The following is a 57,671-nucleotide window of genomic DNA, read 5'->3' on the forward strand; positions in this document are numbered from 1 at the left end:
TGCACGTTATCAGCAAGGCTTACTTCACCTTCAAAAATACAATTAATATCGATACTCACTTCAGTGCCTGTGGTTAAATTACCACGAACATCAATGCGAGCAGGGTCGCGTAAACTTGCGCCAGCTATCATCAGTTCTTCAGCGATTCTCGCTTGGTAAGCACGTTCTAATGTTGCTAATTGCACACGGTTATTAGCGCCTTCTACTTCTATTTCTGTCTCAGGATGAGCTGTAGCAACAACCTTACCTTCACCATGAGCAGCAGCAATAATATCTGTTAGGTAGTATTCACCTTGAGCATTATCACTAGATAAGTTACTTAACCAACGTTTTAGATCGCCGCCATTGGCCAATAAAATACCGGTATTGGCTTCGTTAATTTTTAGCTGTTCTTCGTTAGCATCTTTTTGCTCAATAATACCAACAACTTGCTGTTTTCTTGAAATTTCTTGACGAACAATTCGGCCATAACCCATTGGGTTAGCTAGATGAACCGTTAATAGCGCCATACCATCTGTCGGCTTAGCGGCTAATAAATTTTCTAAAGTAGAGACTTTAGTTAACGGGACATCACCATAAAGGACTAACACGTCTTCATCATCCGTTAAAAATGGTGAAGCTTGATCAACGGCGTGGCCTGTACCAAGTTGTTCAACTTGCTCAACAAACGTTAAGTCATCACCGGTATTATCTTTAGTGAGTGTTGCTTTTAATACGTCACCGCCAAAGCCATACACTACATAGATATTGCTAGCACCAAGTTGACGTGCACTATCAATAACATGACCTACCATAGGCTTTTCAGCTACACTATGAAGTACTTTTGGCAAAGAGGAGCGCATACGGGTACCTTTACCCGCGGCAAGAATAACAACAGAAAGTGACATAATAAATCCATTCATTGAGCATTTTTAAGAGCGCGTATTGTAACCAAGTTTGTACTGTTTAGGCTAGGGGTTGTTGACCTTTCACGATTAAAATAGTTGCTCTTTATTTTGATCAATCTTCGGCCAGCACTATGGCAGTTTCAATAGGGTCTGCATTGTACTGGCTGATTAAACTGGCTAATTCAGGCTTACAAGAACCACATTTAGTACCACATTGTAGTTTTTCACCTAAGGCTTCAACACTACCACAGCCTTGTGCTATCGCTTCGTCAATGGTTTTTTCTCCAATGCTATAACAGCTACACACTTGTTTTCCTTGGTTAAACTCATCACTAGAAATGCCAAGTAGTAGCGATTGAATAGTGGCAAACTCTAAGGTTTTTGAACCAAAAACATGTTCAAGCCATGATTGCTCTATTTCAGGCCACGTTGCTGAGAAGTAACCTAAAAAGGCTAGCTTGCCGGCTTGTAAACAAACCACATAACTTTGGTTGTCTTGAACAAACGTTAACCATTCACCTGATAAACCACTGATTTGTTGACACAACAGCAAAGCATCAATGGTTGGTTCATCTAAAGCAACTTGATATGAATCACCATAAGCGGTGGTACTTTTAACCCAGAAGTCAGCACTTAACGTAATCTTACTGGTGGTATGTACACTTATATATTGCTTATACGTTTTTTTACCTAAGGCGACAGCACCTTGCTTACTCTCCGCTTGACCAGAAAGAGGATCAACAATACTTTGATATAAATCGCTAACATTACCGTGTGAGGCATAGTTCTGATTCCAGTGAATTGGCATAAAACATTCACCTAACCGCTGCTTTGCATCGACTTTTACATGCGCGATCGCTTGTCCTGTACTGGCGGTGATCGACAGCATATCGTCATTTTGTACCGCTAATGCTTTAGCATCAGTTGGGTGTAAATAAAGGTAGGGCTTGTCTGTATGTTTTGACAACTTATTTGTTTTACCAGTTCGTGTCATGGTGTGCCATTGATCACGCAATCGACCACTGTTTAATACAAACGGGAATTCAGCAGACGTTTTTTGAAATGGTAATTGTGGTTTAACAGGAATAAATTTCGCCTTACCAGACGGTGTATTAAACTTTCCGTCTGCGTAAACGCGCGCACAACCTTCAGGATTAGCATCATTTACTGGCCATTGTATTGGTGCAAGTTCGTTATATTCTTTGGCTGTTAATTGACTTAAACCACTTAAATCAAGCAGACGTTCACCGTCGTTTTCAAATTGAGTAAGTTGAGCATGTTCTTTGAACACATCACTAACATCGTCAAAATCAAAACCACTAAAACCCATTTTGGTGGCAACGTCTTGGATAATTTGCCAATCGTGCTTAGCTTGTCCTGCGGGTAAGACGGCATTACGTTGGCGAGAGATACGGCGCTCTGAGTTAGTCACTGTTCCGTTTTTTTCTAACCATGGCGTTGCCGGTAATTTTACATCGGCAAAAGCTAAGGTATCGTTTTGCTCAACACAATCAGACACCACGACTAACTCACACTTTTTCAGCGCGGCAGTAATCTTAGCGCGATTAGGTAGGCTTACCACTGGGTTGGTCGCCATTATCCAGACCGCTTTAATCTCACCTGAAGCAAGTTTATCAAACAGATCAATCGCTTTAGCTCCTTGCTTGTTGGCTATGGTGGGTGATTGCCAAAAACGTTGCACTTTGTCTTGATGCTGTGGGTTGTCGATATCCATATGCGCGGCAAGTTGATTGGCTAATCCACCAACTTCTCTGCCGCCCATAGCATTAGGTTGTCCTGTAATAGAGAAAGGACCACTGCCAGCTTTACCGATTTTACCACTGGCTAAATGACAGTTAATAATAGTTTGGCATTTATCTACCCCGGATGAGGATTGATTGATGCCCATAGAATAAAAGGTAATTGCTTTTTCACTGCTGCAGAATAATTGATAAACGGTAGTAAGTTCTTCTATGCTAACTTGGCAAAACTCTGCAACCTTCGTTACTGTCCAACTTGTGGCTTGGGTAAGTGCTTGCTCAAATCCTTCGGTGTGCTGAGCGATATAATCTGTATCTAATCCTTGGTTTTCACTTAAAAAGTGTAATAAACCATTAAAAAAAGCAGCATCAGTACCAGGCTTCAATTGAATAAAGTTATCGGCTAATTCACAAGTTGCTGTTTTTCTCGGATCAATCACTACAACTTTCATTGCAGGGTTAATTTTTTTAGCGCGTTCAATACGTTGATATAAAACTGGATGAGTCCATGCCGCATTAGAACCCGTAAGTAATAATAGATCAGTTTCTTCTAAATCTTGATAAGTACACGGAACAACATCTTCACCAAAAGCACGCTTGTATGCTGATACGGCTGACGACATGCAAAGACGAGAGTTAGTATCAATATTACCTGAGCCGATATAACCCTTCATCAGCTTGTTAGCAATGTAGTAATCTTCAGTTAATAACTGACCTGACACATAGAAGGCAACAGAGTCTTTACCATATTTTTTTATGATGTCGTTAAATTGTTCAGCAACGTAATCGGTCGCTTTATCCCAACTTACTTGCTCACCTGCGATTTCAGGGGATAACAAGCGACCCGTTAAATCGATAGTATTAAGTAAGTTACTACCTTTAACACATAGTCTGCCATAGTTTGAAGGATGGGCAGCGGAGCCTACTAATGACGTTGCTTTGCCATCTGCTACGCCAATATCAACACCACAACCCACGCCACAATAGGCACAAGTACTTTGGATAAGTGACGGTTCACCGGTTTTAATTACAGGTGAGGTAAGCGGTGATGTCGGTAATAAATCGCTCAAACTGAACTCCAAAAAAATTAACCTTGGCTATCGGAAAATTTCCAACAATGTTAGGTTGAAAATTAGCCATAGACGCTAGTAAAAAAGTTGTACTTGCTCGTTTTCAATCCGTATATCGTAAACGGCAATAGTCTGATCTTCTTGTAAACAACGACCTGTTTTTAACGAGTAATGTTGTTTATATAATGGCGAAGAAACCACTGGCTCATCATCAATACAGCCAACAAGACCGCGATATAAGACATTGGCTTGACCAATAGGGTCGTAGTTACCTACGGCATATATTTTTTCTTCGCTGTTAGGTATATGAAAGATGGCAATTTGCTCATCTTCACCCGCCGAGTTAGCTATTAAAGCACTGATACCAGAATCTTTTACTAGTTCAGTTGCCTTACAAATAGTGCGCCATGCTTTGTTCGTGGTTGTAGTCATTTTGTTGTACTCCTCTTAAGCTTCTTCAGCTACGGCTTCTTTTTCAGTTGCGTCGATAAATTTAACATCAATTTTTTCTTGTCCACGTGCAGGACGAATTTGCTCGCGTTCAGTAACAAATTGAATATTGCTATCGCTTTTATCCGAGTTAACAAATGGTTGGAAACGTTTTAATGCTTCTGGATCTTCAATAGTTGTTTTCCATTCACATTGATAGGTACCAACAATGGCTTTCATTTGTGTTTCTAACGCATCATTTAGGCCTATGCTGTCATTGATGATAACGTCTTGTAAGTAAGCTAAACCGCCCTCTAAGTTGTCCATCCAAGTTGATGTACGTTGTAGTCTGTCGCCCGTTTGTACGTAGAACATCAAGATACGGTCAACATATTTAACTAAGGTTTCATCATCTAAATCCGTGGCGAATAAATCACCGTGGCGAGGTTTCATACCACCGTTACCAGCAACGTATAAGTTCCAACCATTATCTGTTGCGATTATGCCGATATCTTTACCTTGTGCTTCAGCACACTCACGAGTACAACCCGACACGCCGAACTTAATCTTATGCGGAGCACGTAAACCTTTGTATCTGTGCTCTAAGTCGATAGCCATGCTCATGCTGTCTTGAACGCCGTAACGACACCAAGTAGAACCAACACATGATTTAACCGTACGTAATGATTTACCGTAGGCATGACCTGTTTCAAAACCAGCATCGACTAATTCTTTCCAAATTGGCGGTAATTGCTCAACACGTGCGCCGAATAAATCAACCCGTGCGCCACCGGTAATTTTGGTATAAAGATTATATTTTTTAGCTACTTCACCTAATACGATAAGTTTGTCAGGGGTAATTTCACCGCCAGCAATTCGAGGAACAACTGAGTAGGTACCATCTTTTTGCATGTTACCAAGGTAGGTATCGTTAGTATCTTGTAGAGATAAATGAGGTTTTTTAAGAATGTAGTCATTCCATACAGAAGCAAGCACAGAGCCAGCTACCGGTTTACAAATTTCACAACCTAGACCACGACCATGTTTTTCAAGTAGCTCGTCGAAGGTTTTGATTTTTCCAACACTAACAATGTCGTATATTTCTTGACGTGAATAAGCAAAATGCTCACAAATGTCTTTCTTAACTTCAACACCGCGTTTTTCAAATTCGTTATCAGCAACGCTTTTAACCAAGGCAGCACAGCCACCACAACCAGAGCCGGCTTTAGTACAGCTTTTAACATCGCCAACGGTCATCGCGCCTGCATCAATAGAGGCAATAATGTCGCCTTTAGTGACGTTATGACATGAACAAATGGTTGCAGTATCGGGTAAGGCATCAACACCTAGGGTCGGCTTATCAGCCGCCATTGGCAAGATAAGACCTTCTGGAGACTCAGGTAATTCAATGGCATTAAGCATATATTGCAATAAGGTATCGTATTCACTGGTATCACCTATAAGCACAGCACCTAGTAAGGCTTTTTTATCCGAAGAGACTACTATTTTCTTATAAACACCTTCAGGTTGATTTTCGTAAGTGTAGGTTAATGCACCTTCAGTTTTACCGTGAGCATCACCAATTGAGCCGACTTCTACGCCCATGAGTTTTAACTTAGTACTCATATCCGCACCAGTAAACTCAGCAATCTCTCCGTTTTCACCATTTCCTTCATTAGTAAAGCCAGCAATGTGTTTGGCGACAACTTTAGCCATAGCATAACCCGGAGCAACTAAACCAAAGATAAAGTTATTCCATAAAGCACATTCACCAATGGCGTAAATATTTTCGTCTGAGGTTTGACACTGATTGTTAACAACAATACCGCCACGCTCACCTAAAGTAAGGTCAAATTCACGTGCAAGGTTGTCATACGGGCGAATACCTGCAGAAAATAAAATTAGATCGGTTTCTAATTCAGTGTCATCGCTAAAACATAATTTATAACGGCTAGTATTGCCTTTTTCGATTACGCTTGTCGCTTTAGAGGTATGAACTTGCACACCTAAGTCTTCAATTTTTTGTCTTAATAAACGACCACCGCCGCCATCGATTTGAACACCCATTAATTGTGGGGCAAATTCAACAACGTGTGTTTGTAGCCCAAGTTGCTTGATAGCGTTTGCCGCTTCAAGACCTAATAAACCACCACCAATAACCACGCCGACTTTGCTTTCTTTAGCGCTAGCGGCGATGTCTTCTAAATCGTCAATAGTACGATAAACTAAACAATGATCTTGGTCCTTTCCAGGAATGGGAGGAACAAATGGGTACGAGCCGGTAGCTAAAATTAATTTATCATAATGATAAGTTTCGCCACTTTCAGTCGTAACATATTGAACGATTTTATCAATCAGGATCACTTTAGCATTGGTTTTAAAGGTCACCCCTAAGGCTTCATAATGTTCCGGTGTAGTCATTGCTAAATCGTCAGCAGTTTTACCACCAAAATATTCCGATAAGTGAACTCTATCGTAAGCTAAGCGAGACTCCGCTGAGAGCACTGTTATTTGATAGTTTGGATTTTTAGCCATTTCCTCAACAAAGTGATGGCCAACCATGCCGTTACCTACCACAACAATATTAGTTTTAGTTAATAGCTGTTTATCTGTATTCATAAGGACGATCCTACTCAAAATGCGGGAATAAAATAAAACCGTTTAGCAAAGACACACTATTAACATGGTTTTATTCAAGATGCGTTTAGTAGAGCAAGCTAGATGCCAACATGTTTTTTTCAATAAAAACAATTATTTAATGTCAGTTGCATCCTAGGAAACCGCCCCTTTGCACTAGGGTGAATATTATTTAGCACTCGGACGGTGCAGCGTTCTCACAAAAGGTAAACAAGCTGAACGTGGGTCAAGAAATGACTATTGAGTGATTCAATAGTCATTTCTCTTGATGATGAATGGGTTAATATTATCGAGGCGATATTTTGTAGATAGTATTTAAGTAAGCCTAATAGAGTGACTTTTAACTAATCGAAAAAGTGATATAGCTCAGGCACTCTGAAACATGCGTCTTGATTAAGTCATTGTCGTTGATTCAGTCCAGGCGCCGTTAGCGTATTTCCCTTTTTTGGACTCGCTGAATTTTTTAATAAACTCGCTGGCTGGTATAGGTCTTCCCGTAAAATAACCTTGCACATAATCACACTTTTCGGCTTGTAGATAATGCAGTTGCTCTTCGGTTTCAACACCTTCAGCAAGTACATGCAATCCTAACGAGTGACTCATTTGAATAATAGCGGTGGTAATAGATTTACTATCATCGTCATTCTCAAGGTCTGAAATAAAACTACGATCTATTTTCACCTTTTGGATCGGAAAACGCTTCAAATAACTGAGTGAGGAATAACCGGTACCAAAATCATCCATCGCCAACTGAAAGCCTGCATCGTGCAAGGCTTGCATTGTCTCGATAGCTTGATCGACATTATCCATCACCGCACCCTCTGTGATTTCAAGTTCGATAAGCTCTGCGCTAACATCATGTTGCGCAAGAATCATTAACATATGCTGTAAAAGATCTTTACGCCTAAATTGCACAGGAGAAATATTAATCGCCACCTTAAAGGCTGTAATCCCCGCATTCAAAAAGTTTTTTATTTCGCGGCATGCCTGCGCTAAGACCCAATCACCCAATTCATTGATCAATCCACTCTTCTCGGCAACTGCAATAAATTGATCCGGTGGAATCATGCCCTTCTCAGGATGATGCCATCTGATGAGCGCTTCCGCTCCAACCAAGATATTTTGGTCGATAGTAAAGAGCGGTTGGTAATAGAGTTCAAAATGCTCTTTAGTCAAAGACTCAGCTAAGTCAGTCAAAACTTCCTTATTTCTTTGCAATCTTGCATTCATTTCACTGGTAAAAAAGCGGACTGTATTTCTGCCATCATCCTTCGCCTGATACATAGCAATATCGGCATTGCGTAGTAATTCCTCACTATTAGCTGCATCGTCAGGATAAATAGTGATTCCAATACTACTACCCATATTAATATTGTTTCCGTTAATTTCTATTGGTGTTTTCAATAACGAGTTGAGCCGCTGAGCGAAGGTTACCGCATCTTCAATTGTATTAACTTTAGTGATAATAAAAGCAAACTCATCACCCCCTAGGCGCGCTACCGTATCAGTCTTTCGCCCGGTGCAAGAGAGTCTTAACGAAACCTGCTTTAATAATTCATCACCAGCGTCATGACCCATGGTGTCATTGATGATCTTGAAATTGTCTAGATCCATAAAAAATACGGCAAATTTATGTTGGTGACGGTCAGACAGTGCTATCGCCTGTTCCAGCCGATCCTGAAATAATAGTCTATTAGGCAAACCCGTCAGCGGATCATGTAGCGCCAGATGTTTTAATTGATATTCTGCCTGCTTACGTTCATTGATCTGTAATTTTAGATCTCGATTGTTATTATCTAGCGCCATTTTAGACTGATTAAAGTGGTAAGCCAGCAGACCAAATTCATCCTGTCTGCGGTCATCGAGCAATTCTGGGTAAACCTGCCCACCTTCAGTAACTGGCCGTTGCAGCTGATTAACCATTTGATAAATAGGCACAATTAAACTACGTCGACAATACATAAAACCAAAAAAAGCCGCGATGATCATGATTGCGATGAGCAACATTAAGATCAGGTTTGATACCTTACTTGCGCTATTTATCGCCACCTGTTGCGGGGTGACCACAACAACCTTCCACAACGTTTTTGGTATAATAAATACCGATACATTCACTGCTTCACCAAGTAGAAAATCTTGCTTACTTATCACTGAAATAGTCTTAGTATTACGATGAGAACTCTGATCTGGCATAGTTGACATATTGGCAACAATTAATTGCGCGTCTAAGGGAGATATTTGCTTACTGTGTTCGGTAATATTTGCAGCCGGTACTCTTGTTTTGTCTGCTATAGACTGAATCAAAGATTGGTTTATCTCAGTTAAGATTTCGGCAATAGGTTGGAAGGACTCAAGCTTTTCAGCCAGTTGATTTACTGTAATATATTCTTGAGTTAAGTGATTACTATCTCGATTGGCTACTTTAGTTAACTCATCATCAGGAAAAGACAAAAACTTATTATTACGGTCTACAGCATAAGCGTATCCTCTGAGTTTGGCACTACCTTGGTGTAATATACTCTTGAGTTGTTGAAGACTGACATCTACTGTTGCATTGCCCGAAAATACTTCTTGTTTGAACATGGCGACGGTACAAGTCACCATCGGCGCTAATGTATACGGGTCCATATAAGATTTAGACCAAAGGCATTCACCTTGTTTGCTATAACGACCTGGCACATACCATTCTTCATCATGATAACCTGTGCCCTCGACATCATTATATTGATCGAAGTATTGCAATTCCCCAAAATTGTCTCGACCCCAAAAGAAGCTCCGTCGCACTACACCAGGGGTGAACTGTTGAGGCTCAGGCCACACGCCACCGCCAGCAATAATGTCTTGGTATTCTTTCATATTCAGCATTTGAGGAATAACTTTGTAGAATAGCTGTGGGTCTTGAGGCCAAGTTTCCCCTGCTGCGGCCAAATGTCGGGTTAAGGTTTCTGCGATACTAATGCGTTGGGATATCTCTGAGACTATGTGCGAACCAATCTCGTCGATCGACTCTTTGTTTTTATTGACTAGGTAATCTTTAACAACGAGGTCAACCACCATATAGGTCGCCGCAGTCATCACTAAAAACAACAGACTCATACCAAAAGAAAACTTAAACAAAATAGTATTTTTGGCTTTTACAATAGCTCGAATAGAAGACATCCTTTTCACCTTGGCACTAGAAACATTAATAATAAGAATTGAAGTTCCTCTTCAATTTAAAGCGAATAATTACTTTAATTTTCAGATACTCTGTGCCTAAACCTAGCTTAAATAATTTTATTTCTCAAGCGTATTGAGTATTATTTACCACTTGGCAACGCAAGCACTGTCCACCACTCGTTGTTCATTAGAAAAATATCGTTGATAACCATAAGATAAAAAATAACGCGGTAGCTCCTTGCCAAAACAATACCGGATTACGCTGTAAGATAGGCTGACTTTTATATTCTTCCAATGCCGAAGCCGTCGGTTTGCTTAAATCAGCTTTAAATTCAGAATACGCCTGTAAACGAAACTTAGGATCGGCTTGTGTCGCTTTTGACAGCACCATATCAAGCCAGAAAGGTAAATCGCTGCGAAATTGTCTAATACTACGATACTGCCACTGTGAATAATTTTCTACGCGACTTTTTTCGTCATCAACAGTGTAGCTGTGCATATCAGCTCTTTGCATCGGCTTGTAAGGCAATTCTCCACAAAGCATTTCATAGGTGATAACGCCTAAGGAAAATAAATCGCTTTGGTGGTCAGCATGTAAAGTTAATAAGGTTTCTGGTGCGATATAATTCAATGTGCCTTGTGGCACAGTTTCGGTAACAGCATCATTATTTTCAGCCAGTGATGCAATAAGCGCAGTGCCATAGTCAATGAGAAAAACCTTGCCGTAAGAATCAATCATTATGTTGTCAGGCTTTAAATCCCGATGAATAACTTCTAAGCGCTGAAATGAACGTAAGGCGATAATAATTTGCCCGACAATATCACGTACTTGTGCAAGATTAGGTTTTGGATTATCAAACATCCATTGCCCTAATGTTTGCCCATCAATATATTCGCAAATATGATAAAGAAAGCGACTATTCTCGCTGCCACGTTTTATTTTCATCACATGACTATTACTCAGCCTTTCCCCTAGCCAAGCTTCACGTATGAAACCTTGTAAATAACTACTATCATCAGCGAGGTTTTGTGAAGGAACCTTAAGAACACAAGGTTCAGATTCATTAGGGTGTTTCGCTAAATATAAATGTGACCGAATGCTGGCATGAATAACTTTGCAAATTTCATAGTCATCAATACTATTACCAACCGCTAACGCTGGTGGTATCGCTTTATTTAACAGTTCTCGTTCAATTTCGACTAACGCCCTGTTAGGCGTACCGCCGATATAAACTAATAAACAGCTGACATTATCTTTACTACCCTTCTTTATCGCTAATTCCGTCAGTAATTTCGCCATCTGCTCTAACGCTTGCGTGCTAGGCGACTGTGGCAATTGATTTAACTGTTTTTTTATTTGTTGAGCTGATAAATATTCATGAACGCCATCGCAAGTAAGTACAAAAATATCACCCGCTTGAATAGCAACTTGCTGCACATCAACTTGCAATCGATGATCAGCGCCCAAAGCTCGGGTTAACACACTATGAGATGGTCCCTGCTTTTGTTGATGGTCCTTAGTTAGTACTTCTAGCTCGTGTTGCCGATACTGGCTGATACGCGTATCACCGACATGAAAAATATAGGCGGTAGACGATTTGACTATCAATGCTGAAAAGGTTGTTAACCATTGTAATGTGTAACCAGAAACCGCATCGGTTTGTGCATATAACCATTGATTTAAGCTAGATAACACCTTACTAGCAGACTTTTGTGTTGACCACGTTTGCGGCGTTGCGTAATAGTCATTAATAAATTGTGTCACTGATAATTGCGCTGCCTCCGCTGCTTTACTGGCACTTGATACACCATCAGCAATGACAGCAACAACACCTTTAGCCGTTAATTCTGCATCTTTGGGCACTAGTGAAGCAAAAGCATCTTCATTGGTTGCTTTTATACCCGCATTACTATGACCGCCCAAAAACACCTGTAATTTTGCCTGTGTTAGCGGTATTGCTGGCGTTAAAGGAGGCGCCTGAGCAGCTTGTTTTGTATAAGCGTTTTGATCAGTTTTCATTTATACCCTCTTTGAGCTTATACCAAACGGATTACCATCAGCCTAATCACGATATTTTATCATTATGAAAAAAGTCATGACTAAACTGCTGATAAATGGGACGCCATTATTTAACTTGAATTAACTCTACTGTACCGTCTTCTCGAATCTCGGTAATTGACCCTTTTGGCTCTTGCATAAAGAGTAAAGTAACAAAACCTAATACCGCCGTTGCTGCAATGACTAAGAAAAAGGTTTGGTAGCTAACCATAGATAATACCGTTAAATAAACCACAGCTCCGACATTACCATATGCTCCAGTCATGCCTGCTATTTGCCCCGTTAATCGACGCTTAATTAATGGGACTGCAGCAAATACCGCCCCCTCTCCTGCTTGTACAAAGAACGAACAAGCCATAGCAGTAATCACTGCCAACACCAGTGGCCAAGAGCTATCAATTAATGCCATGGCAAGATAGCCAAGCGCTAAACCTGCAGTTAATATCAATAAGGTTTTCTTACGGCCATATTTATCGCTTAACCAACCACCACCGGGTCTAGACATCAGATTCATAAAAGCATAAAGCGATGCGAGCATGCCTGCATAAACCATATCTAAACTAAAGGTTTCTGCAAAAAATAATGGCAACATAGAAACTACTGCTAATTCAGAACCAAACGTTGCGAAATATAAGACATTCAGTACAGCCACTTGCTTGAACTGATACTGATGAATCTCAGGAACTTCTTCTTTAAATAAATGACCATTAACTTGGTAAGTTTTCCAAACTTCAGCAATAAATAATATAACTAAAGAAACATATGCAATTATAGTCATATTGCTGGATAACAAGCTCACACCTTGAGGTGATAATTTCCAAGTAAGTAAAGCTAACGCACCGTACATGGGTAATTTCATCAACAAGAGTAAGTAAAAATCGCCTACACTGGTCACTTCCATTGCGCCCGTTTGCGTCGGTTTAAAGTAGGTAGCACCTTTAGGCGTATCACTAACATTTGCATACCAAATGAAGCTAAAAAGTAAACTCATTAAACCAGTTAAAGCAACAGCATAACGCCAAGCGTCTTCAACGCCGAAGGTTTTACCTATATAGAGGGCTATTAAGGGTAACGACATTGCTGCGGCAGCAGAACCGAAATTTCCCCAGCCACCATAAAGTCCTTCCGCAGTACCGAGTTCATTAGCGGGAAACCATTCACTAACCAGTCGAATGCCAATAACAAAGCCGGCCCCAATAAAGCCCAGTAAAAAACGAGCTAAGGCTGCTTGTTCAAAATTTTGCGATAAAGCAAACATAAAACAAGGCAAACTACATACGGCTAGCAAAACAGCAAAGGTTAGTCGAGGACCATATTTATCCGTTAACATTCCAATGATTATGCGTGCAGGTATGGTTAATGCTACGTTTAAAATAAGCAGCGTTTTTATTTCACTACTGCTCAGCCCTAAACTATCCGCGATCACCGCCAATAACGGTGCATGGTTAAACCACACCATAAAGGTGATGAAAAAGGCCATCCAACTTAAATGTAGGATTTTCATTTTCCCAGTAAATGACCATAATTTAATGCCAATTTCACTACTCATTGTTTACTCCTTAAAGTTTATATAACTTTATAGAGCAAGCAAAATGCCAGTAATCAATAATTATTTATAATCATATATATCATAACGTTAGTACTAGGCACACGAGGGAAAGAAGGTGTTATATGCACTTTTATGGGGGGGCGCACCTAGACAGTGCAGAGTTTTCAATACAGAAAGAAAGTGAGTAGTTGGGTAATACGAGTCGATTTATCAACTTAAATTGAGCTTATCACTGCCAGTTTTACTCCTGACAGTGATCATTATAAGCAACGAAGTGAAGCCGGTTATTTCACTGTTTGGGTGTAAAACTCACCAATGTACTGACCACCTTTAATTTTAGCAATTAAACGTAGTTTATAACTATCTCCTTTATTAGCCAATAAACCACCTAAAGGTGTATTACTACGCCAATAATAAGGGCTCTTTTTCATGCCTAAAGGATACGGTGTCATCTTGTCACTTTTATCGACTAAAAACAGGGTCGCACTATCTAGTGGAAAAGTAGAGTTAACTTCAGTAACTCCAGCCTCGTCAGAGACATTTATTTTAAAGTCGCCTGAGATAAGTACACAATTTTTATTAGCAATATCACAATGCCCTTCTGGCACTAGTTGAATTATTTTATTTGCTGCAGCTTCATTCTCTTCATAATAATCGGCAGCAATAAAGCCCACAACGGCAAGAATAGGCGCGACCATGAAGGCAAGTTTTGTGTGTTTATTCATAAGATTATCTTTAAGTTATATTGGGTTATTTATTTTTGATTTCATTAAAACAAATTGCCCTAGAAAAAGAAAGGCTAGGCGACTTTTAAAATGGGTCGTCTAGCCTTTTTAGTTTACCTGTTGGCTAAAATATATCTTTAGCCTAAAGTGTTTCTAGTAGTGGAGAACTAGTGATCGTGTGCTGCAGCACAGTCACCTGGAGCACGCATGTTTTCTACCATAGCGACAATATTAGCTGGACATGGTCCAGTAAACTGAAGAACGATGAAAGCGACACCAAAGTTAACTATTGCACCAACGGCACCAAAAGCGTTAGGAGAGATTCCAAAGAACCAATCTTTACCCATGTCACCTAGGAATGAAGTACCTGGAATAAACATAATGCCTTTGTGTTGGAACACATACATCATTGTTACACCGATACCTGCAACCATACCTGAAATTGCTGCTGTACCACTCATTTTCTTAGAGAATATACCCATCATTAATGCTGGGAAGATACTTGATGCTGCTAAACCAAAGGCTAGTGCAACCGTACCTGCAGCAAACCCTGGAGGATGTAATCCAAGATAACCAGAGACTAATATCGCTATAGTCATCACAACTCGACCGGCAAGTAACTCATTTTTCTCTGACAAGTCAGGTGTTAATACCCCTTTCATTAAATCATGTGAGATAGATGAGGATATTGCTAACAATAAGCCCGCCGCAGTAGATAACGCAGCCGCTAGACCACCAGCAGCAACTAAAGCAATTACCCAGTTAGGTAAATTCGCAATTGCAGGGTTAGCTAGTACCATAATGTCACGGTCAACTTTAACCATTTCATTTGGAACCACTACTATTTCTTTCCCAGTCATTGTATTTATTTTGGTGACAGTTTGATCTGTTGCATTAGATGTATACTGAATTTTGCCATCGCCATTTTTATCTTCAAACTTCAATAAACCAGTTTTTTCCCAGTCTTTGAACCATTGTGGGCGTTCATCATAAACAAGGTTCTGACCTGCTGTAGGTTCAATGGTATTCATCAAGTTAAGACGAGCCATAGCGCCAACTGCTGGAGCAACTGTGTAAAGTAAACCGATGAAAACAAGTGCATAACCTGCAGATTGACGTGCTGCTTGTACTGAAGGAACAGTGAAGAAGCGCATAATTACATGAGGAAGACCCGCAGTACCAATCATAAGAGAGATAGTGTAAGCGAACATATTCAATGTTCCGCCTAAGTTACTTGTTGTGTACTCTTTAAAGCCTAAATCAGTAACAACCATATCTAACTTATCAAGTAAGTAAACACCACTACCATCAGCTAAAGTACTACCTAAGCCTAGTTGTGGAATTGGGTTACCGGTAAGTTGTAATGAAATAAAGATTGCTGGAATGGTATAAGCAAAAATCATTACTACATACTGAGCGATTTGCGTGTAAGTAATACCTTTCATACCACCTAGTACAGCGTATACCCAAACAACGAACATGCCGATGCCTAAGCCTAAACCGTAATCAACTTCTAAGAAACGAGAGAAAGCAACACCCACTCCTTTCATTTGACCGATTATGTAAGTTAATGAAGCGATTATTAAACAAGCAACCGCAACAATACGTGCAGTTTTTGAGTAATATCTATCAAAAATGAATTCAGGTACTGTGAACTTACCGTGTTTACGCATGTATGGTGCTAAAAGCATTGCCAATAATACATAACCACCTGTCCAACCCATTAAGAAAACTGAGCCACCGTAACCTAAAAAGGCAATTAAACCTGCCATTGAGATAAATGACGCTGCACTCATCCAATCGGCACCAATTGCCATACCATTTTGCATTGGGGTAATACCACCGCCCGCTACGTAAAAATCACTGGTTGAACCCGCACGAGCCCACCAAGCAATAGCAAAGTATAAAGCAAACGTGCTAAATACTGCGATGTAAGTATAGAGTTTTAACTCATCCATTATTCACTCCCCTCTGCATATTTAATATCAAGCTTATTCATTTTGTGGCCATACCAAAAGATTAAGCCAAGGAATGCATAGATTGCACCTTGTTGTGCAAACCAAAAACCAAGTTTGTACCCACCTATACTAATTGCATTTAGCGGCTCTACAAGTAGCAAGCCAAAACCAAATGAAACTACAAACCAGATTGCAAGGCAGATCAAGATGATTCGAATATTCTCCGACCAATATGTTTCTTTATTTTCCACAATAGTCTCCTAGCGACATAGCGTATTTAGCGATTTCTTTTTTTATTTCGCTTCATTACGCCTTTCTTATAAAAAGAATTAGTAATAATTTATGAACATGTAGTAAAAGTGTGGATATAGATTTCTGTCAAAATATCTCCTAGGAGCTAACAGTGGCAAAAATCCATATTCAACTTTTAACTGTTAAATACACTAACAAGCTTTGTTTTAACGGGGTATTAGCCTTTAGTCTAGATCACAAAAAAATCCTAAAAACAGTGGGTTAACTGAGTAAATAGTCTATTTTTTAATTTAGCTCTATTTAATCCTTTTTAAGCTAGTTTTTCCTCAGAAACCAAGTTTATACACCCTTTATTGCAATAACGTCTCGAACTTTAGTCTAGGTTTAACCAATAACACTTGTCTAAAAGCATACAAGACTCTAAATTAACGATATCACTCGAATCTTGGTCATCAATACCTAAAGGATGAGGCAATAGCATGGATACTGAACTTTCAGAAATTAGCACATTTATTCACAGCATTCCGCCCTTTGATAGTTTACCTAAGCAAGTGCTTGCTCAGCTTGTTCGTGAATTAACCATCAATTACGTTAGAAAAGGTGATGATTTCCCCCCCAAAGGCATTAATGAACCAAGGTTATACATATTACGAAAAGGGGCTATTAGCTGCCTTTCTGCAGATGGAGAATTAGTTAGCCGTTTAGGTGAAGGAGACTTGTGTGACGCTTTTTATCACAGTGATGCCAACGCACTCAGTGGTAACCAAACCACAGTAGAAAGTCAACTTAACGTGCATACTGATGAAGATTGCTTAATCTACAGTGTCGAAGCAAGTATATTGCATGAAATAGGTGAAAATTTTCCCTGTGTTAGTGATTATTTTAGCCAAAATTCAGCTCAGCGCTTAAAAACTAAAATGAGTCAGGTTAATGAAGAGGCCATTTTATCTTCCACCTTGATGAATACCTCAGTCAGTAACTTCTATCAAAGTCCTGTCGCCTCAATTAGTGCTGAGCAAACAATTCAGCAAGCAGCAGTGCAAATGACAGAACAAGGCTATTCTTGCTTAGTTGTGCTTGAGAATGATAACCCTGTCGGTATTGTTACTGATAAAGATATCCGCCGACGCTGCGTAGCCGAGGGGTTATCAACCAGTGAAGTCATTAGCGCGATTATGACACGCGATATGTGTACTATTGACGCAAAATGCAACGCATATGATGCTTTAATGATGATGACAGCTAAACATATCCACCACCTTCCGGTCACAAAATATGACAACCTTGTCGGTATGGTTACCGTCACAGATCTAATTAATAACGAAGGCCATAATGCCATAAATTTATCTGGCATTATTAACAAAGCGAATACGGTAGCCGAGTTAAAAGAAATCAGCCACTTGTTACCTAAACTGCAGATAAGATTAGCCAAATTAGGTAGCAGTGCCGACCATGTTGGTAAAAGTGTTAGCGCAATCACCATGGCTTTCACCAAACGTTTGATTGAAATGGCTGAATACAAATATGGTCAAGCCCCAGTGCCTTATGCATGGCTTGCTGCAGGCTCTCAAGCACGACAAGAACAACTGGCTCATTCAGATCAAGATAATGCCATTATCATCTGTGATTCAATGAATCGTTATGATGATGCTTGGTTTGAGAGCCTCGCTACTTTTGTCTGTGATGGCTTAGCCGAGTGTGGTTTTATCTACTGTCCTGGCGATATTATGGCAACCAACCCCAAATGGCGACAACCCCAAAAAGTCTGGCATAAGTACTTTTCTGACTGGGTAGAAACCCCTAGTCCGAAGGCCTTATTAAATAGTAGCGTTTTCTTTGATTTAGAAACCATTTATGGGGACGCCTCTTTACTTAACAAAGTAAGAAAGCAGCTCTTGATAAAAACGCAAAAGAGTACCTTGTTTATTGCCCACTTATCAAAAAATGCCTTAAATTTACGTCCACCTCTTGGTTTTTTCCGTGATTTTGTTTTAAAACAAAATGGTAAACATAGAGCAACACTGGATTTAAAACATAATGGTATCGCGCCTGTGGTCGATTTAGCACGAATTTATGCTCTTGCAGAAGGCATCAGCGCGGTAAATACCATAGAGCGAATTCAACAAGCGGCTGGCACCCCTTCAATAACGAAAGCGTCCGCAGAAAACTTGATTGATGCTTACGAGTTTTTAGGTATGCTCAGAGTTGAACACCAAGCTAAAGAGTTAGCGCGAGGCGAAAGCGCTGATAACTTTTTATCACCAAAAGAAATTTCTAAGCTAGAGCGTGAACACCTTAAAGATGCATTCAAGGTAATTAAAAGCCTGCAAGACGCTAGACAATCGAGTTACTAATGACCCCTACAACCTTAGTAAATTCAAATATGTTCGGCTGGTTACTTGGGTATGAAGCCAAGCGTAAGCAGTTGTTGAAAAAGGCGCCTGAAGGCGCATTACGAGATTATTTATCCGTACCTTTACCTGATATAAATACCCGCATTGATAAGGTAGAAATCTTAGCGGTCGATTTCGAAACAACCGGCCTTAATGCCAAACAAGACAAGCTACTGAGTGTTGGTTTTCTCACACTGAAAAAACAGCAAATGTCACTCAAAACAAGCTATCACCAAATCATCAAAACTAAAGCACAACTTGAAGAAAGTAATGTCATTATTCATCACATTACCGACAGCCAAAAAGAACAGGGACAAGCATTAGCGATAGTGGTTGAAGCATTATTAAAAGCTTTAGCGGGTAAAGTAATGCTGGTACATTTTGCCCGTATTGAAAGACAGTTTTTGGCTGAAGCTTGTTATGAGTTATATGGCATGGCACCGATTTTTCCCATGATAGATACCCTTGCACTGGCTAAACGTCGTTTAGATAAACGTGATGTGGCCTATGATCCATCAGAATTACGTCTGACTAACTTACGCAATAATTTTCAGCTACCCGAACACCATGCCCATAATGCATTAAATGACGCGATTGCTACCGCTGAATTATTTATGGCACAAATGAGCAAAGCCAATAAAGACGGTAAAACAACACTTAAAGATGTTTTATTGTAATAACATCAATACAACTTCTGCATTTTTTTTGTTAAATGATATGTCCTTTTGAGCTGTACCTCTTCCGCTTTACCGTGCTTAGGTTACAATCATGAAATGTTATACCAATTCCAATAAGTTTCTTCCCACTCAGCGAGAGTTAACAGCCTTAGAGGCAAGGCATTGATTGAAGAGAATGGTAATTCCCTTGTCAAAATCAATAACGCCGCATATAAGTCTTTTAAACTCGCCCTTTGGGAACTTTCCAGCGATTCGATAACCGCACAGAATTTCTTTCATATAGAGTGACTATATACAAAAAAATTCTATTTGTTCTCAAACCGCTGGCAAGCTCTGAGTGGGAACTAACTAAATGGATTTGGTATTAGTAGAATCTCTACAAAAAAGGATGCTCATGAATAACTTATTAAACGCACAAAACAACGGCACACCGTTAATCATCATTGAAAATTCAGCCTACCAAGCTTGGCTTGAAAACCAGACCGAACAAAGTCAAACGTGGTTATCAAATACACAATTTAGCGGTAAAGGCTTAGCCCTTATCCCTAATAACCAAGGCGAACTCAGTCAGGTGTTATTTGTGGTTACTGATGCCAGCGACTTTTTTGCTTGTGGCGACTTAATTAAGCAGTTACCACAAGGGCAATATTTATTACAAGCTGAGCCAGAACATATTGAACCTATTAGCTTCGGTTGGTTAGTGGGTGCTTACCAATTTGATAGATACATCAGTAATAAATCAACTAAGCAGTTAGCAAGTTTAGCGATTAACAATGTTGATATTGTAGAGAACGCAATAAAGTTTGCTCAAGCGACTGCATTAACTCGTGACTTAGTGAATACACCCGCTGCCGATATGATGCCGGTAGACATTGCTCAAGCTGCGTTGGAACTCGCAGAAAAATTTAACGGTAACGTTAAACAAATTATTGGTGATGAACTGTTAGTACAGAATTATCCGACCATTCATGCTGTCGGCCGTGCCAGCATTCATACACCCCGCTTAGTCGATTTAACATGGGGTGATAGTAAAAACCCACAAGTCACTTTAGTTGGTAAAGGTGTTTGTTTTGATAGCGGTGGTTTAGATATGAAGCCTGCTGCGGGCATGCGAAACATGAAAAAGGACATGGGCGGTGCTGCCCATGTGTTAGGTCTAGCACAATTAATTATGGCGCATAACTTACCGATTAATTTACGTGTATTAATTCCAGCAGTAGAAAATGCAGTATCAAGCAACGCACTTCGTCCCGGCGATGTAGTTACTACTCGTAAAGGTCTTACGGTAGAGATTCATAATACCGATGCTGAAGGCCGTTTAGTGTTATGTGATGCACTAGCTGAGGCTGAAAATGATGAACCTGAATTAATTATAGATTTCGCTACCCTTACAGGTGCGATGCGCGTGGCTTTAGGTACTGAATTACCTGGTTTTTTCTCTACCAATGATGAAGTTGCCGCAGGCATTACCTTAGCGGGTAGCAAAATTAGTGATCCCGTATGGCGTATGCCACTTTATAGCCCATATGATAATATGTTCGACAGCACCATTGCTGATATGACTAACTGCCCAACACAGCCTTTTGGTGGTGCTATTACTGCAGCATTATATTTACAACGTTTTGTCGAAAAGACAGATTGGGTACATTTTGATGTCATGGCCTTTAATGTTCGCCATTTGTCAGGGCGTCCGTTAGGTGGTGAAGCATTCGGTATTCGCGCCGTGTTCGATTACTTAGCAGCTAGATTTAACTAATACGATTTTAGTCATTAACATTCTTAAGCTAACAATAAAAAGCCTGCACTTTATATCCCCAAGATAATAATGCAGGCTTTTTCTATTGAGTGTTTTAGTCGCTAAATTATTTAATCTCAATTTTCACGCTTCTCATCGAATTTAAGTCACTTTTCATTGGTTTACCCTGCAAAAAAACATAAACTCGTCAGTGAAATTTTTTCGAATAGACCTTTAGGACTAGAAATGAAACTAAAAATAAACTCATTAAAGCGAGCCTTAGCAATCAGCTTAGGTTTGCTTACTTGTTCCGTCGCAATGGCTGAGCATGTAAGTAAAGTCATTACCGCTGAAAACCTTGCGACTCTACAATCAGTCAGCCAAGCACAAGTAAGCCCAAGTGGTGAATACGTTGCTTATACTCGCTCCGTTCCGCGTGAAATCTATGTTGAAAAAGATGGTAAAAACTGGGGTGAACTTTACCTAGTAGATGATAAAGGCGTAGAGCGTCCTTATATTACTGGTGAAGTAAATGTTAAAAACATTCAGTGGTCTGCTGACGGCTCATTAATATATTTCTTAGCAAAAATGAACCATGATGAATTCACCACGCTTTATCAAATACCAGCAAACGGTGGTCAAGCGCAAAAAACGGTGGCGTTAAAAGAAACTAACATTAGTAGCTACGCACTGAGCAGTGATAACAAAAAAATCGCCATTTTAGCTAAAAAAGCGAAAGATGAATCAGTTACAAAGCTGACAGATTTAGGCTTTAAAGCCGAAGTTTTCGAAGAAGAGCTAACTAATCAATTTTTATACGTAACAGATCTTACTCAGTCTGATCAAGCAATTGCGCCTGAAGCATGGGACATCAAAGGTTATGTTTCTGATGTACATTTTTCACCAACCGGTAAAGATTTATTAATTAAAACTCAACCGACTGCGTTAATTGATGACAAATACATGAAGTCACAATGGCACATTGTTGATATCGCTAAAAAAGCCGTTAAAACGTCTTTTGCTACTGAAGGAAAATTAGGCGCGGCTGAATTTTCCTACGATGGTAAATATGTTGCGCTGCACGGCGCACAAGACAAACATGATCCAGCAAATGGTCGTTTATTTATTGCCAATGTTGCTTCTGGAAAAATAAGTAACTGGCTCCCAAACTTTAAAGGTCACGTCAGTGATTTTGAATGGTCTAATAAGCGTAATGAATTATTCTTTATCGCTAATGTTGGTACGCAATCAGTGGTTGCCAAAATTAAACCTGGTTCTAACAAATACAAAACAGTTGTCGATGCGGGTAAATTTATTGCCGGTAATTTAAGTATTTCCAACTCAGACAAAACTGTTGTGGTAAAAGGCCATACATCCCAACATCCTAACGAAGTGTTTATATTACGCGGTAAAAAACAAACACGTTTAACGGACTCAAATGTTTGGTTAAATGATATTGCTTTAGCTAAACAAGAAAGCCTTACCATTAAAGCCCGTGATGGTGTTGAGATTGGTGGCGTTTTAGTTTACCCACTTGATTACAAAAAAGGTCAACGTTACCCATTAATCATGTCAGTACATGGTGGCCCTGAAAGCCATGATAAAGATGGTTGGATGACAGCATATTCTCGTCCTGGCCAATTGGCGGCTGCACAAGGTTACGCCGTGTTTTATCCAAACTACCGCGGTAGCACAGGTAAAGGCGTAGACTACTCTAAGCTAGGTCAAAATGATTACGCTGGTAAAGAGTTCGATGACTTGGTCGACCTTAAAAATCATTTAGTTAACATTGGCTTAGTCAACGAGAAAAAAGTCGGTATTACCGGTGGTTCCTACGGTGGTTATGCTTCAGCTTGGGGCGCAACTAAATTAACTAAACATTTTGCCGCCAGTGTTATGTTTGTTGGTATTTCTAATCAGTTATCAAAATTTGGTACTACCGATATTTCTAACGAAATGCATTTAGTTCATGCACGTTCTTACCCGTGGGACAAATGGCAATGGTACTTAGAACGCAGTCCAATTTATTGGGTAGAACAATCAGAAACGCCATTACTCATTATGCACGGTAAAGCTGACCCTCGTGTTCATCCAGCACAATCTATGGAAATGTACCGTTATATGAAAGTCCATGGTAAAACAGTGCGTTTAGTTTATTACCCAGGTGAAGGGCACGGCAATAAACGTGCTGCAGCCAAGTACGATTACAGCTTGCGTTTAATGCGTTGGATGGATAACTATTTAAAACATGATAACAAACCGATGCCAGCTCATGACTTACCTCATGCTGCTAACTTAACAGCGCAAAAAGAAGCTGATAAGAAATAATCTACAGTCGCTTTAGTTACAAACCATTATATAAAAGGTCAGCTTAGCTGGCCTTTTATATAATGCTCGATTAATGATAAATAGTGTTATACCAATCGGACTAATTTATTGATCACTTAGCGAGAATTAAAAGGCTTAGAGGCAAGGCATTGATTGAAGAGAATAGTTATTCTATTGTCAAAATCAATAACGCCGCATGTAAACCTTTTAAACTCGTCCTTCGGAAGCTCATTAGCAAACTGATAACATCACAAAATGAATGAAATATAGAATAACTATGGTTAACTCGTTTTGCTTGTTTTAAGCTCGCTAATGTAACTCTAAGCTAGCCAATAAATTAATCCGTTTGGTATTATGCCTTGGTAAAAAATATGCGCTAAATCAAGCCTAGAATAAATACTCCAAATAAAAGCAAAACAACCATTGCAAATAGCAATCGTTATCATTAGACTTCGCACCATCATTATTACCTAGGTGTTTCATCCTAGTAATCATTAAGGTTTGAGTTATTTATGAAGTTTTCTCCACTCTTTTTAGCCGTCAGTGCGGTTCTCTCTTCAACAGCAGTTTTTGCTGACACAGCTGACACAGCTGACACAGCTGACAGTGCAACTGACAGCTCATCAAATAAACAGGCTATGGAAGTCATTGAAGTAAAAGGTAGTTATTTCCATGGTTATAAAGTTGATGAAGCTAATGGAGCTATGCGCGGTAACTTTTCCTTATTAGAAACAGCACAATCGGTCACCGTTATTCCTGATACCATAATAAACGAGCAATTAGCCACTACGTTAGGCGAAGTACTCGTTAATGACGCTAGTTTAACCGCTGGTTCAAAACAACGTAACCGTGAAGTCTTTAGTCTACGTGGCTTTGAATTAAGCTCATCAAATGGTTATTTACGCGATGGTCATCAGCATTGGTCTCATTATCAACAACCGATTGAAACACTGGAAAGTATTGAAGTAATAAAAGGCCCTTCAAGTATATTATACGGTCAATCGGGTCCTGGTGGCTTAGTTAACATGGTGACAAAAAAGCCTACTGCTAACAGTATTTTTAACCTAGGTGTCGACTTTGATCAAGAAGGTTCATCTCGTATAACGTTAGATGCCGGTGGTGCCATAACAGAAGATGAATCGCTGCGTTATCGCGCTAATTTAGTTAAACAAGATGTGACTTACCAACGTGAATATCAAAACGGCGAACAAAGAGAACGTGAACGTTTCCTTGGCGCACTGGTAGTTGATTATGATGTGAATGAGGATTTACTCGTTAGCTTTCATTACGATAGAACCAATGACAAAGCGGGTTTAGATACTGGTGCTTGGCTTGATGATAACGGCGATGTTATTGGTGATGATAAAACTATTCGTGATATGTCATGGGCTTTTACCGACATCACAGTAGAAAATTACGGTGTTGATGTTAGTTATATTTTAAGTGATGCCTGGCAAGTAAAAGTTGGTTATAACGAACAAACATTCGAGCGTCAGCGTTTTGAATCTGCTCCGAACAAACCGAGTGATTTTGTAGAGGGCGATAGCTATACCTCAAATCCATATGACCGTTATGATGATTGGCAATTTACTACTACGTTTATAGATTTTACTGGTGAATTTGAACTGGCAGGTGTAGAACATAATTTACTTATTGGTGCTAACTATCTTGACTATTATTATGGCCAACTAAGAACAAAAAACAAATCAGATTCGTTTGAATATTCTGCAGGGCAAGTTGAACCATCGCGCCCTGATATCAGCTATGCAACTGACGATAGCCTATATACCAGCGAATATGATTATTATGGTATTTACATCCAAGATTTGATCACTATTAACCAAGAATGGCAGGTGATGATTGGTGGCCGTTACGATAAACAAAGCAAAACAGGTGCTGATAATGAGTCGGTATTACCTAAAGCGGGTCTACTATATCACCCGAATGATAGTGCTACCTTCTATGGCAGTTATAGTGAAGGTTTTGAGCCGCAAAGTAGTGAGACCATTAATGATAAAGATGATTTTAACCACGGTATGGAGATCGATGCCGAGACTTCGAAGCAATACGAAGTTGGTGTAAAATGGCAATTATTCGATGACCGCTTACTGTTAACGTCTGCACTATTCGACATCACTAAATCGGGTGTACTAGTAACCGAAGACTATGAAAGCGTGGATGAAAATATCACTAAAATTACTACGCAAGCAGGTGAACAACGCCACAAAGGTTTTGAAGTAGCGGCACAAGGCGCGGTAACCGATAAATTATTTATCATGGCATCTATGATGAACTTGGATGCCGCCTATGGTGCAGATAGTCAGTTTAATGGCTCAACGCCTGTAGATGCGCCAGAGTGGTCAGCCTCCGTTTGGTCACGTTATGAATTGACTGAAAACTTTTCTATTAATGCCGGTGCTTTTTATGAAGGCGAACGTTTTGCTAATACCGATAACACCATAGTAAAAGATGCTTATACCCGTGTTGATGTGGGTGCTACTTATAAAATAGTCTTACAAAATACCGATATTAACTTACGTTTTAACGTGCAAAACTTATTTGATACTGATTACCTCGCTGGTGGCGGAGTTTCTAACGTGACAGTGGGAGATGGCAGAAACTTCCGTCTTGCCATGCAGATTGCTTTTTAATATGATAAAAGTAGTACAAAAGAAATAAAAAGAAGCCTAGAGTATATCTCTAGGCTTTTTTGTTTACTCTTTTCATTAGCTAAGTAGGCTTTCATCACTATTTATGTCTACTTGGTTGCCACTAATTTAGCGTTAATAATATTAAACTGCCACTGATTAGCCTTTTGTTTTTCCGCTAGCACAAGCGCCTTTTGATAGTATTCATGCGCCATCCCATTATCTTCTAATTTCTCATAAGTGCTCGCTATCGCTTTTAAGTGGTCAATAGATTGTGAGAACTCTTTTTCTACCGCTATTAATAGAGGCAATGAGGCCTTAGGTGAATCAAAATGCGCAACATACTTGGCTTGCATAGTAATCAACGCTTGTTTAGATGCTGGTAATTTCTTGATTGTCTCTTCAATAAAAGTAGGTAATGAGGCTGCATTTTTATTACGATAATGGCGTCTAAATATCTCTTGAACGCTCGTTGATGGCATCGGTTGGCTAAAACCGAATTCTGTCATTATTGTTTGATAATGCTGTACTATCGACTCTGGCGTTTTAAATGTAGCCAACTTATTCTCAACAATATACCAAGGTTTATAAATAGCTTTTAAGCTATCTCGTAATGCAATAATACCTACAGAGTTATGATTTTCATCTGGATAGTGTTTAAATTGCCAATTAATATTATTGGGTTGCGTTAGATCTAAGGCATTAATAAAATCATATTGCCCCATCCGAGTTTCATCCGCGAGTGACAAAAATAATGACACGGGTTTGTGTTGCGCTTTGCTCAGTTTTTCTTTCGCTTTAGCAACAATGCCTTGATCAGCAACCCATACTGACGGGCTAATTGCCACGTAGTTATTAAAAGCAGACGGCTTTTCAAGCAACATATTTAACACAAATAACCCCCCCATTGAATGTCCAACCAAGGTAGAGCTCTCTGCACTACGGTAATTATTATCAATATATGGTTTTACTTCTTCAGTAATAAAACGAATGAACTTGGCAGCTTTTCCCTTACTTGGTTTTGCTTTTGAATCAAACACACTGGGTGTCATGTATTCATGGTATTGACTTGTGCCTTTATCAGCAATGCCCACTAAAATCACATCAGGAATTAATTGTCCTTTATTCGCCAATAAATCCAGCATGCCCGACACGCCGTGGAAGTTATAATCTCCGTCAATCAAATAGATAACGGGGTAAGTGGCTTGTGTATTTGCAAAATAATTTTCAGGCAGTAGAACTTGCAGCTCACGATCGGTAGATAGTACTTTCGAGTCAATAGAAACCCGATCACCCAAACCTAATGATGCCGCTTTCCCTACCGCGGAATAAGCTAACAAACACAACATAAATACTATAATGTATTTTTTCATAACACGTCCTTTGTATATCTTAATATTTAGCGTAATAAATACTTAAATGAATTTGACTTTTCAGCTAGGTTAACACGCATATTACTAATAAAAATACTTTGCTGATTCCTTTATTGCTCAGTCGCTTAAAACTGTAAACGACTACTTACAGTTACGGGAAAACCATCATAAAGTTGAGGGCTTGCAACACTAAAGTCTAATAGCTGAACCCTTGTTTTTAGTGCTGTAATGCTAAACTAGTCGGCGAGTTGCTACCAAAATTACAAGGGATTATTATTAGATATAGATAAACCGCCTCTGGAAATTATTTAACCCTACTTTACAGTGCCTTATGCACTAAACTGTTAATGAGAATTCCATGAATAAGAAGTTACTCTCTACTGTCCTTTTACTATCAACGCTACTCACTTTACTGGCTTACTTGAGCCAAACCTATTTAGTTTCAGCGCAACTTTATAGTCTTTTTTTGTTCACTCTTAGCGCTTTTACTCTCTTGTTTCTATCCAACATAATACACAAACAAACCCTGAAAACTGCGGCTCTAATAGCTGAGCAAGAACAAACTCACAGCAATGCTGAACTTGGCGTCATTGGAGGCGAAATTAGTAGTAAAGCAAGCGAACTTGCGATTAACTCAGCAGAAATAAGCTATTTCTTAGCACAACTTAGTGGCGCAATTGAACAATCGAGTGAAGATGTTGACCGATTAGCGACTGCAGCCGAAGAAATGTCTGCCAACTCCAAACAAATTAACGACAATGCCGTACTTGCTTCTCAGCAAGCGAGTCATGCTATGTCATCTAGTAATGCCAGTTCAGCTCAGTTAAGTAACAATATTAATATCGTTAATCAGCTCAATGTGTCGGTAAATAGCGCGGCAGAAAAGATACGTTCTCTTGAAAAGAAAGCCCTGGCCATTCAAAGTATTACTGATGTTATCGATGGGATTTCTGCACAAACTAATCTATTAGCATTAAATGCCGCCATAGAAGCGGCACGTGCTGGAGAGCAAGGTCGTGGTTTTGCCGTCGTGGCTGATGAAGTTAGGGCTTTAGCTGGTAAAACAGCTGATGCAACGGCGCAAATTGGTGAGATGCTCAAGCAAACAAGTGATGAAACCAGTGCAACAACTCTGGCTATGTCACAGATTGTTGAACAAACCAACAGTGTAGTTTCTACCATGACGGAATTGTCACACGGCTTTGCTGAAATAGATCAATTAATGACTGACTCTTCTGCGGCAAGCGATCAAATAAGTCATGCGTTAACAGAGCAAGACTTCGCAGCAGAAGAAATCTCATCTTCTGTGGTACGTTTGCATGATTTTTTATTAAATAAGAGTAGCGAAACTCAGGAAGCATCAATTCAAGCGCAAACTCTATCCAATAGTTCGGAATCAATTTTCGTCCACATTTCCTCTTTTGAAAGTGACTCTCTCATTGCAAAAATGTGTCAACAAGCACAGCTATCCGCTAGCCAGGTAGGGCAATTATTTGAACAAAGTATCGAAAAAAACCTTATTACTCAACAACAGTTATTTAACTTTAGCTATCAACAACTAGGTAGCTGTGAGCCGAAGAAATACAGTACTTCTTTTGATAAATTTACCGACCAGCATTTACCTAAAATTCAAGAGCCTTTGCTAGTTCAGTTTCCTGAGATGATTTACGCTGGCGCTGTAGACATTAACAGTTACTTCCCTACCCATAATAAATGCTTCTCTAAGCCGCTAACTGGCAATGCAGCAACAGATATTATCAATAACCGCACTAAACGACTATTTGATGACCCCACGGGCATTCGTTGTGGCAAACACATCAATAAGTTTTTACTGCAAACATACAAGCGTGATACCGGTGAAATTATGCATGATGTTTCAGCGCCAATATTTGTTCAGGGTAAGCATTGGGGTGGTTTTAGAATTGGTTTTAAAGCCAAGTAAGTCTCTAAATACCTAAAAATCTACTTGAAATCGACTAAAGTCTACCCCCTTTTTTTAGCAATGTAGACTTAGGTCTAATTCCTTTTGTTCACTTTACACACTAACTTATTATTCGATAACAAAAAATAACAACCAAGCAAACTAAAAAGAAAATAATAAGAGGCACTTAAGACCTCATAATAATAAGTCACATTAAAATAAATAAAACAAAAATGGGAAATACAATGTTTAATAATTCATTATTTAAATTAAAAAAAGTAGTACTCGCAACCAGTTTATTAGCGGTTACTGGTGCTGCTAATGCCGGCTACACTGTTAAATTAGATGACGGTGACACGATAACTTTTGGTGGTTACATCAAAGCAGACGTTCGTTCAATCAGTGGTGATGTTAGTTCACCAGTAACCAATGATGATTACTGGATTGGTAACGCCGCAGTAGTTGATGATATATCCACAACCAAATTCTCAGCCAATGAAACTCGCTTCAATACTAAGTATGTTCATGGCGACGTGACCGGCTTTATTGAATTAGATTTTTACGGCGGTGGCGGCAACCAAATCGTATCTAATTCATCACATCCAAGACTACGTCACGCTTTTATCAAATATAAAAATATTTTAGTTGGGCAAACTTGGACAACCTTTATGAATACTAGCGCGCTTGCAGAAGCGGCTAACTTTGGTGGTGCTTTAAATGCCTCTGCGTTTATTAGACAAGGACAAGTTCGTTACACCATGGGTGGTTTACAACTTTCTTTAGAAAATCCACATTCAGATAAAGGTGACAGCAGTCAAGATTCCATTCCTGATTTTATTGCCAAATATACCTTCAAAGGCGACTGGGGTAATGTTTCAGTATCCGGTTTAGCCCGTCAGTTAAATACTGTTGGTGGAAATTCGGAAACAGCGGTTGGTGGTGGTATTGCTGGTCGTATTAAAACTTTCGGTAAAGATGATTTCCGCTTTCAAGTGCACGGTGGCGAAACTGGTCGCTACGTGGGTGTAGTTGCAGCGAGAGATTTAGTGGGTGAAGAAGTTGAAGAAACTACCTCCTACATGGTGGCTTACCGTCACTTTTGGACCGAAGAAATGCGCTCAACCGTATTTTACGGCAGCACAGATGCTGACGTAGCCAATACAAAGCGTAATCATGTCGCTGTTAACTTATTTAAAAACTTTACCAAGCAACTTTCTTTTGGTGTTGAAGTAGGTAATTTTGAAATGAATGAAGTAAGTAAAGATTCGAACTACTTACAATTCTCAGCTAAATACGTTTTATAGTTTTACACGCGACTAAAGCGTAAATTTAGTCTCACAACTTGCGTTAGTTAACCTCTGTTGGGGTTATTTTATAGGGAAGCATATGCTTCCCTTTTTTTATGCTTTTATTAACAATCTAAATGCATACTTCAGGCGCTTAATGTGCCTTATAAAAAAGTTAAATTCGGTTTTCTCACCATACTGATTTTACTGCTGCTAACCTGCCAGAGAATAAAGTAAAACAATCTATCTTCTTTTTTTAAATGAAAAAGAGCACTTGATGTCATTTAGTACATTATTTACTCTTTCTATCCTATTAAAACCTGGCTCAAGGCAAGGGCAGCATTGTATGAAATATTTCATCAACAGTGATTAATTTATTTTTAACTTTCAACTACGTACTTTTATTTAGCTTATTCGTAATTATCGTAAAAATTGAGCTACACTAAAATTGAACTATATTAATTAGCATAGTTTACTAATTTAAAAGGGAATTTTATGAATTTTTTACGGAGATTCACCATACAGAAAAGGTTATTTATTCTGGTGGTATTAATTATTATTGGTCTTTCAGTACTCGATGTTATGAGTTTGTCAGGAGAATACAAATCGTTAATGGAGCAAAAAAAACATACAACCGAAGAGCTAGTTGATAGTGCTTACAGCATTATTGAACACCACTATGCATTGCAACAAAAAGGTGAGCTCAATGAAAGTAAAGCAAAAGAGCAAGCGTTAAGTATCCTTGCCAGTATGCGCTATGACAAAAATAACTATTTTTGGGTGAATGACTTTACGCCCAACATGATAATGCATCCGGTCAAACCAGCGCTTAACGGTAAAAATGTATCGGGCATTAAAGACGCCGATGGTAAGTCTTTATTTATCGATATGGTTAAGGTTGCCGAGGATAAAGGTCATGGCTTCGTTTATTACAAGTGGGCTAAACCTGGTTTTGATGAACCTGTTGATAAAATTGGCTTTATTAAAGGTTTCACCCCTTGGCAGTGGATTATTGGCACAGGTACTTACCTTGATGATATTGAGGCCACCTTTGCCAAACAACGTAATATGCTCATTATTGATAGCCTCATTATCGCTATTATTATTATTATTTTAAGCTATGTTATCGGAAAAAGTATCCTACTGCCCACTAAGTCAGCTGCAGAGTTAATGAAAGATATCGCCCAAGGTGATGGTGATCTTACTAATTCTTTGGATGACACAGGTCACGATGAGATTTCTCGATTATCTAATTATTTTAATAACTTTACTGGCAAAATGCGCCAATCTTTACAAGATGTATCGAACAATACCGCACAGGTTTTAGACCATGCACAAGCTGTTTCTGGCGCCAGTGATACTGCCCAAGCTCTTATCCACAACCAAAATGACATTACCACTCAAGTAGCAACTGCCATGGAAGAAATGACTTCTCAAATAAAGGAAGTGAGTGACAATGCCAGCTCAGCGGAGCAAGCAGCAAACGATGCGAGAAATAACACCACGGATGGTAAAAAAATTATTTCGAGCACCATTACACAAATGCAGTCGCTGTCGGCTAATATTGATGAAGTAAGCCAAGTGGTCGCCAGTCTTGCATCTGAGAGTAACAATATTGGCTCAGTTCTGGATGTGATTCGAGGCATAGCCGAACAGACCAATTTGCTGGCCCTTAATGCCGCCATAGAAGCTGCACGCGCTGGTGAGCAAGGTCGTGGTTTTGCAGTAGTCGCTGATGAAGTGCGCACCTTAGCTAATCGTACAGAGCAAAGTACTAATGAAATTCAGCAAATGATACAAAGACTACAAACGGGTGCACAAGCAGCTGTCTCTGCGGTCAAAGTCAGTCAAGATATTTCATTACAAACGGTTGCTCAAACAGGTAAGGCTGATGATTCTCTTTCTGAAATCGACCGCTTAATGCAAGTCATTTCCGATATGAATACTCAAATTGCTCGAGCTACCGAGCAACAAAGCCTAGCAGCTGATGAGGTTAATTTACGCATTAATGATTTAGCGAGTATGACTGATGAATCTCTGGCTACAACACAACAACTCAGCGAAACTAGTCAACAATTGAAAGTTAGCAGTAATAATATGTCTGAGGTAGTCGGTCGCTTTAAAATAGCGTAACAAAGAACAATCAATAGGTATATTAGCAGGCATAAAAAAACCAGTACCCCTTGCCTTAAAGAAAGTGTTACTGGTTAAACCATCAAAAATTTTTAAAATCGAATTAAAACTGTAAAACCTCAAAGTGGTACTTAGTGGTACTTAGTGGTTATGCGTCCTGGAACATAACCACTAAGTTCCCTGCTTTGCTATTACCTATTTAGTGAGAGAGCATTCACTGCCTAAGCAACGAAACAAATGATAATCATTCTCATTTGAATAGTCAACACTATTTTTCAGTTTTTATTAATTAATAAAAAGTTTAAATATAACAAGCATAAAAAAGCCAGTGACACTTACCATCAAGAAAGTGTTACTGGCTAAACCATCAAAAATTTTAATGTCGAATAAACTCTGTAGAATCCCAAAGTGGTCACTTAGTGGTTATGTGTCCTGGAGCATAACCACTAAGTTCCCTGCTTTGCTATTACCTATTTAGTGAGAGAGCATTCACTGCCTAAGCAACTAAATAAATGATAATCATTCTCATTAAGATAGTCAACACTATTTTAACAAATAATTTAAAATGACTGTTTTTATTTCTTCAGCTTAGCAAAAGCATCGGCGAAAGCGTTACCCATAGCGGCATTGTCTACTTTCTTACTTTTTGATTTGTTGTGCTTTACGGCTGATTTACCTTGATTATTACTACTGTTTTCGTGATTCTTTGCTTTATTGCTATCGTGTTTCCCGTCACTTTTAGCTGAAGCAGGTTTGCTAGTTTGTGCGCTAACCTGCTCTTCCAAACGCATAGTTAAGCTAATTCGTTTTCGAGCTATATCTACTTCAACCACTTTCACTTTAACAACCTCACCAGCTTTCACAATTTCACGCGGATCACTGATGAACTTATCTGTAATTGATGAAATGTGTACTAATCCATCTTGATGTACCCCAATATCAACAAAGGCGCCAAAATTAGCTACGTTAGAGACCACCCCTTCAAGTATCATACCTGGGGTTAAATCTGCCATGGTATTTACCCCTTCAGCAAAACTAGCGGTTTTAAATGCCGGTCTAGGGTCTCTACTTGGTTTAGCTAACTCTTTAATGATGTCTTTAATGGTTATTTCACCTATATCATTATCGGTAAACTGAGTGATATCGAGAGATTGTAATTGCTCGTTATTATTAAGTACTTTACTCACATCAAGTTGTAATTGACTGAGAATTTTCTCAACCACTGGATAACTTTCAGGATGAAGCGCTGACTGATCTAACGGATTATCACCGTCAGTAATACGTAAGAAACCAGCGGCTTGCTCAAAAGCTTTTGGTCCTAAACGCGCTACCTTTTTCAACTGTTTTCTATTGGTAAAACGACCTTGGCTATCGCGAAAAGCAACAATATTACCAGCCATTGTTTTATTTAATCCCGAAACGCGCGTTAATAACGCCGCTGAAGCACTGTTTAAGTCAACACCAACCGCATTTACACAATCTTCAACGACATCATCAAGGGTTTTACTGAGCTGACTTTGGCTGACATCATGTTGATACTGGCCAACACCTATCGCTTTAGGATCAATTTTTACTAACTCAGCCAATGGGTCTTGTAAACGACGAGCAATAGAGACAGCACCACGTAATGACACATCTAAATCAGGAAACTCGTTCGCTGCAAATTCAGAAGCGGAATAAACAGAAGCACCAGCCTCACTAACGACCATCTTAGTGAGTTGCACTTTGCTTTCATCCGCTTTAAAGAGTTGGATCACCTCAGCAACTAATTTGTCACTTTCTCGCGAGCCGGTACCATTGCCAATGGCCACTAACTCAACTTTATGTTGTCGGCAAATATTCACCAATGTACGAAGTGACTTATCCCAATGATTTTGTGGGACATGTGGGAATATAGTAGCAGTATGTAATAGTTTTCCTGTGCCATCGACAATGGCAATTTTACAACCTGTTCTTAAGCCAGGATCTAAGCCTAATGTTACTTGAGGCCCTGCTGGTGCTGCCATTAATACATCGGATAGGTTATTTGAAAATACGTCTATCGCTTGTGTTTCTGCCTGCTCGCGTAAACTCGTGATCAATTCATTTGTTAAGCTGATGTTTAATTTAGCTTTCCATGTTAATTGCACTACTTTCGTTAAAAATTCCGCAGCGGGTTGTTTATTACCTGATGATAAACATTTAAGTGTTAAGTGCTCAATAATAAGTTGTTCTGCACTATTAAACGTTGTGATAGTTTGTCCTGGATCGACATCAATATTGAGTTGTAAAAAACCTTCATTCCTTCCGCGTAACATCGCTAACATGCGATGAGAAGGAACCGTTCTCAGCTTTTCACTATGCTCAAAGTAATCACGAAATTTAGCGCCTGCTCTTTCTTGGCCTTTAACAAGTTTACTGGCTAAATGCGCCTGTTTTAACAAATGACTACGCAGCTTTGCTAGTAGGTTAGCATCCTCACTAAAACGCTCCGCTAAAATATAGCTCGCACCTTCTAGCACAGCTTTCACATCAGAAAAACCTGCCGTTTCATTAATAAAAGCGACCGCCTCAGTTGTTGGAGATAGTTGCCAGTTATTAAAAAGCTTATTCGCTAAGGGAGTTATGCCTGCTTCGTTGGCTATTTTACCTTTAGTACGACGCTTTGGTTTATAGGGTAAATATAAATCTTCTAGTCGAGTTTTGTTATCTGCTTGTTTAATTAATTTTTCTAATTCAGCACTGAGCTTATCTTGTTGCTTTATGCTAACTAAAATAACTTGTCGACGGTCTTCTAGCTCGCGTAAATAGCTTAAGCGCTGTGCTAAATGACGAAGATGGTTATCGTCTAAGCCTTGAGTGGCTTCTTTACGGTAACGGGCAATAAATGGCACAGTAGCACCATCATCAAGTAAGGTAATAGCGGCATTAATTTGTACCGCGTTAACATTGAGTTCTTGAGCTATTTGCTCGGCAATAGTTAACATTGAAAGGCGATTCCAGCAGGATAATATGTTGGACAGCATAATAACAGAAAACTGTTGCGACGAAAATTTTACTGCAGTCCCCAGCCTTATGACTTAATACAGCACCATGCAAAGGTTATTTTCTATATTATAGGGTCTGTTGATCTTTCGCGGTTAAATTTTGTTCGCTTTCTTTAACGAGAATAAAGCGTTTTAATCGCGGCGAGTAGTGTGTAGCCTAGTCACTCTAAGCAAATACTACTCAACAAAGAGTAAGACGCTTTTAACCGAATCCTTCGGACAGCGTTTGTTGCAAAAACAATCTCGAAAGGTCAATAGCCCCTAACAAAACACTACTTTATTATGTAAAATGGCACGATGAAAAGATCAAGTTATATAACTCGCGCAGGCTGGGACCGTTTAGATAAAGAGCTTAAGTTTCTTTGGAAAGACGAACGTCCCAAAATTACTCGCTCAGTCAGTGAAGCAGCGGCACAAGGTGATCGCAGTGAAAATGCTGAAGAATAGTAATGTATAAATAATAGACCATAAATTTCAAATAATATGACATAACTCTATTTATAGTATGTCTAACAGTGGGGTTATAATATATTTATGGTAAGCGCCGTTTGCGTGAAATAGATCGCCGAGTACGTTTTTTAATGAAACGTACAGAAGATTTAACCATAGTGTATCCCGATCCTCAGCAAGAGGGTCGAGTCTTTTTTGGGGCTTGGGTCACTTTAATCAACGAAGATGATATTGAAGTTGTTTATCGTTTAGTCGGTCCTGATGAATGGGACGTAAAACGAGGAGAAATTAGTATCGACTCCCCTATGGCTCGTGCGTTATTAGGTAAAGCCGTTGACGATGAGATAGTTGTAAATGCACCTGAAGGTGAGCGTGTTTTTGATATTGTCAATATTAGCTACAAGCTAACGAGATAACGCTAATCGTAATATTGTCTTTATAAAGCGAATTAACTACAGAGTTAATTCGCTAATTTCTTTTCAAATCTAGAGATAGAATTTAGTAATCAAATTGTACGCCTAAACGAATATTTGCACCACGCAACATCTCACTGCCATCTAACGTAACCGTATCTAAAGTGGTTGCCACATCAATGTTAATAAATTTCATGACGGTCACCCCTGCGTTTACATAGGCAAGCTTTGAACCCGCTAAGTTACGGCTAAAACCTAAACGTGCACTAGGCAACCACCAACTGTCTGCTGCATACCCGCCTGTTAATGTGAACCATTGGTAATCATCATGCATAGGATCTTCAACCGCATTGGCATCTAACTCAAGGTTTAAACTCCAGTGACGTTGGTCAGTAAAAATACCTGCCTCTAACTTCAATTGACGCTCCATAGTATAAGAGCTTTGGTCATTAAGCTGACTTAATATTTTTAATGACGTAAATGATCTTCTATCGAAGTCAGGAAATTCATAGGTATGCTCAAAGAGGCTGTTTACAGAGGCGCCTACCTGATAATGATCTGCCGCCCAAACAATTCCTAAATCGACATCAAAACCATTTTGGTAAATAAAATCAGCATCTTTAATATCCTCAAACAAATCTTCAGTATCGGTAATTTCACCAATACGAGTACTGGTATGGGTTAAACCAACCCGATAAAAGATAGGTTTTACGCCCAAATATAAATCGCCGGCATCACTTTGTATAACATTGCGACTGTAAGATAAGGAAAACTGCGCTATTTTTGTTGCTTTAACCAGCAACAAACTGTCATTGTCGACAGACATTTTAACTCTTTTATTCGCGGGGTTATAAAATAAGCTAATGCCATCAGATAGGTCGATTTCTTGTATCGGATCATTTTCATCAAAATCAGGGATTGTTTTCAATTGCGCCTTTGCATAGTCTGAATCAAAGGTAATTTCCTCAAAAATACCCACTGCTTCTGAATTGCCTTTATATGCCATACCGAATAATAAAGTGCCGCCAAAGAAGTCTTCATGCAAAACAAAACTCGCCTCGCTTGTTAATTCCGCTTTACCGTAGCCTTCAGCGGTAATTAAGGCTAGCAAACTTGCGGTGGTCACTACCTTTGTTTTAATAATCTCAAGGCGATCTTCTAGCTCCGGGTATTCGACAAAAAGATCTTCCCATAGGTAATCCCTATCAGGATTTTCTAGGCTAGGGGGAGCTTCGCTACCAGCGCCGTCATCACCTTCGCTCGGCGGATTAAACAATAATGATAATTCATCTATTTTGCCAAATAATTCATCTAAATTACCATATTCAACACCGCCGCCTATTTCAAAAGAACCACCGGTCATCACATGGGGGTCTTTACGCGCAACAATAAGTGCTGCCGCTGCAGGATTTCCGGCATTTGACAGTGATTTTTGCGAATAATTTTGGCTAGCACTTCGTGGCTGAATATCTGCCCAAGCAGAGTTACTTAACGCGGACAGACTAAGAAAAGTAATTACTGTAGCTAAGCCATTGTGCTTAGCTGCAGCTTTGAGGAAGTCGCTTTTTAATAATTTTAATGAGAATAATGGCAAAATATCGTCCCTGTTCAGCTATTAACTATAGATAATTGTATTATTAATGAGCTACTTTAACATATTGAGAACAACAGAACACGGGTAAAGGGATTAAATTACAAAGTCATAACAACTTTACACAGCACTTTCCACATTGCTAAAAAATATTTATCGGCTGTTTTATTTCACTCGTCGACTTCTAATAGGGATCTGACAAACATCAAGCACAGGTGGGGGCTTTTTATAGAAAAAAGCACTATCACGAGCACGACGTTTCACTAGGCGATCAGCAAAATTTGTTGATTCGGTATTTTCAACTTCGATATGAATTTGATCTGCTTTTGTCACATCACTCATCAATTGCATACTGACTATTTTAGTAAAATCTCGATGATCTACAGCATAATCGCCTTTGACAACCTCCGTTCGCTGTATTGCTTGGATATGTTGCATACCGTAAACCACACGGCCAAAGATAGTCATAATACGGTCTAAATAGCGTGGTGCTTGACCAATAACAAAATAGAAGTGACTCGATGCTGAATCGGCTTCATTATTTCTAGCCATTGCGACAGTACCTGGACAGTGTGTTAGCCAAGCTTTACCAGTATTTCCGTCATTACTTGCTTGGTAGCCAAGAGCAAAACTGTCTTTAAAACCTGTCTGTTCGGCAAATAAATCATTTTCCTGTACCGATGTGTATGTCCACTTTTTATCTGTCTGCCACTCTGCTTCCATCGCCAGAAGTGGTACCGAGCGGTCTTTTTTACTGCCATCTTTCGGGCCAGCTTGAGCGACAAAACCATCTATCACGCGATAGAAACTTGTCTGGTCATAAAAGCCTTGTTGAGTTAGCTGACTGAATTGAGCTACGTGTATAGGGGAAAACTGAGGAGCTAATTCAATAACCACTTTGCCATGGGGCAAGGTTAATAACACCGTATTGTTTAGTGATAATTCACGCCAAACAGAATCTGCTGAGTTATCCGCGCCGCAGGCGTTAATAAAAAATAACGTTGTTAACGTCAAGATACTTTTCAAAGAAGCTGTCATTGCTGGGTTATCTATTTTAAGTAAATTAAATGCTATCATAGCCGCTTTTAAAATTTAACCAAATCATCTTGGAGTATTTCGTGAACAAAAGCCTTATCACTAACCTTATTGCATTAGCTTTTACAGTAGGGGGCTATGTTAGCGAGCATCATATTCTTTTCACATTAGGCCTTTTTGCCTTATCTGGCGCCATCACTAACTGGCTTGCTGTGTATATGCTATTTGAAAAGGTGCCATTATTGTATGGCTCAGGTGTCATTCCTGCGCGTTTTGAAGAGTTCAAAATTGCTATTCGTCAATTGATGATGGAACAATTTTTCACTGAGCAAAACATTGACCGATTTCTTTCTGATAGTTCAGGCAAAGCCAGTACCCTTAATTTGGCCCCTGTCATCGAGAAGATTGACCTATCCCCCGCCTTTGACAGCTTAGTTGCTGTTATTGAAAGTTCTTCTTTTGGTAGCATGCTTGCCATGGTCGGAGGTAGTGAAGCTTTGCAACCTATGAGAGAACCATTTATTGAGAAGATGAAAATCTCTATACAAGATATCGCGCAAAGTGAGCAATTTAATACCTTGTTACGAGAAGAATTAGAACAACCAGATATAATTTCCGGCATGCGGGACAAAGTCAGCGATATTATTGAAAAACGTCTTAATGAATTGACCCCTCAATTAGTTAAAGAAATAGTTCAAAAAATGATAAAAAAACATCTTGGTTGGCTAGTCGTTTGGGGGGGCATATTTGGCGGTGTTATTGGCGTAATTGCTGCGATTACGAATAATTTTTAGTTCGTTTTATCAATAGTAAAATTTCTTATTTGATAAATAATTTTGCACTTATAAAATAAAGACTGACATCCGTACAAATTAATCTTACTTTTGTCACGATATGGCATAAAAATCACTTTAATTACGCCCTAACTTTACGTTATGCTTGAGTGATTAAAAATTAGAGAGTTTGAACTCATAAGCGCGATGATGCCTTATGGACGTAACTCTCTTCAAACCATAAGGTAAACTTCTGTCATGTTTGGTAGTTTAAAGGCTTTGCCTGCCGATCCAATTCTTGGATTATTAGCTAAATATAAAAAAGATAACAACCCAAATAAAATTGATTTGGGTGTTGGCGTATTCAAAAACGAAGCAGGTCATACTGCCGTTTTAGATTGTGTAAAAAAAGCTGAACAACATCGTACCAATACTGAAGACAGTAAAGTTTACATTGGCCCTACAGGCTCTCCTGTCTTTAATGACGAAATGGCTAAACTTATTTTTGGCGCTGAGCATAAAGTATTAAATGAAAATCGTGCTCGCACCATCTCAACTCCTGGTGGTACTGGTGCTTTACGTGTTGCTGCAGAATTTATTAAGTCTTGCAAAGCTGGCGCTACTATTTGGGTAAGTAACCCAACATGGGCAAACCATACTGGTTTATTCGCAGCGGCTGGTTTAAACGTTAAAACATATCCTTATTACGATTATGAGAACAAAAGCTTAGACTTTGACGGCATGTTAAATGCCCTTAAAGAAGTTAGTAGTGATGATGTGGTGCTATTACACGCTTGTTGCCATAACCCAAGTGGTATGGATTTAAACAATGAACAATGGCAACAAGTTGCGAATGTGGCTAAAGATGTTGGTTTCACGCCATTAATTGATATGGCTTATCAAGGATTTGGCTCAGGCTTAGACGAAGATGCTTACGGTTTGCGTCTTATGGCAGAAACAGTTAAAGAAATGATTGTTTGTAGTTCATGTTCTAAAAACTTTGGCTTATACCGAGAACGTATTGGTGCTTGTACTATCATTGGTGAATCAAGCATTGCTGTTGATATTGCTAACTCTGTTTTACTTTACGTTGTGCGCGTTATCTACTCTATGCCACCAGCGCATGGTGCCGCTATTGTTGAAACGATCTTAAGTTCAGATGAGCTACGCAACGAGTGGTATGTTGAATTAAAAGCAATGCGTGATCGCATTAATGGCAATCGTACATTAATCGTTGATAAGTTAATAGAAAATGGTGTTACTCGCGACTTTAGCTTTATTAGTCGTCAAAATGGTATGTTCTCTTTCTTAGGCCTTACGCCTGAGCAAGTTCAACAGCTACAAGACGAATACAGCATTTATTTGGTGGGCTCTAGCCGTATGAGTATTGCTGGTATTGCCAATAGCAATGTTGATTACTTAGCAAAATCTATTGCTAAGGTGCTTTAGCACTCTCGCAAGTCATCTGCTAAAATAGCAAAAAAATCTGGCTGAGCTTTTTTTATTCTAATAGAGTAAAATATGGCTTAGCCTTTTTTATTGGCTGCAATTTATTCCCAAGCTGGCTAATTAATGACTCCTCTTGGTACAACTTAATATGTGATTCAAGGAAAACCCTGTGATTGTTCCCGGTAATTTATTTATTCTTTCTGCGCCAAGTGGCGCAGGAAAATCAAGCCTTATCAATGCCTTGCTAAAACCTGATAATCAAGCCTCCGCAAGAGCCATGCAGGTATCTATTTCTCATACCACGCGAGATGCCCGCCCTGGTGAGAATAATGGCGAACATTATCACTTTGTTAGCGTTGAAGAATTTAAAAAGCAAATCAGCCTCAACGCCTTTTATGAGTATGCTGAAGTATTTGGCAACTATTACGGCACTTCTGAAGCAGCTATTGATGCGCAACTTTCTCAAGGTATTGATGTTTTTCTCGATATTGATTGGCAAGGTGCTCAGCAAGTTCGTATGAAAAAACCTGGCGTAACAACTATTTTTATTAGCCCGCCGTCTAAAGAAGAGTTAGAAAGTCGCTTAAGAGGTCGTGGCCAAGACAGTGATGAAGTCATTGCTAGTCGTATGGCACAAGCGCAAGCTGAATGTTCTCATTATAATGAATTTGATTACGTCATTGTTAATGACGATTTCGAGCAAGCCTTGCTTGATCTCACTACTATTGTAAATAATCAGCGCCTTAAATGTCGTCAGCAAAGCATCGCGCAGCAAAGTTTATTTAGTAAGTTGCTAAACATTGAAGCCGTGGAGCCAACTGAATAGGCAAAAATCTCTCCAGTTGTATAGGGTATCGCTTGCTTAATTAGTGAGTGGGCAGTAAACTACGCAGCTATTTTGTAAGTTGTTTTATTAGTTGGAGTGCCCAGATGGCTCGCGTAACTGTTGAAGATGCCGTAGATAAAGTCGGCAATCGTTTTGATTTGGTGCTAGTTGCATCACGTCGTGCTCGTCAAATTGCAACGGGTGGAAAAGATCCATTGGTTGATGTCGAGAATGACAAACCAACTGTAATTGCTTTGCGTGAAATCGAAGCAGGCTTAATTACTACAGACATTATGAACACTTCTGATCGTGCACAACAAATCCAGCAAGATACTGCTGAATTAGATGCTGTTGCAGCGATTGTTGGTGGTCAACAAGAAGAATTAAGCTAAAGTTAATATTTCTCTTTTGAGAATAAATTAATTTAAGCTCTTAAAAACGCGTAATCTATATTCTGCTTTATATCAGAATATAGATTACGCGTTTTTTTATTGCTTAAGTTTTATTTTTTCCTTGTACATAGACCGTATTGCTGCGTATTGTAGTTATACTAATGAAACTTCAATCAATGCCTCCCCTCTAGCCCTTTTAATGCTCGCTGAACCGTGCGTTTCGAGGTAACATTAGTACATACTAGGGTATATACTCGAATTACCCCCATTTGCCCCCTTCAATTTGGAGTTTTAGGTGTACTTATTTGAACCTTTAAAAGAACTTAGCTCTACTTATCTATCAAAAGTACAAATTGATTTGCTTAAACACGCTTATGTTGTTGCGCGTGATGCCCATGATGGCCAGATGCGATCCAGTGGTGACCCTTATATTACTCACCCCGTTGCTGTAGCTATTAATTTAGCGCAAATGAATCTAGACCATGAAACCCTCATGGCAGCGTTATTACACGATGTTATTGAAGACACCGAAGTAACCAAAGATGAATTAGCTGAACTTTTTGGTCATACCGTGGCTGAACTCGTTGAAGGTGTTAGTAAACTCGATAAACTTAAATTTAATAACAAAGAAGAAATGCAAGCGGAGAACTTCCGTAAGATGGTACTTGCCATGGTGCAAGATATCCGAGTTATTTTAATCAAGCTTGCCGATCGTACCCATAATATGCGTACCTTAGGCTCTTTACGACCAGATAAGCGTCGACGTATTGCTCGCGAAACGTTAGAGATTTATGCACCAATAGCTAACCGTCTAGGTATTCATGATATAAAAAATGAATTAGAACTTCTCGGCTTTGAAGCGCTTTACCCCATGCGTTCTCGCGCTTTAAAATCTGCAGTACAAAGTGCCCGCGGTAATCGTAAAGCTATTATTGATAACATTGAAAAAGAAATTGCTGCACGTTTGGCCGAAAGCGGTATTGACGCGCAAATTATAGGCAGAGAAAAGCACCTTTATTCAATTTATCGTAAAATGCTAAATAAAGAATTAATGTTCAATGAAGTGATGGATATCTATGCTTTTCGCGTTATCGTGCATGATAAAATTGATAACTGCTACCGCGCGTTAGGTGCTATGCACAACCTATTCAAGCCGATTGAAACACGCTTTAAAGATTATATCGCCATCCCTAAAACTAATGGTTATCAATCACTGCACACCTCGTTAATTGGTCCGCATGGCATTCCAGTAGAAATTCAAATCCGTACCCATGATATGGACCAAATGGCCGACAAAGGTGTTGCTGCTCATTGGTTATACAAACAAGATGGTGACAACACGGGTACAACGGCGCAAATGAAAGCCCGTCGTTGGATGCAAAGTTTATTAGAGCTACAACAAAGTGCAGGCAGCTCTTTCGAGTTTATTGAAAACGTTAAGTCTGACTTATTTCCTGAAGAAATTTATGTCTTCACTCCGGACGGCCGTATTATTGAGCTACCAATGGGCGCAACCGCAATCGATTTTGCTTATGCAGTGCACACTGATGTTGGTAATTCTTGTGTCGGCGTTAAGGTTGATCGCAAACCTTATCCTATGAGCCGACCCATTGACTCTGGCCAAACCATTGAAGTAATAACGTCAGCATCAGCAAGGCCTAATGCAACTTGGTTAAACTTTGTCGTTACCGCTAAAGCTCGCTTACAAATCAGAACTTATTTAAGAAGCTGTGAAAAAAATGAATCTCATGCTTTAGGTTTGCGTTTGTTAAGTCACGCCCTCGGTAAAACTAAACTTGTAGATCTAGCACAAGAAAAAATTGATGAAGTAGTGCAACAAAGTGGCAATAGTACTTTTGAAGAATTATTGACGAATATCGGTTTAGGTAATGCCTTGAGTATCGGTATTGCTAGACAATTAACCGATGGTTTTACCGAAGACAATGAATTAACATCGACTACCAGCCCCAAGACCAAAATGCCGATAAAGGGTACCGAAGGCATGTTAGTCAGTTACGGTAAATGTTGCCGTCCTATCCCTGGCGATGCTATTTTGGCTTACTTAAGCCCGGGTAAAGGTTTAATGGTGCATCAGCAAGGTTGTCGAAACATTAAAGGCCACGACCAAGGCAGCTTATTCCCGGTCAAATGGGATAGCGATATTGATAAAGAGTTTATTGCTAAATTACGGGTAGAAATCATTAACCATCAAGGTGCATTAGCATTATTAACTAATGCAGTTGCAAAGTGTGGCTCTAACGTTCACAACCTAAATTCTGGTGAAAAAGAAGCTGGCTTATACGTAATAGACATGGAAATAACCTGTCGAGATCGTATTCATTTAGCGGATATTATTCGAAAAATTAAAGTCATGATTGATGTACAACGCGTCATTCGAAATAAATAAACAAAACAATTACCACAGCAGTCTCCAAAGACTCTCCAAAGATTACTCTAAAGGAAAGATTATGAAAAGTATTATCAGTACAGACAAAGCACCTAGCGCCATTGGCCCATATAGCCAAGCAGTGAAAGTAAACAATACAGTTTATTTATCAGGCCAAATTCCACTTGTTGCTGAAACAATGACAGTAATTGAAGGTGGCTTTGCTGAACAAGCAGAACAAGTATTTAAAAACCTAGTTGCTGTATGTGAAGCCGCGGGTGGCGACATTAACGATATGGTTAAAGTGAATATATTCTTAACGGATTTAAGTAACTTCGTCACAGTTAACGATATTATGAGTCGTTACTTTAGCCAACCTTACCCAGCAAGAGCGGCAATACAAGTATCTAAGTTACCAAAAGATGTTGATATTGAAATTGACGGTGTGATGGAACTTCCTAGCGTTAACTAAAAATATGCTTCATGAATGAAAATTAGTCGGCATTGTCTGCGCTGTTCGTCTAAATCACTTATAGATATAAGCTCAATAGACTCACAGCTTGACGGCTTTGCCTAACTAACATTCATTTTGCCTATTTGGTTGGCCCAAGTTAAGTTTAAGTGACTAATAAAAGCCACATATCAGCTCAAAATTATTTAAAAGATTAAAAAATGACTCCAGAAAGATTAGCACGTATTAATACCATGTTAGACAAACGCCAACCTGATTTAACGGTATGCATGGAAGGCTTACACAAATCTCATAACTTAGCCGCCGTAGTACGCACTTGTGATGCTATTGGTATTAGTGATGTTCATGCGGTATGGAAGAGTGAAGAGGCGGAAGTACGCGGTGGTAGTGCCGCAGGTAGCCAAAATTGGATTGATGTCCATAATTACCATAAAACAGCCGATGCCATTGCTGCGTTAAAAGCACAGGGCATGCAGGTATTGGTGACCAACTTGTCTGATACTGCTGTTAATTTTACCGAAATTGATTATACCAAGCCCACCGCTATAATTTTAGGCCAGGAGAAGTTTGGCACCTCAGAAGAAGCACTTGAGCTAGCTGATCAGCATATTGTTATTCCTATGGTCGGCATGGTGCAATCACTGAATGTTTCGGTTGCTTGTTCGGTCGTTTTATACGAAGCACAACGCCAGCGCGCTGCAGCGGGTATGTATGATCAACCTCGCTTAAGTAATGAGCGCCGTCAACGTACTTTATTTGAAGGTGGTCACCCTATCTTTGCAGAAGCTTGTCAGCGTAAGGGGTTACCGTACCCTGAAATAGATGAAGCAGGTCAAATTGTAGCTGATGAAAAATGGTGGCAAAAAATGCAAATGAACAAGAAAGCTTGGCAACATCTCGATGACTAGTTATCTAGATACAAGAGCTAAGCTGAGCTGAGGTTACCTATGGCACTGGAAGCGTTAAGCCGATTATCACAAGTTCCCCTGAGTACCCTCAAAGGTGTCGGACCTAGTTTAGCGGAAAAACTAGAGAAAATTGGCTTGCTGTCAGTGCAAGATATGCTTTTTCACCTGCCTTTACGCTATGAAGATAAAACGCGTATTACTACAGTGCGTGATTTATTAGTCGGTACCTCAACCAATATTATTGGTGAAATAACTGATAGCCAAATCACCCATGGTAAACGCCGAATGTTGGTGGTTACTCTTCATGATGGCACTGGCAGTATTCAACTGTGCTTTTTCAGCTTCTCCGCCAGTCAAAAAAACAGCTTAGCGATTGGCAAAACTATCCGCTGCTACGGCGAAGTAAAACGTGGGCCACGTGGTTATCAAATTGTTCACCCCGAATATAAATCCCTTGATGACGATATAGAATTAACCCCGGTTGAAGAAACCTTAACGCCTGTTTATCCCAGCACCGACGGTCTAAGACAAATATCCCTACGCAGTTTAACCGAACAAGCGTTGATTCGATTACAGCGAGGGCAAGTTGAAGAGTTATTACCCGCGAATCTTTTTAATGAGCAGTATTCTCTCAGTGAAGCGTTAACCATCATTCATCGTCCGCCACCCGAGGTATCGGTTGAGCAATTAGAACAAGGTCGTCATCCTGCTCAGCAACGGTTAATTAAAGAAGAGTTACTTGCCCATAACTTAAGTATGCTTAAACTTAGACAAAATAGTGATATCCATGATGCGGTATCACTATTGGGTGATGAAAAGATCAGTCAAAAATTTTTGAACGCATTACCTTTTTCCCCCACTAATGCGCAAACACGCGTAGTCGAGGAAATAAAAACTGACTTAGCTAAAACTCAACCCATGATGCGTTTAGTGCAAGGCGATGTTGGCTCAGGAAAAACGTTAGTCGCTGCCCTTGCTGCATTAACCGCTATTAGTGAAGGTTATCAAGTCGCTTTGATGGCACCTACTGAAATTCTTGCTGAACAACACGCTATTAATTTTGCTAACTGGTTTACACCACTTGATATTAGCGTCGGCTGGCTGGCTGGTAAAACCAAGGCAAAAGCTAAAAGACTGGCGCTTGAGCATATTGCTAGTGGTGAGATGCAAATGGTTATCGGCACCCATGCACTATTTCAAGCTGATGTAGTCTTTAAAAACCTAGTGTTAGTTATAATTGATGAGCAACACAAGTTTGGCGTTCATCAACGCCTCACTTTACGTGAAAAAGGCGTGTTCGATGATAAATACCCTCACCAGTTGATCATGACGGCAACCCCTATTCCTCGTACCTTGTCTATGACCGCTTATGCCGATTTAGATACCTCGATTATTGACGAACTTCCACCCGGTCGTACCCCAATCAATACAGTAGCTTTACCTGACTTACGCCGCGGGGATGTCATTGAACGAATTCGCCAAGGCTGTGTTAATGATGGTAGGCAAGCTTATTGGGTATGTACCTTAATAGAAGAGTCCGAAGTATTACAATGCCAAGCTGCCGAAGATACTGCGATTTTATTACAAGAACAATTACCTGAGTTAAAAATTGGTTTAGTACATGGCCGGATGAAGGCCATTGAAAAACAAGAAGTGATGGATGCTTTTAAATCGGGTGATTTACACCTGCTAATTGCTACTACGGTGATTGAAGTGGGAGTTGATGTACCTAATTCCAGTTTGATGGTTATAGAGAACCCTGAGCGCTTAGGATTGGCCCAGTTACATCAATTACGTGGTCGTGTTGGCCGAGGCTCTGTCGCCTCTTTTTGCGTGTTATTATATAAAGCGCCCTTATCAAAAACAGCCACTAAACGCTTAGCAGTATTACGAGAAAGTAATGATGGTTTTGTGATTGCAGAAAAAGATCTTGAAATTAGAGGGCCTGGGGAGTTACTCGGTACTAGACAAACAGGTTTAGCAGATCTTAAGATTGCCGACCTATTGCGTGACGGATACTTAATACCTGAAATAAAGCAAAAGGCCTATTTATTATCACGCCAACAACCTGAATGTGCTCAAGCATTAATTCAACGTTGGTTAGGTAATAAAGAGCGTTATTCTAACGCCTAAAAGTCATTCCAAGTCCATTACGTTATTTCCCACTCAGCGAGAATTAAAGGGCTTAGAGGCAATGCATTGATCGAAGAGAATTGTTATTCAGGAAAATACGCTCCTGCATTCTCTAATAAGCTGCATCCATACAGCGTCCTTGTCAAAATCAATAACGCTGTATGTAAGCCTTTACTTTTTTATTAGGTACTCGCCCTTGGGAGCTTGTCAGAAAATGCACTGGATAAACAGATCGCCATAAAAAAACCACACAACATGCTAACATTGCGTGGTTTTCTCTTATCAGTGTATTAACCTACTAGCTCAGGTTAAAAATAAAATTAATGCGCCTCATCCCAGTTATCGCCAATGCCAGCCTCTGCAATTAATGGCACACTCAGCTCTACCGCATCATTCATTAACGTCACCAATTTAGCTGTGGTTTCTTCAACAATATCTTGATGAATTTCAAAAATCAGTTCATCGTGAACTTGCATAGTCATTTTTATACGGTCATCATTTTGCTCAAGTAACCATGAATCTACGGCTAACATGGCCTTTTTAATAATATCCGCAGCGGTTCCTTGCATCGGTGCATTGATTGCAGCTCGCTCGGCCGCTTTTTTACGCATACCATTTTTAGCATTAATATCAGGTAGATATAATCGACGACCATATAAGGTTTCAACATAGCCCTGCTCACTCGCTTGTTGACGAGTATCTTCCATATACGTTAATACACCAGGGTAACGCTGGAAATATTTATCTTGGTACTCTTGCGCCTGCTGACGACCAATATGGAGCTGCTTGGCTAAACCAAATGCTGACATACCGTAAATTAAACCAAAGTTAATAGCTTTAGCACTACGTCGTTGATCGGTAGTAACCTCATCAAGTTCAACAGCAAAGATTTCTGCCGCTGTCGCGCGATGGATATCTTTACCTTCGCTAAAGGCAGTGACTAAACCTTTATCGTTCGACAAATGTGCCATTATGCGTAATTCAATTTGAGAGTAATCTATCGCGACTATTTTATGATCTTTTGGTGCAATAAAAGCTTGGCGAATTTTGCGGCCTTGTTCGCTGCGAATTGGAATGTTCTGCAAGTTTGGATCGGTTGAAGATAAACGCCCTGTTGCCGTAACCGCCTGATGATACGAAGTATGCAAACGATTAGTTTTATCGCTCACCATTAATGGTAACTTGTCGGTGTACGTCGACTTCAGTTTACTAAGTCCTCGATTTTCCAAAATAACCTTGGGTAATGGGTAATCGAGCGCTAACTCTTGCAATACTTCTTCTGCTGTTGAAGGAGCACCTTTGGGTGTCTTTTTGATGACCGGGATTTTTAAATCTTCAAAAAGAATTTGCTGTAATTGCTTCGGTGATGCCAAGTTAAAGCTTTTACCTGCTAAATTATGTGCTTCAATTTCTAGTTCATCTAAACGCTGACCTAGGGTAAAGCTTTGTTCAGCTAAGATATCACTATCAATTAATACACCGGTTTGCTCCATGCGGGCCAGTACAGGTAATAATGGCATCTCGATTTCATTGAAAACACTTAACATTGAAGCGGTTTCTGCTAACGCGGGGAAAATAGCCTGATGTAATCGCAAGGTGATATCCGCATCTTCCGCGGCATAGTGACCCGCTTTTTCAATGTCAATTTGGTTGAAAGTAAGTTGTTTAGCACCTTTACCTGCTACATCTTCAAAATGCACGGTTTGATAATCAAGATATTTCAGTGCTAATGCATCCATATTATGTCGGGTAGCAACACTGTTATAACAATAAGACTCGATCATGGTATCAAACTCGATGCCTTGCAAAGCAATATCATAATGGCTTAATACATTGGCATCATACTTAAGATTTTGACCAATCTTTTTAATGGTTTTACTTTCGAGTAACGGTTTTAATTGCGCTAATACCCACTCTTTATCAAGTTGCTCAGGGGCATCTTCATAATCATGAGTCAATGGTACATAAGCAGCTTTCCCCACTTCAATAGCAAACGATACTCCGACTAGTTCAGCCTTCATATAATGAACACTAGTGGTTTCAGTATCAAAAGCAAAAGACTCGCACGCTTGTAACTTTTTCAACCACTGTTCAAAAAGCTCTTTGTCTAAAATAATATCGTATTGAGTTTTTTCAACGTCTACAGCTTTAATTTCAACGGCCTGCTCGCCCACCGAAGCTGTAGAGTCTGCTTTAGTTTTTTTAGCTACGCTACTAGTGCTCGCGCCAACGTCACTTCCACCTTTACCTAAGTCAGCTAACAAACGTTTTAGTTCGAACTTTTGATAAAGTTCAGCTAATGCGTCTACGTCTGGTTCACTAGCCGCTAATTCTCCAGCCGTTTGTTCTAATTCAACATCACATTTAATAGTGGCTAATTGATAAGACAATGGCAGTTGTTCTAATGCATCACGAAGATTTTCACCAATCTTGCCTTTTACTTTGTCCGCATTGGCAATAACTTCCTGCATGGTGCCATGTTCTGCTAACCATTTAACGGCAGTTTTGGGACCACACTTAACAACGCCAGGAATGTTATCAACTTTATCCCCCATTAATGCAAGATAGTCGATAATTTGATCAGGTCTAACACCAAACTTTTCACTAACGCCAGCAACATCCATTTCTACATCGGTCATGGTATTAATCAAACGAACATGCTTAGTAACAAGCTGCGCCATGTCTTTATCACCGGTCGAAATAACGGTTTCAATACCAAGCTCATCAGCTTGTTTTGCCAATGTACCAATAACATCATCGGCCTCAACACCCGGAATAACTAAAAGTGGCAAACCCATTGCTGTAATAATCTCATGTATTGGTGCAATTTGAGTACGTAAATCATCAGGCATTGGTGGACGATTGGCTTTGTATTCGGGAAACATGTCATTACGAAATGTTTTACCTTTAGCATCGAAAATAGCGATGATATTGCCATTGGGGTAGTCTTTTTTTAAACTACGAAACATATTCAATACACCAGTAATAGCTCCCGTAGGTTGACCATCAGCGGTTGAAAGAGCTTGCAAATAAGGTACGTGATAGGCTCGAAATAAATACGATGAACCATCGACCAATATTAAGGGTGATTGCGAGTTATTAGAGTCTTGGGTGGTTGCAGAAATTGTCATAAGAAATACGCGAAGCGACTAAATTAAGCTAAAGATGGCTAAGCATGCCACAAAGCGCAAGTAGGCTCCACTTTATCAGTATGCTTTATTGATGCTGCTTGTGGATAACCTTGTGGTCAAGTACGAAAAACAGCCAGAGATTTGTAAATGTCAAATCTGGCCTTGTCAATATAATACTTTGGTTTTATTGAATAAAAAGGTTTTTACAATACCTTTAAATACATAGTGATTTTATTTTAACTATATGTGGATAATTTTATTATCACGTTATTTTTTAGCTGTACGAAAAATCGGCTGAAGAAAATAACGTGGTAAGAGATTATCAGAATTTGGCGTGATTACCAGTGCATTATTAAACTTTTTTTACCAAATAATGACACTTTTAAATAACAAAAAAACATAAGCGAGTAAGGGCAATAGCTAGCAAGAGATCCACCAGTTAAATAATTTTTTTGTATAGTAAAAAATATTTTTTTTACTATACAAAGAGAGTATTTTCGTCATGGTTTTGAATGCACGATAGGATAACTCTATTTAAATAATTTTGTTTGTTCTAAGCTCGTGAATGTGACGCTATTCTGCCCCATAAATTAATCCGTTTGATATAATAATAGGGGTGCAGATATTATTTGTTGAATTTTGTCTTAAACAAAGGGACTGTAAAATTTACTTAATTTAGTTCTGAGCAAATTGGTTTATCTTACTTTGTTATAATCGTAGGTAGATTAGGGTATGTTGATCTTTCGCGGTTAAATTTTATTCGAGATAAAAGCGTTTTAATCGCGGCGAGTAGTGTGTAGCCTAGTCATTCTAAGCAAATTATACTCAACAAAGAGTAAAACGCTTTTAGCCGAATCCTTCGGACAGCGTTTGTTGGTCATTTTTACGGCGTTATCGCCTTTTTATGTGGAACAACCACATGGCAAAGACTCTGCCTTGTATAAATACCCAACAAACCGCTGTAAAAACAATCTCGAAAGGTCAACAGACCCTAATATGTAATAAAATCTAAGAATAAGAAGTATTATTATTTAGGTAACCTTATAATTTTGCTATATTTGCTTGTGAGGTTTCTAAGGGATTTATCAATCGCCGTTCCTCTTGCTAAGTAAAGCACTTATTATTCTGACACTTACTCAAGTTCAAATTTGATAATCCGTTTTAATCGAAATCATTGACAGTAAACTGGGCTCTAGCTACCTTTAGCCTTACCTATATACCTACTAACGAGTTATATTATGAAAAAATTTGTTCAATTATCACTACTCACTTTGGCTTTAACCCCAGCTCTATTAGCCTCTGAGCTAGTCAGTGCTAATAGTTTGCCGCAATCTGTATCTCCGGCTAATGCCTCGGTATACATTATTTCACCTGTAGATGGCGCAACAGTGCCAGCTACGTTTACAGTAACCTTTGGTTTAAAAGATATGGGAGTATCTCCCGCAGGTATCGAGAAAAAACATACAGGTCATCATCACTTATTAGTAGACAAAGACTCTCTGCCTGCTTTTGATGTGCCTATGGGCGGCGATGTTCAGCACTTTGGCGGTGGACAAACACAAACAACGTTAACCTTGCCTAAAGGACAGCATACTTTACAACTTATTTTAGGCGATCATCATCATATCCCTCATAAGCCTGCGGTTGTTTCAAAGAAGATCACCATTACTGTTGAGTAATATACCCTCTGGATTAATTGATTAGTCCGCTTGGTATAGTCACCAGAGTTTTTAATGGTAATGAATATAGCTACTGACTTTTCGTTAGTAGCTATACTTTTTTTGCGAGTCAATTTGCAGAGTAATAATTACAGAGTAACAAACTCTTCTGCTGAGGTCGGATGAATAGCAATAGTGTTATCAAAATCAGCTTTCGTTGCGCCCATTTTCATTGCCACAGCAAAGCCTTGTAATAATTCATCACTACCAAAACCAATACTGTGTAAACCAACTACTTTTTCTTCCTTGCCTGCACAAATTAACTTCATTCGTGTCGGATCACGATGGTCCTCAGTGATTGCTTGATACAGTGCAGTGAATTGCGATTTATAAACGGTAATATTTTCCTCACCGTATTGCGCAATAGCTTCGTTTTCAGTCAATCCAACGGTGCCGATAACTGGATGACTAAATACTACCGTAGCAATGCCGGAATAATCTAAATGCTCTTCAGGTTTATTATTAAATAAACGCTCACATAAACGACGACCCGCAGCAACAGCTACCGGCGTTAATTGTGCACGACCGGTGTTATCACCTACTGCATATATACCGTCTACATTGGTATTTTGATATTTATCTGTTTCGATAAAACCACGTTCATTCATAGCAACACCAGCGGCCGCTAAATTAATATTGTCGGTTGCTGGTTCACGGCCAATTGCCCATACTAAGGTTTCAACTGGTCCAATAGTTTTCCCATTAGTTAGATGTATTACTAAGCTGCCATCTGCCAATTTTTCGATACGTTCTGGCGTGCTGTGGTTATGTAACGTTGGGCCATGTTTTGCCATTTGCTCTACTAAGGTATCGCTCAGCATGTTATCAAAACCACGTAATGGTTTTTCTTTACGCACCAATAAATGCGCTTTTGTACCTAAGGCATGAAACACACCCGCTAACTCGACCGCGATGTAGCCTGCGCCAACAACAGCAACACTTTTAGGCTGCTCTGTTAAGGCGAAAAAACCATCTGAATCGATGCCATAGTCAGCACCTTCAATATTTGGCAGAGTGGGACGCCCACCTGTAGCAATAGTAATATGATCTGCGGTGATTAACTCACCGTTGACTTCAACAGTGTTTTTATCAACAAATTTGGCAAATCCATCAATAACGGTTACATCGTTAGCATCAAAACCACGCTGATAGGCCGCATGAATTCGTTCAATATAAGCTTCTCGGTTAGCGACCAATTTAGCCCAATCAAACTGAGGAGTGTCTTGAGTAAGATGTTGAGCAAAACCGTAATCACTCGCATATTTCAATGCGTCAGATATCTGCCCTGCATACCACATCGCCTTTTTAGGTACACAACCAACATTTACACAAGTACCACCAATGTATTTGGCTTCAATAACTGCTGCCTTTTTACCTAACTTTGCTGCGCGGTTAGCGGATGCTATACCGCCACTGCCACCGCCAATGGCAAGATAATCAAAATGTTGTGTCATGGTTTCACTCATTAGTTAACGTATTGTTTAAATAGAATGTGGGCGCAAAATACACTTTATTCAAGTATTAAAGTAATAATATTTAATAACTTTCTCTGTAATTAGTTGTCCACTTTATCGAATTAGTTATTGGTATACACCCAAACTACATCCAGATGTAGGTTTTAGCTGAAATCAGAAACGCCCTCAGACAAGGCAATGGTTGGAGGGATAGTATGCTATTTGCGAAATTAATAACGTAGCATAAAACATTTCTAAACTAGCCCTGCGGGGTCTTCCGAACAGTTTATGCTCTTCATTGCCTTATTTTTAAGGAAATAACTATTAATAAAATGAGTCCCCCTTAATCGTAAATCGCTCAGTCGCCCTGTAAGACCCATCTTCAAAGGGTTTGGGTATAAGTAAGTTCTGTCTTATCTATCAGCAAATTTTTCATAATCTTCTCCGCTGAGCTTGGCTTACTATATAAATAACCTTGTATATAATGACATTGTTTGGCCACTAAATAATTTAATTGCTCAGCTGTTTCTACACCTTCTGCAATACAGTGCATGTTAAGTCTTTTTGCTAATACTAGCGTGGTATCTACAATTGCTTCGTCTGCTTCATTAATACCAATACCAGCAACAAAGCTACGGTCTATTTTTATGATATCTAAAGGTGATTTTTTTAAATAAGATAATGACGAAAAACCAGTGCCAAAATCATCAAGCGCTAAAATAAGGCCTAATGAAGATAGCTTACGCATCGTGGTAATGGCATTTTCAGGTTGTAAAATTAACGAGCTTTCCGTTATTTCAACGCGCAATATTGTTGCAGGTAATTGGTAGCGCACCAATAATTCACTAATGAATGAGACTATATCTGCTTCAACAAAGTGATGTACCGATAAATTTATCGACACATAAAATTCAGGTCGTATGGTATGCCATTCTTTTAGGTCTTTACATACTCGTTCAAGTGCCATTTCTGTCATCGTGATGATTAGATTTAGCTCTTCTGATAAAGGAATAAAGTCATTTGGTGGCACTAAGCCAGTAGACGTTTGCCAACGCATTAACATCTCGACTCCCACAGCCTTACCCGTATAAGCATCAATAATGGGTTGGTAATGATTAATAAACTCATTATTTTTTACTGCTAATTTTAACGCTGACTCCTTACTCAAGCGATCCATTGCTTCAACGTTCATTTGTGCGGTGTAAAATTTAAAATTACTTTTTCCGGCTTGTTTCGCATGATACATAGCAACATCAGCATGGCGTAATAATTCGTCTGAATTAAGACCATCATTAGGGTATAGCGCAATGCCTACACTTGCACCAACACTAACTAAATTTCCATCTAAATCAACGGATTGACCAATAGTATCAATAACTTTTTCTGCAATTCTTCCCAATTGATTTTCATTAGCGAAACTCTCTAATAGCACAACAAATTCATCACCTCCTATACGTGCTACCGTATCATCGATGCGTAATGCACTTTGTAAACGATTAGTGATTTCTCGTAATAATAAATCACCGAAATCATGCCCTAAAGAATCATTAACTTGCTTAAATCGATCAAGATCAATAAAAAATACCGCAATGGAGGTATCTCGTCGATTAGAAAAATCTATCGCATGCTTAATACGTTCAAGCAATAATGTCCGATTGGGTAATCCGGTTAAATGGTCATAATTAGCTAATAATCGCAATTCACTTTCAGCACTTTTCTGAGCGCTAATATCCGTTAAAACAAACAAATAATGTAACGCATTAGTTACTGAACTAAACCCTACCGTGACGTTGATAATGACGTGATATTCATCCTTATTGGCGGTAACTATTAACTCTTCTCCACGCCAATGTTCTCCTTCTTTTAGCGACAGCATTAATTTACGATAAAAACTGCGACGTTTCTGGCTGACGCCTAATAGTTTGTCACTAAAATCAAACTCTTCTTCTGGCCAATTAAAAACAGCACGCATTGACTGGTTTGCCGTAATCCTGGATATCTTTTCATCAATAATAAATACCCAATCTTGGGTTTGCTGAAATGCATCTCCGTAATACTGCGCGCGTTCTTCATTAGCGCGAGACTCAGTAATATTGGTGTAAGATCCTGTCACTCTGACAGGGTGGTTATTGGCATCTACCGCAACAATTTTCCCTAAATCCTTATACCAAAACCACTGACCATCTGATGTTTTCAAACGATAGGTACAGGAAAAGTTATCTTTTAGATTGGCACTACTAATAAATAGCTGCCAACAATGAATAAAGTTATCATGATCTTCAGGATGAATAAGCGCGACATGCTCTGCTAAACTATAAAATAGCGCTTTTTCTCGGTAACCTAAATCTAAAGAAATACGCTTACCAAATATTAAGTCTTCATCGGCTTGCCAATCCCAGACCTCACTGTTACTACCCGTTAAGGCTAGTTGTAAGCGGTTTTCTCGATATTTTACTTGCTCATGAACATCAAGTAATAATTGTTGCTGGGTTTTACGATAACGATACCAAGTCACCATCATTAACATTAAGGCGA

The 57,671-nt window shown here is 39.3% G+C and carries 37 protein-coding genes (2 of these 37 only partly in view); 20 read left to right on the top strand and 17 right to left on the bottom strand.

The annotated features are described in order from the left end of the window. From glmU to CXF79_RS22735, 10 genes are all read right to left on the bottom strand, one after another. Positions 1 to 887, bottom strand: the 5' portion of a protein-coding gene (gene glmU / locus CXF79_RS22690) for a bifunctional UDP-N-acetylglucosamine diphosphorylase/glucosamine-1-phosphate N-acetyltransferase GlmU (protein WP_101158055.1). The gene continues 499 nt to the left of window position 1, outside the view; 887 of the gene's 1,386 nt are visible here — the first part of the coding sequence; it begins with the start codon at positions 885 to 887; its stop codon lies off the left edge, out of view. A gap of 112 nt (positions 888 to 999) precedes the next feature. Continuing rightward, complete coding sequence (locus CXF79_RS22695) at positions 1,000 to 3,717, bottom strand: nitrate reductase (RefSeq protein WP_101158057.1); 2,718 nt, start codon at positions 3,715 to 3,717, stop codon at positions 1,000 to 1,002. 75 nt (positions 3,718 to 3,792) lie between these two features. Further along, positions 3,793 to 4,149, bottom strand: a complete 357-nt coding sequence (gene nirD / locus CXF79_RS22700) for a nitrite reductase small subunit NirD (RefSeq protein ID WP_011045665.1) — start codon at positions 4,147 to 4,149, stop codon at positions 3,793 to 3,795. A gap of 15 nt (positions 4,150 to 4,164) precedes the next feature. Next, positions 4,165 to 6,765 (bottom strand): nitrite reductase large subunit NirB, encoded by a 2,601-nt coding sequence (gene nirB / locus CXF79_RS22705; RefSeq protein WP_101158059.1) that lies wholly within the window; start codon positions 6,763 to 6,765, stop codon positions 4,165 to 4,167. A 411-nt stretch (positions 6,766 to 7,176) separates the two neighbouring features. Then, positions 7,177 to 9,942: an EAL domain-containing protein gene (locus tag CXF79_RS22710; RefSeq protein ID WP_101158061.1), complete on the bottom strand. Its 2,766-nt coding sequence runs from the start codon at positions 9,940 to 9,942 to the stop codon at positions 7,177 to 7,179. Positions 9,943 to 10,129: 187 nt separating this feature from the next. Then, positions 10,130 to 11,962 (bottom strand): bifunctional protein-serine/threonine kinase/phosphatase, encoded by a 1,833-nt coding sequence (locus CXF79_RS22715; RefSeq protein ID WP_101158063.1) that lies wholly within the window; start codon positions 11,960 to 11,962, stop codon positions 10,130 to 10,132. Positions 11,963 to 12,068: 106 nt separating this feature from the next. Continuing rightward, positions 12,069 to 13,550, bottom strand: coding sequence for a NarK family nitrate/nitrite MFS transporter (locus CXF79_RS22720; RefSeq protein ID WP_011045669.1), 1,482 nt, complete (start codon positions 13,548 to 13,550; stop codon positions 12,069 to 12,071). 284 nt (positions 13,551 to 13,834) lie between these two features. Continuing rightward, complete coding sequence (locus CXF79_RS22725) at positions 13,835 to 14,275, bottom strand: hypothetical protein (protein WP_011045670.1); 441 nt, start codon at positions 14,273 to 14,275, stop codon at positions 13,835 to 13,837. A gap of 167 nt (positions 14,276 to 14,442) precedes the next feature. After that, on the bottom strand, positions 14,443 to 16,233 hold the full coding sequence (locus tag CXF79_RS22730; RefSeq protein WP_011045671.1) for a sodium:solute symporter family protein: 1,791 nt from the start codon (positions 16,231 to 16,233) through the stop codon (positions 14,443 to 14,445). After that, positions 16,233 to 16,484, bottom strand: a complete 252-nt coding sequence (locus CXF79_RS22735; RefSeq protein ID WP_011045672.1) for a DUF4212 domain-containing protein — start codon at positions 16,482 to 16,484, stop codon at positions 16,233 to 16,235. Before CXF79_RS22735 ends, CXF79_RS22730 begins: the two co-directional genes overlap by 1 nt. A gap of 480 nt (positions 16,485 to 16,964) precedes the next feature. On the opposite strand from CXF79_RS22735, the gene CXF79_RS22740 reads away from it, so the two are divergent. From CXF79_RS22740 to CXF79_RS22760, 5 genes are all read left to right on the top strand, one after another. After that, the gene (locus CXF79_RS22740) at positions 16,965 to 18,839 is read left to right on the top strand and encodes a putative nucleotidyltransferase substrate binding domain-containing protein (protein ID WP_101158065.1); all 1,875 of its coding nucleotides are present in this window, start codon (positions 16,965 to 16,967) and stop codon (positions 18,837 to 18,839) included. Further along, positions 18,839 to 19,555: an exonuclease domain-containing protein gene (locus tag CXF79_RS22745; RefSeq protein WP_187148282.1), complete on the top strand. Its 717-nt coding sequence runs from the start codon at positions 18,839 to 18,841 to the stop codon at positions 19,553 to 19,555. The genes CXF79_RS22740 and CXF79_RS22745 overlap by 1 nt, the downstream gene beginning before the upstream one ends. A gap of 394 nt (positions 19,556 to 19,949) precedes the next feature. Then, the gene (locus tag CXF79_RS22750) at positions 19,950 to 21,311 is read left to right on the top strand and encodes a leucyl aminopeptidase family protein (RefSeq protein WP_101158067.1); all 1,362 of its coding nucleotides are present in this window, start codon (positions 19,950 to 19,952) and stop codon (positions 21,309 to 21,311) included. A 225-nt stretch (positions 21,312 to 21,536) separates the two neighbouring features. Then, positions 21,537 to 23,618 (top strand): S9 family peptidase, encoded by a 2,082-nt coding sequence (locus CXF79_RS22755; RefSeq protein WP_101158069.1) that lies wholly within the window; start codon positions 21,537 to 21,539, stop codon positions 23,616 to 23,618. Positions 23,619 to 24,130: 512 nt separating this feature from the next. Next, a complete protein-coding gene (locus CXF79_RS22760) occupies positions 24,131 to 26,269 on the top strand; it encodes a TonB-dependent receptor (RefSeq protein WP_101158071.1) in 2,139 nt (712 codons plus the stop codon). A 107-nt stretch (positions 26,270 to 26,376) separates the two neighbouring features. Here the strand turns inward: CXF79_RS22760 and CXF79_RS22765 are convergent, their stop codons facing one another. Further along, positions 26,377 to 27,639, bottom strand: a complete 1,263-nt coding sequence (locus tag CXF79_RS22765; protein WP_101158073.1) for an alpha/beta hydrolase — start codon at positions 27,637 to 27,639, stop codon at positions 26,377 to 26,379. Between the two features lie 358 nt (positions 27,640 to 27,997). Here CXF79_RS22765 and CXF79_RS22770 point away from each other — a divergent pair, with 358 nt between their 5' ends. The 3 genes from CXF79_RS22770 to CXF79_RS22780 all read left to right on the top strand — a co-directional run bounded on the left by CXF79_RS22770 (position 27,998) and on the right by CXF79_RS22780 (position 32,979). Next, on the top strand, positions 27,998 to 29,581 hold the full coding sequence (locus tag CXF79_RS22770; protein ID WP_101158075.1) for a methyl-accepting chemotaxis protein: 1,584 nt from the start codon (positions 27,998 to 28,000) through the stop codon (positions 29,579 to 29,581). A gap of 224 nt (positions 29,582 to 29,805) precedes the next feature. Next, positions 29,806 to 30,864 (top strand): DcaP family trimeric outer membrane transporter, encoded by a 1,059-nt coding sequence (locus CXF79_RS22775; protein WP_011045681.1) that lies wholly within the window; start codon positions 29,806 to 29,808, stop codon positions 30,862 to 30,864. 477 nt (positions 30,865 to 31,341) lie between these two features. Then, on the top strand, positions 31,342 to 32,979 hold the full coding sequence (locus tag CXF79_RS22780; protein ID WP_101158077.1) for a methyl-accepting chemotaxis protein: 1,638 nt from the start codon (positions 31,342 to 31,344) through the stop codon (positions 32,977 to 32,979). Positions 32,980 to 33,554: 575 nt separating this feature from the next. Here the strand turns inward: CXF79_RS22780 and CXF79_RS22785 are convergent. Beyond that, positions 33,555 to 35,945 carry a Tex family protein gene (locus CXF79_RS22785; RefSeq protein WP_101158079.1) on the bottom strand — a complete coding sequence of 797 codons (2,391 nt, stop codon included), beginning with the start codon at positions 35,943 to 35,945 and terminating at the stop codon, positions 33,555 to 33,557. A 357-nt stretch (positions 35,946 to 36,302) separates the two neighbouring features. Here CXF79_RS22785 and CXF79_RS23935 point away from each other — a divergent pair, with 357 nt between their 5' ends. Both CXF79_RS23935 and CXF79_RS23940 read left to right on the top strand, forming a co-directional pair. Further along, entirely contained in the window at positions 36,303 to 36,452 is a 150-nt protein-coding gene (locus CXF79_RS23935) for a hypothetical protein (protein ID WP_442871902.1), read from the top strand. Between the two features lie 101 nt (positions 36,453 to 36,553). After that, complete coding sequence (locus tag CXF79_RS23940) at positions 36,554 to 36,871, top strand: GreA/GreB family elongation factor (protein WP_442871903.1); 318 nt, start codon at positions 36,554 to 36,556, stop codon at positions 36,869 to 36,871. 82 nt (positions 36,872 to 36,953) lie between these two features. Here CXF79_RS23940 and traF read toward each other — a convergent pair whose 3' ends face one another. Then, positions 36,954 to 38,462 carry a conjugal transfer protein TraF gene (gene traF, locus CXF79_RS22795; protein WP_101158081.1) on the bottom strand — a complete coding sequence of 503 codons (1,509 nt, stop codon included), beginning with the start codon at positions 38,460 to 38,462 and terminating at the stop codon, positions 36,954 to 36,956. Positions 38,463 to 38,624: 162 nt separating this feature from the next. Then, complete coding sequence (locus tag CXF79_RS22800) at positions 38,625 to 39,536, bottom strand: peptidylprolyl isomerase (RefSeq protein WP_011045687.1); 912 nt, start codon at positions 39,534 to 39,536, stop codon at positions 38,625 to 38,627. 41 nt (positions 39,537 to 39,577) lie between these two features. On the opposite strand from CXF79_RS22800, the gene CXF79_RS22805 reads away from it, so the two are divergent. From CXF79_RS22805 to recG, 8 genes are all read left to right on the top strand, one after another. Beyond that, positions 39,578 to 40,288: a hypothetical protein gene (locus CXF79_RS22805; protein WP_011045688.1), complete on the top strand. Its 711-nt coding sequence runs from the start codon at positions 39,578 to 39,580 to the stop codon at positions 40,286 to 40,288. A gap of 237 nt (positions 40,289 to 40,525) precedes the next feature. Then, positions 40,526 to 41,716, top strand: coding sequence for an amino acid aminotransferase (locus CXF79_RS22810; RefSeq protein WP_101158083.1), 1,191 nt, complete (start codon positions 40,526 to 40,528; stop codon positions 41,714 to 41,716). Between the two features lie 169 nt (positions 41,717 to 41,885). Then, entirely contained in the window at positions 41,886 to 42,542 is a 657-nt protein-coding gene (gene gmk, locus CXF79_RS22815) for a guanylate kinase (RefSeq protein WP_011045690.1), read from the top strand. A 104-nt stretch (positions 42,543 to 42,646) separates the two neighbouring features. Continuing rightward, positions 42,647 to 42,934, top strand: coding sequence for a DNA-directed RNA polymerase subunit omega (gene rpoZ, locus CXF79_RS22820; protein WP_011045691.1), 288 nt, complete (start codon positions 42,647 to 42,649; stop codon positions 42,932 to 42,934). 295 nt (positions 42,935 to 43,229) lie between these two features. Further along, positions 43,230 to 45,341, top strand: a complete 2,112-nt coding sequence (gene spoT, locus CXF79_RS22825) for a bifunctional GTP diphosphokinase/guanosine-3',5'-bis pyrophosphate 3'-pyrophosphohydrolase (protein ID WP_011045692.1) — start codon at positions 43,230 to 43,232, stop codon at positions 45,339 to 45,341. A gap of 58 nt (positions 45,342 to 45,399) precedes the next feature. Continuing rightward, the gene (locus tag CXF79_RS22830; protein WP_187148322.1) at positions 45,400 to 45,792 is read left to right on the top strand and encodes a RidA family protein; all 393 of its coding nucleotides are present in this window, start codon (positions 45,400 to 45,402) and stop codon (positions 45,790 to 45,792) included. 200 nt (positions 45,793 to 45,992) lie between these two features. After that, complete coding sequence (trmH, locus tag CXF79_RS22835; protein ID WP_011045694.1) at positions 45,993 to 46,700, top strand: tRNA (guanosine(18)-2'-O)-methyltransferase TrmH; 708 nt, start codon at positions 45,993 to 45,995, stop codon at positions 46,698 to 46,700. Between the two features lie 39 nt (positions 46,701 to 46,739). Beyond that, positions 46,740 to 48,833 (top strand): ATP-dependent DNA helicase RecG, encoded by a 2,094-nt coding sequence (recG, locus tag CXF79_RS22840; RefSeq protein WP_101158085.1) that lies wholly within the window; start codon positions 46,740 to 46,742, stop codon positions 48,831 to 48,833. Between the two features lie 320 nt (positions 48,834 to 49,153). Here recG and polA read toward each other — a convergent pair whose 3' ends face one another. Then, positions 49,154 to 51,964, bottom strand: a complete 2,811-nt coding sequence (polA, locus tag CXF79_RS22845; protein WP_101158087.1) for a DNA polymerase I — start codon at positions 51,962 to 51,964, stop codon at positions 49,154 to 49,156. 792 nt (positions 51,965 to 52,756) lie between these two features. Here polA and CXF79_RS23780 point away from each other — a divergent pair. After that, entirely contained in the window at positions 52,757 to 52,966 is a 210-nt protein-coding gene (locus CXF79_RS23780) for a hypothetical protein (RefSeq protein ID WP_101158089.1), read from the top strand. 236 nt (positions 52,967 to 53,202) lie between these two features. Further along, complete coding sequence (locus CXF79_RS22855; protein WP_101158091.1) at positions 53,203 to 53,643, top strand: DUF4399 domain-containing protein; 441 nt, start codon at positions 53,203 to 53,205, stop codon at positions 53,641 to 53,643. A 128-nt stretch (positions 53,644 to 53,771) separates the two neighbouring features. On the opposite strand, the gene gorA is transcribed toward CXF79_RS22855, so the two are convergent. Both gorA and CXF79_RS22870 read right to left on the bottom strand, forming a co-directional pair. Beyond that, positions 53,772 to 55,136 carry a glutathione-disulfide reductase gene (gene gorA / locus CXF79_RS22860; protein WP_101158093.1) on the bottom strand — a complete coding sequence of 455 codons (1,365 nt, stop codon included), beginning with the start codon at positions 55,134 to 55,136 and terminating at the stop codon, positions 53,772 to 53,774. Positions 55,137 to 55,518: 382 nt separating this feature from the next. Then, positions 55,519 to 57,671: the 3' portion of an EAL domain-containing protein gene (locus tag CXF79_RS22870; RefSeq protein WP_101158095.1), read on the bottom strand. Its footprint extends 2,437 nt past the window's final position; only the last 2,153 of its 4,590 coding nucleotides appear in the window; its start codon lies beyond the right edge, outside the window; the stop codon is at positions 55,519 to 55,521.

Origin of the sequence: Colwellia sp. Bg11-28, from assembly GCF_002836245.1 — a bacterium.
Lineage (GTDB): Bacteria > Pseudomonadota > Gammaproteobacteria > Enterobacterales > Alteromonadaceae > Colwellia > Colwellia psychrerythraea_A.

Excerpts from the sequence above, each read along its gene's own strand:
- nirD (WP_011045665.1), bottom strand. The coding sequence starts at position 4,149 with ATGACTACAACCACGAACAAAGCATGGCGCACTATTTGTAAGGCAACT.
- nirB (WP_101158059.1), bottom strand. The coding sequence starts at position 6,765 with ATGAATACAGATAAACAGCTATTAACTAAAACTAATATTGTTGTGGTA.
- CXF79_RS22710 (WP_101158061.1), bottom strand. The coding sequence starts at position 9,942 with ATGTCTTCTATTCGAGCTATTGTAAAAGCCAAAAATACTATTTTGTTT.
- CXF79_RS22715 (WP_101158063.1), bottom strand. The coding sequence starts at position 11,962 with ATGAAAACTGATCAAAACGCTTATACAAAACAAGCTGCTCAGGCGCCT.
- CXF79_RS22720 (WP_011045669.1), bottom strand. The coding sequence starts at position 13,550 with ATGAGTAGTGAAATTGGCATTAAATTATGGTCATTTACTGGGAAAATG.
- CXF79_RS22725 (WP_011045670.1), bottom strand. The coding sequence starts at position 14,275 with ATGAATAAACACACAAAACTTGCCTTCATGGTCGCGCCTATTCTTGCC.
- CXF79_RS22730 (WP_011045671.1), bottom strand. The coding sequence starts at position 16,233 with ATGGATGAGTTAAAACTCTATACTTACATCGCAGTATTTAGCACGTTT.
- CXF79_RS22740 (WP_101158065.1), top strand. The coding sequence starts at position 16,965 with ATGGATACTGAACTTTCAGAAATTAGCACATTTATTCACAGCATTCCG.
- CXF79_RS22745 (WP_187148282.1), top strand. The coding sequence starts at position 18,839 with ATGACCCCTACAACCTTAGTAAATTCAAATATGTTCGGCTGGTTACTT.
- CXF79_RS22750 (WP_101158067.1), top strand. The coding sequence starts at position 19,950 with ATGAATAACTTATTAAACGCACAAAACAACGGCACACCGTTAATCATC.
- CXF79_RS22755 (WP_101158069.1), top strand. The coding sequence starts at position 21,537 with ATGAAACTAAAAATAAACTCATTAAAGCGAGCCTTAGCAATCAGCTTA.
- CXF79_RS22760 (WP_101158071.1), top strand. The coding sequence starts at position 24,131 with ATGAAGTTTTCTCCACTCTTTTTAGCCGTCAGTGCGGTTCTCTCTTCA.
- CXF79_RS22765 (WP_101158073.1), bottom strand. The coding sequence starts at position 27,639 with ATGAAAAAATACATTATAGTATTTATGTTGTGTTTGTTAGCTTATTCC.
- CXF79_RS22770 (WP_101158075.1), top strand. The coding sequence starts at position 27,998 with ATGAATAAGAAGTTACTCTCTACTGTCCTTTTACTATCAACGCTACTC.
- CXF79_RS22775 (WP_011045681.1), top strand. The coding sequence starts at position 29,806 with ATGTTTAATAATTCATTATTTAAATTAAAAAAAGTAGTACTCGCAACC.
- CXF79_RS22780 (WP_101158077.1), top strand. The coding sequence starts at position 31,342 with ATGAATTTTTTACGGAGATTCACCATACAGAAAAGGTTATTTATTCTG.
- CXF79_RS22785 (WP_101158079.1), bottom strand. The coding sequence starts at position 35,945 with ATGTTAACTATTGCCGAGCAAATAGCTCAAGAACTCAATGTTAACGCG.
- CXF79_RS23935 (WP_442871902.1), top strand. The coding sequence starts at position 36,303 with ATGAAAAGATCAAGTTATATAACTCGCGCAGGCTGGGACCGTTTAGAT.
- CXF79_RS22800 (WP_011045687.1), bottom strand. The coding sequence starts at position 39,536 with ATGATAGCATTTAATTTACTTAAAATAGATAACCCAGCAATGACAGCT.
- CXF79_RS22810 (WP_101158083.1), top strand. The coding sequence starts at position 40,526 with ATGTTTGGTAGTTTAAAGGCTTTGCCTGCCGATCCAATTCTTGGATTA.
- rpoZ (WP_011045691.1), top strand. The coding sequence starts at position 42,647 with ATGGCTCGCGTAACTGTTGAAGATGCCGTAGATAAAGTCGGCAATCGT.
- trmH (WP_011045694.1), top strand. The coding sequence starts at position 45,993 with ATGACTCCAGAAAGATTAGCACGTATTAATACCATGTTAGACAAACGC.
- recG (WP_101158085.1), top strand. The coding sequence starts at position 46,740 with ATGGCACTGGAAGCGTTAAGCCGATTATCACAAGTTCCCCTGAGTACC.
- polA (WP_101158087.1), bottom strand. The coding sequence starts at position 51,964 with ATGACAATTTCTGCAACCACCCAAGACTCTAATAACTCGCAATCACCC.
- CXF79_RS22855 (WP_101158091.1), top strand. The coding sequence starts at position 53,203 with ATGAAAAAATTTGTTCAATTATCACTACTCACTTTGGCTTTAACCCCA.
- gorA (WP_101158093.1), bottom strand. The coding sequence starts at position 55,136 with ATGACACAACATTTTGATTATCTTGCCATTGGCGGTGGCAGTGGCGGT.